The following is a 57,516-nucleotide window of genomic DNA, read 5'->3' as shown; positions in this document are numbered from 1 at the left end:
ATGCTCAATCGTTTCTAGCAATTCGGATAGTTTTTTGATTTTTTTACTGTCTCCTCCCCGAACTGTATCTCCTGTGAAAACATATAAAGTACTAAAGAAAAAAGAAGTATGTTTGCAATGTTCGTCCTCAACAAATGTACAAATCATCGGTATATTTTCAAAATCATATATCGCGAGTTCCCAATCTTGCTCAGGTATCATTTCATCACTGTATACCCATTTCTTTATTTCTTCTTGTGTGGGATTCCAAGTATCTTTAAACATCATTTTGTACTCCTTTCACTTTCTATCCTTTTCTCAACTAATAAAAAACCTGCCTGTGCAGAAATTTTAGCATAGTAGATTATAGTTTGGAAGTTAAGTGGGGATTTTGTAACTATAAGGATGGTTAAGGGGAAGCATAACAAAAGGGCTTACGAATATGAGGTGTACTTATAATCATAAGCCCTGCATTAAAAAGCATGATGGTTATTGTTTTGATTTTTGAAAATAGTAATCGTATCCAATGGTAATAAATCAGTAACAACGTTCATTCAAATATTATTAACTTCTATTTTAATATTAAAAGGTGAGAGTTGTTTCGAAACAACTTCAATGAATCGCCAACCATTTTTTGAAGGTTTTTCCGAAAAAGAAATTTGAATAATAAATTCCTTATATTCATCTTCTCCATACATTTTGATATATTGCTCCCATTCAATAAATCCAAGATATGCATTGATTTTATCTTGGAGTAAATTTAAATGTTCATATTCATTGTTTCAATCAAGATGGTCTGTAATTAAAAAGATTATTTTATTATCATCGCTTTTCGCTATCGCGTCTATAAGATGTGTTTCTAAGATTGACATAAAGTGATAATTCACCTACTTTTCAAATTAACGGAAATTATAACATATTTAGAGCTTGACCTACAGCAGGGTAAAAGCATTCCTACGAGCAATTGTGAAGGCATAACAAAAGAACTTGTGTATTTGAAAAGTAATCATATAAGCAAGTCCTGTCTTAATACTATGTGTGTAAATACTTTATTTTTTCAATTACCATTTATGTCCACTTCATATATCCTTCAAATCTATACGAAACTTAAATTTAACACTAATGCAGCTAATTGTTAACTTGAAGTAGATAAAAAAGTAATTTTAGGCAGGGGAAAGTACATTAATGTCGAATATTCTTTCTTAAGGTTTCGACATGACCGACCAAAGGAGGAATTGGGATGGCAATGTACTTTTCAATGTATTGGCATTTTATTATTATGGCTATGCTTGTGATGATTTTTAGTGGTGTCATAGGTTTTCGTTTTCCACGCTTTCCGTTTTATATGGTCCCGATTGCTAGTGGAGTGATCGGTTATGTTTACAGTGTTTTGACGAATTTAGAAGAACTATTTTTTGTTTTTATTATTGCTAATGTTTACATATCATTAGTTCCAATCGTTTTAATTGAATGGGCAATGTATATGAGGAAAAAGGCAGATGAAATCGAAATGAATATGAGTTTGGTTCAAAAATAATGATAAAATTTTTAAGAAGAGCACCTATAAACGTTGATAAAACAACGTTTGTAGGTGTTTTTTGTTAGGGATTAATAACGGAATTAACATACCTGATACCAATTTAATTCCAAAAAAAGTTGTAAAAGGAATTCTTTTTGTGTATATTGTATATAAAGTATATATACAATATTTTAAGAAGAGGTATTTGCATGCAAATTATAATTTCAAATCATTCAAAGGAACCGATTTATGAACAAATCTATACTCAAATAAAAAAGCATATTTTGACGAATGAATTACAGGCGGGGCAGGGGCTTCCTTCTATGCGGCAGTTAGCGAAGGAGCTAGATGTCAGTGTTATTACGACAAAACGGGCCTATGAAGAACTAGAGAAGAATGGCTTTATTTATTCAGTTGTTGGGAAAGGCTCTTTTGTATCAGAGCAAAACAATGAAATGATCAAAGAACGAAAATTCAAAGTTATTGAAGAGCAATTAATGACGGCTATCCAAAACAGTAAAGAAATCGGGCTTAGCCTTACAGAATTACAGGAATTGCTTACGATGCTATATAGGGAGGAAGAATGATGGAAAACGTCATTGAATTACACCATGTGAATAAACAATTTGAAGGGTTTCAGCTAAAGGACTTTTCATTACATGTAAAAAAAGGGTTTGTAACTGGGTTTATCGGCGGAAATGGGGTCGGGAAATCGACAACGATTAAACTGATTATGAATTTATTGCAGCCCGATAGCGGGGCGATTTCAATTTTTGGCTTAGATTATAAGAAGCATGAAAAAGAAATCAAACAACGAATCGGTTTTGTCTTTGATGAAAATGTCTTTTATGAACACTTAACATTAATGGAAATGAAGCGAATTATAAAATCTGCCTATTCAAACTGGGATGACAACCTATTCAATCATTATGTAAAAGCATTTGAGCTGCCATTAAATAAAAAGATTAAAACATTTTCAAAAGGGATGATGATGAAAGCTTCCTTAACGATGGCCTTATCGCATCATGCCGAATTAATCATTATGGATGAACCCACTTCAGGCTTAGATCCCATTTTTCGAAGAGAGCTGTTAAACATTCTTCACGAATTAATGGAAGACGAAAATAAAACCATTTTCTTTTCGACTCATATTACGACGGATTTAGACCGAATTGCAGATTATATCACGTTTATTCATAATGGGGCACATGTGTTTACAAAGGAATTTCATCAAATCGAAGAGGAATATGCCATTGTGAAAGGTGGTACCGAGTTGTTAGATGTTGAAACAGAAAAGGAATTCCTCTCTATTCGAAAATCAAATCACGGCTTTGAAGCGTTGTCAGCAAATAGGAATCGAATCGAACATATTTTTGGAGAAATGGTTATGATCGAGAAGCCAACACTAGAAGATATTATGTTCTATACGAAGAAGGGGAGTGAACAGTATGTTTAATTTAATTCGGAAAGATATTATAGTTCAAAAAACTTCACTTATGATATTAGTTCCAGCTTTAATAGGGTATTTATTGATAAATATGTCATCTATCTGGCTAGGGGTTTTATTTAGCATCTCCATCATTATGAGTGCTTTTAGATCAGATGAAAAGTCTTCTATTAATAATCTTCTTAATTCTCTCCCTTACACAAGAAAAGAGATTGTTAGTTCAAAATATATTGGGGCATTAATTTTTACTTTCATCATTGTTTTTACTCTTTTTATTGGAAATTTAATCATTCATCAGGAAATGATTGATTGGAAAGAATTATTACTTGTTGTTAGCGTTGTTTTAATAATGGTTTCTTTTTCTTTTCCATTCTCCTATAAGTATACAAGTAAATTTTTGTTTACTGGAGCTCTCATCCTAGTTGTTGCGCTGATGGTTATTATTAATTTTATTCTTCCGAAATTTGGCTCAATGACAGAAGATAAAATGAACCTGAATGAAAAAGTTGAATGGTTTACGCAAACATTATTCAGTTTACAGGACGGGCAGCTGTATGCATTCATTGCAGCTACCGTAGTTATTTTATATGTTTGTTCATGGCTTCTTTCAATTCGTATTTATAGTAAAAAGGCGTTTTAGAAAGGGTGTTGAATGTGTTAGTGAATAAACAAAAAAATTCAGTTCCACTTTTAAAAAGAACATGGGTATCGCTCGTTAGTACATTTTTATTATCCCAGGTAATCTTCATTACATTTGAAGCAACTGGTTGGATGCCGAATTTACAAGATATTAAGGGCACGATATTTGGAAAAATTGCTGAATCTCCGTCCTTCATTAAGTGGTTTTCTTTTTATGAAACAGCACACTTTAATTTATTTACTGTCTTTTTTGCTGCCATACTTCTTTTTCTAGGAATAATAGGTGCAGTAAAAGGTGTTTTTCTACAAGCTAACGACTAGTTAAATCATTATTTAATGTGGGTGTCCAGAAAGTAAAAACTTTCAGAACACCCTTTCATTCCCTAATTCTATTTAATAACAATAAAGCCGTACTTTGTTTCTGCTGAAAGCGTGTTAGCTCCATCACCAATAATATGTGTTTTTTTATCGTATTTCGGTAATGTGATTTTAGTATCTTCACCAGCCATCATTAATTGAAGCGATGTAGGTGTTTTTTTATAGTGAATGTCAATATCACCTGAAGTACTTTTTACATGTACATTTGGCTGTTCCGTAGCCTCTGTCATTTTGATTTGGCCGTCCGTCGTTTGAATTGTATGCGTTAATCCTGTACTTTCTTTTATTGCAACATCGCCTGCACTTGTTGTAATCGATAAATTGTTAATAGCGCTCTTAGTAATGGTGACAGTGCCATCTTTCGTACGAAGTTCAGCATGTAAGATAGCTGTATTTTTTAGATTAACATTACCAGTAGACGTGTCCAATTGCACTGTATCCAGTGGCAAGTTTTGAATAGTAGCATCTCCATTTTCTGTGTTAAGTGTGAGTGCGTTATTTTGAGATTTTGGCAGTTGTACGATAATGGTTGGCGCTGAACGAAAGCGAATGTTTTCGAGCCAATTTGTTTTGCGTTTTTTCTCTGTAATAAATAGTCGGTTATTTTCTTCAGTAATTGTTAGCAGATCTTTTTTTAGTTCCTGTCCTAGTAGGTGTACATGTATTTTATCATCAGGTGAGTTGTTAATAGCGATACTTAACAGATCAAGTGTCACATCGATCTGTGGTATTGCTGTATACTCACCCATTGTGATTTTTTCCACAGGTTGTTGCTTCGTAAAAATTGTAATGATTACAATGATTGTTCCAAGTAATAGTGCAAATAACACTTTTTTCGTCATTATGTCACATCCTTTACATCAATATTGCGGAATGATAAATACGCAATACTAACACCGAGAAGTGCCAATAGGAATGGAATAATGATTGTATCGGTGAAGTTAAATGTAGTATCGACATCAGAAACGGTTCCATTAATTAAAAAGCCAATAATGGTAGCTGATGTAATCGTTGTCGCTGTTGATTTTTTTCGCATGCCGAAAAATAATGGAATTAAAGCGATTGCGCTCATCATGAATGCGTTAGTGATCGTTCCTGGCAAAGTTGCCAATAAATCCTGTACTGTTACGGTTCCTTCAAATAACTGAAGTGAGGGTTGCAGGAAGTATGTGATCATTTGTAATATCCAAATATTAGCGAATAAACTAACTGTGATAAATGAATAAGCAAGTACTAACTTAGCAAATAATAGTTTTTTACGATTTATAGGGTAGGTAAACAGCACTTGCATTGTTTTTGTACGAAACTCTGAAATGATAAGGCGAGATAAAATAACACTGCCGAAAATAATAAAGGTAATATTCGATAAAATATTTACCAATGACATAAATTCTTGAAATGAACTCATTGCCCCATCTACATCATTTTTTGCGTCTAGTGCAAGTAATACTACACAGCTATAAATACTAATCACACAGAAGAAAAAGCTTATAAAATAACGTCTGATATAATGCTTCTGCCATTCTAATTTGATTAAATTAAACATATTGGTTCCCTCCACTAATCAGATTTACAAAGTATTCTTCTAATGATTGATGGATTGTTTCGACTTCATCTACATCAATCCCGTGGAGTATGAGATGCTTCGTTAGTATGGATGGTTTTTCAACTATTTTTTGAATATGCAGCGTTGTAGCATTAATGATTTGAACGTTAGCATTAAATTTTTCTTCTAATAACTGTTTAGCTTTTGTTGGATCATTTACTATCATTTCAACCGTAGATTGCTGTTTTTCGCGTAGGGAACACATCGCAATTTCCTCAATTAATTCACCATGATTTAGTACACCAATTGTATCTGCGATTGATTCAATTTCTGAGACGATATGGCTAGAAATTAAAATCGTCATACCATATTGTTGTTTTAGCATAACAAGCAACTCTCTCACTTCTTTAATACCAATTGGGTCTAGCCCATTAATGGGTTCATCTAATATTAGAATTTTCGGTTTAGCAACAATGGAGCGTGCAATGGCTAGACGTTGGCGCATACCAAGAGAAAATTCCTTTACCTTTTTCGTTCCGCTTTTTTGTAAACCTACAATATCTAACACCTTCTTTAAATGATGTTGGTCTTTGTAACCGATGTAATCACAATGGATTTGCAAGTTTCTATATGCGGTTAGTTCTTCATAAAAAATAGGATATTCAATCAGGCTACCAATGTTTTTTAAATATTCATATGAAGTCGTTGTAATGGATTGATGTTGAATTGTAATTTCACCTGATGTTGGCTTAATTAAATTTAATAGCATTTTCATAATCGTAGTTTTACCCGCCCCATTTGGTCCAAGAAAACCATAAATCTCTCCTTCTTTAATATTCATGCTTACTTTGTTAATGATAGATTGTCCTGTAAAACGTTTCGTTAATTGATGTGTTTGAATCATATAATTCATACTTAAACCTCTCCTTTAAATTGCTTAGTTATAGCGTAAAAGATGAAAGTAAAAATAAAGTAAAATGGCAGGAAAATGTACGTAATTTTTACTTAAAGTGTAGGTATTGGTGGAAAAACTTGTTAGGATAGATATAGAAGAGAGGGAATCATATGACAGATGATGCAAAAATTTTAATTGTAGATGATGAAGTGGGTATTTTAAAAATGCTCGAAATCACATTGCAAAAAGAGCATTTTACATATATTACAACCGCCACAACGAAAGCAGCGGCACTGCAAGCTTTAACAGAGAAAAATTTCGATATTATTCTATTGGATGTCATGTTACCGGATGGTGATGGCTTTGCATTATGTTCAGCTATTCGTCAGCAAACGGTAGCACCCATATTATTTATTAGTGCCCGTTCTAGTGATTTCGATAAATTAACAGGACTGAGTGTAGGAGGAGACGATTATATTACAAAACCATTTAATCCACTTGAAGTTGTAGCAAGAATACGTGCCATTTTACGTCGACAGCGGGAGTACGAAAAAAAAGGTGATACAATCTGACATGAAAAACTATGTATATAACACGTTTACATTTACACCAGATGAGGCTTTATTAACTGTAGATGGGGAAGTCGTTCAAGCTACAGCAAAAGAGTTAGAATTACTTCGTTTCTTTTGTGAAAATCCCAATCGAGTATTTACTACCACACAAATTTATGAACGTGTATGGGGAGAAGATGTGTTTGGTGAGGAAAAAACTGTAACCATTCATATTGCAAAGTTACGTAAAAAGCTGGGCGATAATACTAGAAATCCAAATGTGATCGTGAATTTACGAGGTATTGGTTATAAATTCATTCCATCGATAGGTGATGCTAAATGAAAATTCAACAACGCTTTGTTCTACATTTATTACTCGGATTTGTCATTTGGTTATTACTTTTAGCAGTTACAGTGCCATTCGTCATGGAAGGGATTTTACCGAAACTAGGGCTTGGTGATGAAAGCTATGAATGGTTCGTCATGATTGTTATGGGGTTTGATACAGTATTGTGTATCATCTGGTTTGGTTGGTATTTTGCCAGCCCCTTGTTACTTATTATGAAATGGATTGATCAATTAGCAAATGAAGATTTTTCTTCATTTAAAGAGAGGGAAAAAATTTATACGCGTAAACAAAAATTGAAAATGCGCTTTCGTTTATATCAAGAAGTCATCAGGCAACTTGATCATATGCAGGATCAATTGCAAAAAGCAAAGGTCGAGCGGACTCAACTAGAGAAAGTAAAGCGGGAATGGATTGCTGGCATTTCACATGATTTGAAAACACCCTTAACATATATTAAAGGTTATTCTAAATTGTTATTAAACACGGATTATCATTGGTCAAAAGAGGAGCAGCGCGGTTTCATTCAAGAAATCGATGATAAGGGGACACATATGGAGCAACTTGTACAAGACTTGAATTTATCAATGCATTTCGACGGCTCACAGTCAGTACCTATTCATAAAACAACACAAAATATGATATCGTTCGTCCAACAAGTTTTGGCCGATATTAGCAGTGACTTACGTGCACAAAAGCACCACTTTGAATTGCAAACAGAAATGAACGAGTTAGCTATAAAGTTTGACCCACAATTGTTAAAACGAGCACTGCAAAACATTTATATGAACGCAGTCATTCATAATGAAGCGCCTGTTATGATTACAACGATAGTAGAAAAAAAACAAGATAAGTTAACGATAAGCATTCAAGATAATGGAATAGGTATGACAGAGGAAACACAACAAAATTTGTTTAATCGGTATTATCGGGGGACGACAACAGAACAAAAATCTGAAGGGACAGGATTAGGGATGGCGATTGTCAAAAGTTTAGTTGAAGCGCATGAGGGGGTTATCACAGTAGAGAGTGAACTACAAAAGGGAACCAAATTTATACTGACACTACCTTTTGAAAAAGACTGTTGAGTAGGCATACCATTTTAAGTAGAGATAACAAAATGGAATTCCCCATTTTATAAACCGTGATTTTGTCATTTATCAAAATTCATATACGACTTAAAAATAAATAAGTGTCGTGGAGATTTGACGCTTATTTGCAAATAAGTTGTATATCAAAATCGTTCATTTGCATAAAATACGATTTAAAAAATCACCCTTCATTTTTTAAGCAGCTAATAAAGGGGGAGGGGTAGGCATTTCTCTAGTATATTTATTCGCGATAAGCTAAATGAAATGCAAAGCAACAGGTTTCATCTTTTCAATTACTAGCTGATTTACAACGATTTTTGGAATGAATTGTAGGGTTTAAGTGAAGAAAATGGTGAAATAAGCGTCATTTTAGTATTCTGTTAAATCACCATTGTCGCTTATTTATGTTCATTTTGATACAAAAAGGGTAAATTTCATGAGCAAAACCGACGATCTACATATAAATTTCAGCATAAAAATAGTGGATGATCCCTGCTTCAATACGTCGAAAATCAAATAAATTACACACATAACACGCATCGCTTTCGATCAGTTGACATGTAAAATGCTGCGTGTTATATTTCAATTAACAAATATCTCGAATTCGAGATATTTTCAAATCATATAAATAGGAGTGTGCTTAAGATGATGGAATTACTCAATCAAATGAATACATTCGTAATAAGAAATAAGGCAGCCAACTTAACGCCTACTAAATCATATAAGTGAAATTCATTACGCCAACAATACTTGGGCAAATTCATGGTCAAGTGTTAGCTAATAGTAGATGAATTTGGACAGGATGTAACACCAGAGAAAATTAAACAATATAAAAGCAATCCGTTTTATTTCTAAACTGAAGGAGGCAATTCGCATGAATATTAACGGACATCACCATATTTCCATGATTACGAAAGACGCAAAGCGGAATAACGCATTTTATACAAACGTATTAGGGTTACGTCGGGTGAATATGACGGTAAATCAAGACTCACCCAATATGTATCATCTATTTTTCGGGGACCGAACAGGGGCACCAGGAACAGAATTAACGTTTTTTGAAATTCCAAATGTGGGTCAAACACATAAAGGGACAAATAGCATTTCGCGTATTGGCTTATTTGTACCGTCAGTCGAGAGCTTGGCTTATTGGAAAGAGCGCTTCACCCAGTTCGGTGTTGCGTTTCATGCAGAAGTAACGGAATATGCGAATAAAGCGGCACTTCATTTCCGAGATCACGAAATGCTTGAGATGGTGTTACTTGTTGTACCGGAAAATACAGTGCTGCCAGCTCACTGGGAAGCTTGGGAGAAAAGTGACGTTCCGAAAGAGCATCGCATTTTAGGCATGGCCAGTGTGGAGTTAAAGGTGCGCAATCCGAAAGCAACGGTGGAAGTACTACAAGAACTTTTCGGCTATGAAGTAGTGGAGCAAAAAGACAGTCAAACGATTATTCAAACGGAAGCAGGCGGGGTATTTAGCGAGCTTGTGTTGATAGAAGAGGATGGTCCAGCTGAAAAGCCTGGAAGAGGAAGTGTGCACCACGTAGCGATTCGTGTGGAAAATGTGGCGCAACTAAAGCGTTTCGATGAGTTGCTAAAGGCGCGCGGCGTAACCACTTCAAACGTAGTTGATCGCCATTACTTCGAAAGTGTATACTTCCGTGATGCAAACAATATTTTATTTGAACTCGCGACAGATGAACCAGGCTTTACGATTGCCGGGGATATCGAGACGTTAGGTGAAAAGCTACATTTACCGCCAAAGTTTGAGCATCGTAGAGAAGAGATTGAAGCGATGTTAACACCATTAGATTAATCAGTAAACGGCATATGCTCGGGTTTTCCTTGAGTGTATGCCGTATTTTATTTGGAATACCACTTTCGCATTTGTTGTCTACCTATTTTGATATTAAATGCATTATAATGGTAAATGTTAGGGTTGCTGATAGGTGGATTTACAAACCTTTTTTCATGAAAGAATATCAGTTAATGGAAAGCTCTGCAAAAGATTATGTTGGGGGAATAAACAGAGTTTTAAATATACAAATTTTCAATGGTCAAAATGAAATGACACCATCATGTGTACAAGCAATTGAAATGAATGTCCAAAATTCAGCAAATCATTATAAATTAGCAATAAAATGTTTTATCGAATGTCAAAGGAGAGGATAAGGAATGACAAAAATAAACTATGCTTGGTTTGTAGGGGCACAACATGCGGGAGAAGATTTAGTCGATGAGTTTGTTGAGAATGGCTATTGGATGAATGGTTATGATGACAAATATTTTGAAGAAGTGAAATCCATTAAAGTAGGAGATCGTATTGTCATTAAATCGACGTACTCTCGAAGAAAGGGGTTGCCATTTAATAATAATGGCAGAACAGTGTCTGTATTAGGCATTAAAGTAAGTGGAACTGTTACAAAAAATTATATGGATGGCAAACGTGTAGATGTTGATTGGGAGCCGATGGGAGACATACGTGAATGGTATATTTTTTCTCTTTGGAATACGATTCAAAAAATCGAAGCTTCAAAAGAATGGATATATGATGAATTACTACAATTTACATTTAACAACAAGCCTCAAGATTTCGATCGTTTTTTAAAAGATCCAAAGTATAAATCAAAGTTCGAACTAACAGAACCAAGTAACATTAAAAATCCTAAATCTGAGGTATCTTCTACTACATACAATATTGATCGCTTTCTAGAAGAGGTTTTTATAAGCTCCTTAGAAGCAAGTAAATTAGTTCGTTTATTAGAACGTAAGAAGAATATTATTTTACAGGGAGCGCCAGGTGTTGGAAAGACATTTATGGCTAAACGTTTAGCGTATTTATTAATGGGGTTTGCAGATTCTTCATGTGTTGAAATGGTGCAATTTCATCAAAGTTATTCTTATGAAGATTTTATGCAAGGGTACCGTCCAAGTGAGGATGGTTTTGAACTGGTAGAGGGACCGTTTATGCGATTTTGTAAAAAGGCTGCACAAGATGAAGACAATAAATATGTGTTCATTATTGATGAAATTAATCGCGGTAATTTAAGTAAAATTTTCGGTGAATTAATGATGTTAATAGAAGCCGATAAACGCGGTGAAAAGTTACAGCTCATATATGGGGATGAAACTTTTTATGTGCCAAAGAATGTTTATATTATCGGCATGATGAATACAGCAGACCGTAGCTTAGCAATAATTGATTATGCATTACGACGTCGCTTCGTATTTTATGATGTTCAACCCGCTTTCCATTTAGAAGCATTTGCAAAACATTTAGCAAAACAAGAGGCTGATGATCAGCTGATTGAGCATATCGTGAGTAAACTTCAGCGCCTAAATGAGAAAATTAAAGCAGATCCACAATTAGGAAAGGGTTTTTGTATCGGACATAGCTATTTCAGTCATTATGACGGAAGTGAAGAATGGTTCCAAGAAATTGTTGAATACGAAATTGAGCCTTTACTAGAAGAGTACTGGTTTGACCATGAAGAAAATGTTCAAAGTGCTATTAAGGAGTTACTCACAAATGACTGATGCTATGATACGTAAAATTCCAATTAAAAATGTATATCATATGTTGGCATTTGTTTGGGATATTCCGCTATCATTACAGCAAAAGCAACTCTCTACTGAGTCATTTGAAGATATGGAAAATTTACTTGCTTCAATTTTTGAGCAACATGTCTCAACGCTATTGAAGCGTGGGCTTGCAAAACAATATATTGAAGTGAAAGAAGCGAAACAGCTATTAAAAGGAAAATTGCTAATATCCGATTCAGTGAAAGAGCAAGTCATGCGTAAAAAACAGATGATATGTCAATATGACGAATTAACAGATGATATCATCATCAACCAAATTGTTAAAACGACATTGTATGCATTGTTACGCTTTCCTACGATTTCGGATGAACTCCGTCAGCGTTTAATGATGTTACGTCCGTATTTCCAGCATATTCAGTTCATTGAATTTAGCGATAAACTATTTGCAAAACTGACGCTTTCGCGACAAGTACGACATTATGCACTGTTACTAAATATTGCACAACTCATATATGAACATCGAATTGCGAATGAGCAGCAAGGGATAGCGACATTTCAATCCATCATGGATGATATGAAATTTAATAAGCTATTCGAAAAATTTTTGCTGAAATATTACAAAAAACGTTTAGCACCGGATTATAAAGTATATAGTCCGAAAATTCATTGGCAATTAGGTGGTAAAGAAGTCAATAGCGATTTAGCTTACTTGCCTGAGATGCAAACAGATCTAGTTATCGAGCAATTAACAAAACAGCTTATTATTGATGCAAAGTTTTATGAAAATACATTGACGAAAAATCAATATGGACAAGAGCGTTTATATAGCGCTAATTTATATCAATTATTTGCGTATATGAATAACAGCACTTTTGTTGGGACAGTAGAGGGTATGCTTATTTATCCAACAATTAAACAACATTTGGATTTACAATATGAAATTATGAATAAGAGAATTCGCATTTGTACTATAGATTTAAACGAAGATTGGATAAATATTGAAGCAAGATTACAAGAGATAATCACACCATTTATAGCTTTAGCATAGTCTATAAAATTTTATGGTAAATAATAAACATTACTATACTATGAAAAGCTACATTTACCATCTACATTTGAACATCGTAGAGAAGAGATTGAAGCGATGTTAACACCATTAGATTAATCAATAAACGGCATATACTCGGGTTTTCCTTGAGTGTATGCCGTATTTTATTGAAGATAGTATTTTGCATTGATAAGTCGAAATCACCGACTATGTAATGTCTTCAATTGTTGAGGTTTAGTTTGATTGAAACAGGAACTATCACCTGTAAGAGGAAAGATAATATATAATTTTATCAATTTTCTGAACAGTTTACTTGTGAACTATATGGCGTTATAATGAAGTCGAATAAATGGAAAAGAGGCGATTTTATAATGCGATTACAAGATAAAGTTGTTATTATTACGGGTGGTGCTGGTGGTATCGCAACAGGTATGGCGATGGCAATGGCAAAAGAGGGCGCTATTCTTGCGTTAGTAGATATTAATGAAGAAGCAGGTCAAAAAGTGTTAGCAAAAGTACACGAATATTCACCACAATCCATTTACTTCAACGGTGACTTATTTGATGTAGCAAGCTTACCAAATATCGTAACTACTGTTGTAGAAAAGTTTGGTAAACTAGATGTGTTAGTGAACAATGCACATGCATCTACACAAAAACCGTTTGAAGAGTTGACACAAGAAGACTTCGATTTATCATTTGGTACTGGTTTCTACCCAACTTTCTACTTAATGAAAGCAGCATTACCGTACTTAAAAGAAACACAAGGCTCCATTATTAACTTTGCATCTGGCGCTGGTTTAGCTGGACAACCTACACAAGGAGCATACGCCGCTGCGAAAGAAGCCATTCGCGGTATTACACGTGTTGCGGCAAATGAATGGGGCAAGTATAATATCAATATCAACTTAATCAGCCCAATCGCGAAAAGTCCTGGGGTAGAAGCATGGGCTAAGCAGTTCCCTGAAATGTATCAGGATAGCTTATCTCGCATTCCACTTGGTCGATGGGGTGAGCCAGAAGAGGATATCGGTCGTGTAGCGGTTTTCCTTGCTTCAGAAGATGCTCGCTATATTACAGGACAAACAATTATGGTTGATGGTGGTTCAGTTCAACTACGTTAAGATCGAGGGATATCATAATGAAGAAGCCAAGTATTTACGAATTAGTTAATATGGTCGAGCAGGTAAACAATGCGAGTATTATTCAATATACTGATAGCTTATCAAAACCAATTGGAATATCGTCTATCATCGTGCTAAGCGAAATAAAGAAGCAAAAAAAATGCCAGCCAATCCAATTAGCTAATAAATTGGGGTACTCAAAAAGCAGCATTACCGCTATTTCGAATAAGCTACTACAAGCGGGCTATATTACAAGCATTGCCGATCCACACGACCGTCGAAGTATCTCCTTTGAGGTTACAAACGAAGGTATCGCTATATTAAAAGAAGCCGAAATGCTTGGGCAAAAATATTATGAAACGATTTATTCCGTTTTGACAGAAGAAGAGCTTTCTCAATATATAAGTATCCAAAGAAAGCTACTGTATCATCTGAAAAATTAAAACAAACATAAATAAGCTCCCTCACTTGCCATATCATCTGTTGTAAGTAGGGGAGCTTTGTTTTGATAATAAACCGTATAGATATGATTATGAATGCCTCAGGATATCAATATAATCAAACAACAAATTGGAAAAATTCTCTTTTAACGATTAAAATGAGTTGAGAATGGTTTGAAAGTGTGTAGAAGGAGGAACGATGAAGTGAATTATAAAGAAATTATAGATATCGATGAGTGGCAACAGATTTTAGCGACATCCAATGAACACCCGGTTGTTGTATTTAAGCATAGTACGACATGCCCAATTAGCGCGGCAGCCTACCGTGAGTTTACATCGGTCGAGTTAGCGGATGCCTATTTAGTAAAGGTGATTGAGCACCGGGATGTTTCCAATGAAATCGCTAAGGATTTACAAGTACAACATGCATCACCGCAAGCGATTGTTATTCAAAACGGTCAAGCAACTTGGCAAGCGACACATTATAAAATTACAGCGAATGCGTTAAAAGAAGCATTGGTGTAAATAGTGCAATCCATTTAGAGGTCTGTTAGATTCATTTCTAGCAGGCTTTTTTGTATGGTGTGTGTTCAGTTAAAATTTTTATCGTTATATATAAATCATCTTAAAACTGTCGACATTGAACGATTAAAAGAATGTGGTACGAGCAAAACCTTGCCGTATCCGAGCAAAAGCTCCGGGTAAACGGTCAAAAAGCTACGGTATCCGAGCAAAAAGCCGTTGCATCCGGTCAAAACAACCGGTACGAGCAAAACCTTGCCGTATCCGAGCAAAAGCTCCGGGTAAACGGTCAAAAAGCTCCGGTATCCGAGCAAAAAGCCGTTGCATCCGGTCAAAACAACCGGTGCGAGCAAAACATCGCTGTATCCAGTCAAAAGCTTCATAACATGTAGGCTGATTTTTAAAGTCAATCGTTATGCTGGAACATTAAAATGCACTTATATAGGATGATTTCTAAGAGTTATGTGAAATGATTCTATGTTCCTCGTTATTCATTTTTCTTACTATAACACTATACAAGAGAAAGGTGGTGCGCTTATGGTAGGTGAGCAGCTGTTATTTAGTACGGTTTTTATTGCGGGCATTCTCTCTTTTCTGTCGCCTTGTATTTTACCATTGTTGCCGGTTTATATATCTGTGCTGTCAACAAATGAAATCGGTACGTCTGATCGACATGTTGTGACGATTGGGAAATGGCGAGTGAATATATATTTGATTTTTAAGACGATGGTGTTTGTATTTGGTCTTTCGACGAGCTTTGTAATCCTAGGGTTTGGCGCGGGGCTTCTAGGTTCAGTCATTCAGACAGACTGGTTTCTCGTCGTTTGCGGTGCAGTTGTGGTGCTGCTTGGCTTACATCAAATAGGGGTATTCAAATTTGCCGTGCTTCATAAAGAGAATAAAGTCCAGCTAAAAAGAAGTAATAAACGCGATTTACTCGGCACCTATTTATTAGGGTTTACGTTTAGTATGGGCTGGACACCTTGCATTGGCCCAGTTCTAGGGGCAGTGTTAGGCTTATCCGCAAGTGAAGGGCATGCAGCATTTGGTGCATTAATGATGTTTATTTATGCACTTGGATTATTAATTCCTTTTTTACTTGTTGCTATTTTTTCAGACGTTCTATTACGACATCTAAAAAAACTCAATCAGCATGCAAATAAAATGAAAATTGCAGGCGGCGTCATCATTATTTTGATGGGCATTGTGCTGATGACGAATAACTTAAATTTATTATTAACGATTATTCCACAATAAGAGAGGAGCATGAGTTTGAACAATTTAAAAAAGATGATCGTGTTGTTAGCTGCTGTCTTGATGTTAGGGGCTTGCTCGGGCGAAACTAAAAATTCAAATAATACGGATAAGGTAGCTCAAAATGAAGGGAGTGAGGCACCGACTTTTGAATTAGTCGATGTCAACGGAAAAACGCATAATCTCGCAGATTACAAAGGGCAAAAAGTATATGTGAAATTTTGGGCTTCCTGGTGTTCCATTTGCTTAGCTGGCTTAGAAGAATTAAATACATTAGCTGGAGAAGAACAAGATTTTGTCGTATTAACGATCGTATCACCTGGCTTTAACAATGAAAAAAAGACTGATGCTTTTATTAAATGGTTCAGCGGTGTAGAAGAAGCATCGAATATAACAGTGCTATTAGATGAAGAGGGTACGGTTGCCAAACAGTTTGGCGTACGAGCATATCCTACATCGTCTTATATTGGCTCAGATGGTACACTCATTCAAACGTTACCGGGACATGTAAGCAATGAACATATTATTGAAACATTTAAAGGAATTGAATAGGGAGGGAAAGGACATATGAATATAAAATTAGTTGGGACTTTCATTGGGATTGTACTGTTGTTAGCAGCATGTTCCAATGTGACGTCAACATTAACAGGTAGTTTAAATCCTGTTCAAGCAGATTCTAAATATCCACCGAATCCAAACGTGAATTTAAGCTTTGATACAGATCAATTAGCCGAAATTTATTTAGCAGGTGGTTGCTTCTGGGGTGTAGAAGCATATATGGAGCGCGTTTATGGTGTATATGATGTAACGTCTGGTTATGCTAATGGCGATACAGAAAATCCAACATATGAAGATGTGATTCGAAAAAATACAGGTCACGCCGAAACGGTTCATGTACGCTATGATCCAGAGCGTGTTTCTTTAGAAAAGCTATTAACGCATTTCTTTGGTATTATTGACCCGACATTATTAAATCAACAAGGAAATGACCGTGGTACACAATACCGTACAGGTGTTTATTATACAAACGAAGCAGATAAAGTAGTGATTGATCAAATCATAGCGAAAGAGCAAGAGCGCTACGATGAACCAATCGTCACAGAGGTGGAGCCACTTCGTAACTTTACACTAGCAGAAGAGTACCACCAAGATTATCTTGAAAAAAATCCAAATGGCTATTGTCACGTAGAGTTTGATGCGTTGGAAAATCAAGAAATTCCATCACTGATTGATCCAGCACTTTATCCGAAGCCAAGTGATGAAGAGATTAAAAAGAAGTTAACGAAGGAACAATATGAAGTGACGCAAGGAAGTGATACAGAACGGGCTTTTTCTAATGAATACTGGGACTTGTTTGAGCCCGGTATTTATGTAGATGTTGTCACAGGGGAGCCGCTGTTTTCATCAGCCGATAAATACGATTCTATGTGTGGCTGGCCAAGCTTTACAAAGCCAATCGATCCAGCAGTCGTGCTTGAATTTGAAGATACGAGTTATAATATGGTGCGAACAGAAGTAAGAAGTCGTACAGGTGATAGCCATTTAGGGCATGTATTTAATGATGGGCCTAAAGATCGTGGTGGATTGCGCTATTGTATTAATAGTGCTTCGATTAAATTCATTCCGCAAGAGGAAATGGAAGCAGCTGGCTATGGCTATTTAATTCATCTAACAAAATAACGTCACATGCTGTAAAATGAATATAAGATTTCGAGGGGGTGTCCAGAAAGTAAAAGCTTTCAGAACACCCCCTTCATCATCATCCATTAAAAAGGTTCCGTCTCAATCTATCTTTTCAGACGGCCTCTTTGTTTTATTTTTCCAGAAAAAGGTGAATATCATGTATAAACTATTAGTCGTGGATGATGAACCGATCATCCTGAAAGGCATACGCTCATTTGTTGATTTTGAGGCGCTCTCGATTTCAGAAGTGTTCGAGGCGGCAAACGGAGAGGCGGCACTTGAACTTTTTAAACAGCATTTGCCTGATCTTGTTTTAGCCGATATTAATATGCCAAAAATGAATGGGCTTGATTTTTCGGTTGCCGCAAAAGCTATAAAACCAGATGTGAAAATCGCCATTATTACGGGTTATGATTATTTTGATTATGCGATAACGGCTTTAAAGGCTGGAATTGATGACTATGTATTAAAGCCGGTCTCGAAAAAAGATATTCAGGAAACCTTAAAAAGGCTAATTGAAAAGCGACAAGCATTACAAAATCAAACCGAAGTATCGCGCCTTGTTGGGGAGCTATTAAAAGATGCCCCAACACATGATGATACGGGCTATAAAGCCAAAATTCAAAAAGAATTGGAAGAAAATATTGCGAATATCGATTTTTCTTTAAGCTATTTAGCTAAACAGATGGCGTTAAGTAACTCATATTTGAGCGGTTTGTTTAAAACATTATTCGGTACGAATTTTCAGGATTATATGTTGAAAATTCGCCTAGACCGAGCGAAAATTTTATTGCTAAGTACGGATTTAAAAGTATATGAAATTGCTGCGGCGGTAGGCTTTGAAGATCCTAATTATTTTAGTGCTACATTCAAGAGGAAATGTCATGTTTCACCGAATCAGTTTAGAGAAAAAATGAGTGAATCAAGATGAAGAAGTTCACGATGATGAAAACATTACGGATGCAAATTGCCTTGCATTATTTAAAGGCAAGTGCGCTCATTTTATTATTAATCGGCTGTATTTTATATGTTAGTATGTCCTCTATTGTATTACGTGAAGCGACAGCCAACACGAAAGCAGCGGTTGAGCAAAGTGGTATGTACATTGAACTGTACATCGATCGTCTTAAAGCCGTCGCGGATTTGCTGGCGGAAAACCCACAACTTGTATCTTATTTTTCAAGTCCAGAGCGAGATGCCGCTGTAAAGGAAGATGTACTATCTACGATTCGGACAACGATGGCGACCGATCCATTTATTCAATCGGTTGTTATTGTAAGTAAAGACGGGGAAGTACTGTCCAATGAAACAGGGCTAATTATGAGTATGTCGAGCAATATGATGCAGGAACAGTGGTATGTAGCTGCAATGAATAGTGGTAGCAAACCGGTCTTGACATCTGCGCGGATGCAACAATTTTCAATGGATAAAGACAATTGGGTGATTTCCATTAGTCGTGAAATTACGAACAGTGCAGGCAAAAATATCGGTGTGCTCCTAATTGATATTCAATATACCGTAATTGAAGATTATTTAGCTGACTTGGATTTAGGAAAGAACGGATTTTCTTTCATTATGAATGACAGCGGGGAAGTCGTGTACCATAAAGATACGGTGTATTTTGAGGATGATACAAAACAGCAAGAGCTACAGCGTATTGTGAATGATCAAGCAGGGTATGACGCAGCACAAAATACATTGACGCACACATACAAGCTAAAAAATGCAGATTGGACATTTGTTGGTGTCTCTTCGCAAGACGCACTGTTAATGATGAAAAGGCAGTTACTCGAAATCTTTTTACTCGTAGGTGCAGTTCTATTTATTATTGCTACAGTAAGTGTGGCATTATTTGCTGGGCGCATTACAACGCCTTTCCAACGCTTAGAAAAGGCGATGCAAAATATTGAGCAAGGATTAAAAACAGTGCCAATTGATGAAAACGGTTGCTACGAAGCCCAAAGTTTAGCGAAGCATTTTAATTCGATGATTGTACAAATTGAAAAATTAATGCAGGAAATTACGGAAAAGGAACAGCATTTAAGAGCTTCTGAGATTAGTGCGCTGCATAGTCAAATAAACCCGCATTTCTTATACAATACGTTAGATACAATTATTTGGATGGCGGAGTTTAATGACAGTGAAAAGGTAATTGACATGACCAAAGCACTGGCGCAATTTTTCCGTTTATCGCTCAGCGGTGGGAACGATATGACAACGGTAGAAAATGAGTTAGATCATATCCGGCAGTATTTATTTATTCAAAAAGAACGTTACGGTGAGCAGTTGAATTATTCGATTGACTGTGAGGAAGCTTTACGGAATGTGCAAGTACCTAAACTGATTTTACAGCCCATTGTTGAAAATGCGCTTTACCATGGTATTCGAAGCATTGACCGTACAGGGTATATTTGGATTAGTGCTTCACAGAACGAGAACGATATAGAGCTGACAGTGCGAGATAATGGAGAAGGCTTTGATGTCAAACAATTGGATAAGGAACGCGGAGAAAAACAGATAAAGCTTGGCGGTGTAGGCATTAAAAATGTAGATGAGCGTATTAAACTGTATTACGGCTCTCCCTACGGCATCTTTATTGATTCACAAAAAGACAAAGGCACCACGGTCCGCATTAAAATGCCAATGTTGAGAAAGTAATGAATAGTTTATTTGACCCTCACAAGAAACTTTTTTGAAATGAGATTAGTATAAAAAGAAGGATTGAGTTAAAATAGCAATTATATAATAGAAAATTCGGGGAGAAAAAGACAATGAAATTAAATGAGTGGTTAAACACAGAAGTGCCGAATATCGCGCACGCGCTGAATGAAATCAATCAACAATATGTTGATATTGAAAATTCGATTGGTTTTTCAGGAAAAGATAAAATTTATAAAGTGCTTCATAAGTTCCAGGCCGTATTGTTTCCAGGGTTTTATAATTGTCAGCCGATTGATGAGACAAGATTGAATGTTGAAATTAGTAATAATTTAAGAGAAGCTGCGTTAGATTTACGCGATATCCTTGAAAAAGTAATGATTTATAACCAGAATATGACGGAATCTGTATACAGCGAAAAAGAGTGTAGAGAACAAGCGGATCATATTGTGATGACGCTGATTAATAAGCTGCCGACAATTCGTCAACTTATTCAAACTGATATTCAAGCTGCCTATAACGGGGATCCAGCTGCTGTTTCTACAGAAGAAATCTTATTAAGCTATCCGTCGATTATTGCGATGTGCATTCATCGTATTGCGCATGAGCTTTATAAATTAGATGTGAAAATTGTTCCACGCATTATGTCCGAATATACACATCAATTAACAGGGATTGATATTCATCCAGGTGCATCAATTGGGGAATCGTTCTTTATCGACCACGGAACAGGTGTCGTCATCGGTGAAACATGTACGATTGGGAAAAACGTCAAAATCTATCAAGGGGTTACATTGGGGGCGTTAAGTTTCCCGCTTGATGAAAATGGTAATCCGATTAAAGGGATTAAACGTCATCCGGACATTGAAGACAATGTCATTATTTACGCGGGCGCTACAATTTTAGGAGGAGAAACAAAGATTGGTCATGATTCCATTCTAGGTAGTAATATTTGGGTAACACATTCAATCCCACCATATTCAAGAGTGTATAATTCGCAGCCATCTCCTAAAATTAGCAATGGTCAAATGAAAACTAGCGATTCTAAAATGTAGTTTTTATTAATTAAAGGGGATTTTAAAATGTGTACACGCTTGCTATGAGTGTTTTAATGCATGTTTAAATGAACCCGATAAAGCATGGAAAAATTGTGTAAGCATACTTGTTGAATGCGCAATGTTGTGCGAGATGTCAGTATCAATGAATGGACAGTTTTCTAAAGAACATTGTGAGCTATGTGCAAAAGAGTGTGCGATGTTTAAAGATGATCAGTGTCCCAAATGTGCTGATATTTGCCGTATATGTGCGGAAGAATGCAGAAAAATGGCTACTATGTCATTTATTAAAAAGAAGAATGGCGAGGAAAAGTATTTAGTCTTTTTCCTCGTTATTTTTTTATGTATGTGAAGAATCGTACTGAAATAAGTACTAAAAAACAATGTCATACTGTCCATCTTACCGAAAAAGTGGCAAACATCCTTATTTCACAAACAATGGCACCAATATAGAATTTTTTTCATACTATATTTTGGGGTGAAAAAATGCCAAGAGTTAAATACCGAGAGGCAGACGTTGATTTAGTAGCAAGGATGATGCGAGCCGAAGCCGAGGGTGAAGGAAACCAAGGGATGTTATATGTTGGAAATGTAATTGTCAATCGTGCTGTAGCAGATTGTTTAGATTTTAAAGATGTCAGAACGATTGAAGATGTTATTTATCAGGTACAGGGAGGAAATTATTCTTTTGAAGCTGTTCAAAAGGGGAATTTATTTTACCAACGAGCGAGATCTTCCGAAAAAAAATTAGCAAAACAAGTTTTAGATTATTGGAGACAACATCCAGCAAAATTTGCCCTTTGGTATTTTAATCCATATGCTCCGTGTCCTCCAACATGGTACGGTCAACCGCTTACCGGTCAATTTAAAAATCATTGTTTTTACGAACCATTAGCTGGCACATGTGAAAGTGTTTATATGGATTAGGCTATTATAATTTTGTCTTTTAGTGCTACGCATATATTGAGGTAGCATTGTTATATAACAATCAAGGGGGAACTTCCTAGTTAGCAGGGGTTCCCGTTTATTTCATTTTGTGCAAAATCCTCATCCGATACGTCTTAAAGACGAAATATACAATAAAGTAAATGAATATAGAGGAAATCAGTATGTTGATTATTGCTCCAGTTAGAAATAAATACCCATTGGAATGTATACTATCTATGCCATCAACGGTATGATGAAGCGCATCTATATAATTGATCTCTTCTACTGCATCTACTACAGTTTTTCTATCTAGCAGAAGGCTCCCAACTTTATAATTTAGTAGAAACAGAAGTGGCCAAGCAGGCGTTCCTAACACGCCACCTACAATGGCTGAAACTGTATTCGCCCTTACTAGCTTCGCCAAGCCAACAGATAAAACGGGACCTAATCCGAAAGTAGGGAACCAGTGCGGAATGAGCCCCATTGTAAAACCTGCTGCTACTTGATGTGGACTTGCGTTTAGTCGAAATAAGCGGAGAAGGTGATATTTTACTTTGCGTCTTATCTTCATTGTTGTCTCCATTCCCTTCTTACCACAATCACTTGAAAAGATTATATATGTATTGTATCACATGTATCGATCTACATATATCTACAAATTTCTACATAAAATCTCCTCGTTACTAATAATATTGTTCGTTTAACGGAGCGTACTTAAACTGGCTGTACAGGTTAGTAATATGATAACATGGAATAAATAACCAAAAAATGATTTGAAAGAGTGATTAGATGAACTACTACCACATTGTAAAAGAAGTCATTGATGATTGGGATCCGAAGCAATTTTTACATCAAACCCCTGAAGATGAATATGATCCCGAAATAAAAGATATTGTAGCATTACTAGCAACCGCAACATCGATTGAACAATTAGCTGTAGTCATACACGAGGTGTTCGTGAAAATGTTTTCAGTGGATGAAGTATATTCGATTCAAAATTGCTATCCAATTGCATCAAAAATTTGGGACAAAATGAATAACAGTTAATTTAAAGTAAATGTAAAACACGTGCAAATAACATATTACCTAAAAAGAGAGCGCAAATGTTGCGCTCTCTTCATGCTAACGACGATGCTCCACCAGGTCAATTGCACCTAGCACGATATGGGCTAAGCCGAAACCTAAAATGGTGTTCGCTATCGCTTGATTGGAACTACTCCCTTTTTGTCTCATCGCATAGCCTGTTGCTGTTACTGCAGAACCTAGGATCGCTGGGATTAAACCTTCACGAATATTCATAAAAGTCCCTCCATCGTTGTTAGTTGGTGAGAAAACACCACATTTATTTTGTGTATAGCAATAAAAAATATACGAGCTATTTCAAGGCATTTTTTTAGCGAAGCAGCAAATACTAAAGTCACCTTTGTAGTAAAGATTAAAGTAAACGGTGGTGACAATGCTTGAAACGAAAGTATATCACAATGTTCTCCATTTTTATTGTCTTTATTTCGGTGTTTTATTTTGGCTATAAATCGTATGCGGACAAAGGAAGACACTATTATGAAGAAGCAGGGCAGGTTGTGTGGGATATTCAGACGAGTGAAAAAGTCGTAGCGATTACATTTGATGATGGCCCAGATCAAAAATACACAACGAACATATTAGATTTACTTGCTCAATATGAGGCAAAAGCCACTTTTTTTATTGTGGGTCAATATGCGGAAAAATATCCTGAAGTTGTGCTGCGACAGTATGGTGAGGGGCATGAAATCGCGAATCACACATATACCCATACACGCAGTCAATCAGTACAACGAATTGAAGAAGAGCTAAAAAAGACAAATGAAACGATTTATAGTATTACCGGATTTAGACCAACCTTATTCCGTCCAGTTGGTGGACAATATACAGATGCGATGATTAATACAGTGGTGAAAAATGGTTATACCGTTGTCATGTGGTCGTGGCATCAGGATACAGAGGATTGGAAAAATCCAGGGGTAAGCAAAATTGTAGATAAAGTATTAAAAGGCACAAAACCGGGGGATGTCATCCTCTTTCATGATGCGGGCGGTGATCGCAGTCAAACCGTGAAAGCGCTAGAAGAAATTTTACCAGCACTTAAAAATCAAGGGTACGAATTTATAACGATTTCTGAGCTCATCGAACGGAAGAAGGGGAGTATAAGTAAGGTAAGCTAACCAGAAGGAATAGTTATAACAACCGTCGTTTCTAGTGATTTAGAAGCGACGGTTTTGTTGTGGGAAATTTTTCTGAATGACTGTGAAACAATACATTCGAAAAAATTATGGTTCGGAACGATTATGAAGGATATGGGGGGCCTTGCAACTATCGCTAATGCAACCATTCAGAAAATAGAAGTAGGTTTTGTCAAAATTGCAGTAGGTGATAGCGATAACTCTTATTACTATGCATTTCATATTGTGCAGTAACTTATTAATTAACTCAAGATCAGATGTATAGCAAACGCAGCGTCAACTAAGGTTAAGAAAAATTTACCATATTTTACCCATTTCTATGTTATGCTATTCCTTGGGGAAATAAGTTTTGAAGATCTATCGCTGACGGATCGCCGTGTGCGATGAAAGTCGCCTGCACGGTGAATGCTCGTTATAAAACCGAGAGATAGACAAGGTATAAGACGAGAATAGCGCACCACTTGGAAGTGAAGGAAATCCATATCTCATCGATTCTGTGGCATCATTGCAAGCTATGAAGGACTTAGATAAAGCGCCTGGTGTCCAACACTTCAAACAGACAGCTGATATTAATATGTCAGGTCAAAGTTGGACTCCGTTTGACTTTGATGGACAGTTTGATGGAAATGGGAAGAAAATCAGTCATGTAGCAATTGATCTGTCAGGTACTGATAGTGTTGGTTTCTTTAGTCAGCTTTTATCTGGTGGAGTATTAAAAAATGTTCACTTGGAAGGTATGGACGTAAAAGGAAAGGAGTATGTCGGTGGATTGGTCGGATATTCTAGTGATAATAGTAGCATAACGAATAGCTACGCCACTGGCAGTGTGACTGGAACTGGTTATTATGTCGGTGGATTGGTCGGATCTTCTAATGGTAGCATAACGAATAGCTACGCCACTGGCAGTGTGAATGGAACCTGGTATGTCGGTGGATTGGTCGGAAGATCTGATGGTAGCATAACGAATAGCTACGCCACTGGCAGTGTGAATGGAAACTGGTGTGTCGGTGGATTGGTCGGAAAATCTGATGGTAGCATAACGAATAGCTACGCCACTGGCAGTGTGACTGGAACTAATAGTCATGTCGGTGGATTGGTCGGATCTTCTGATGGTAGCATAACGAATAGCTACGCCACTGGCAATGTGACTGGAAACTGGTATGTCGGTGGATTGGTCGGAGACTCTTATGGTAGCATAACGAATAGCTACGCCACTGGCAGTGTGACTGGAAACGGGTATGTCGGTGGATTGGTCGGAGAATCCCGTGGTAGCATAACTAGCAGCTATTATGACAAAGAGACAACAGGACGCTCAGATAATGATGGAAGAGGAGACCCACGTACAACTGCCGAAATGAAAGAAGGAACACCAACACTATCAACAGCACCAACACCAATCTTTGTTGGTTGGAATCCTGCTATCTGGGAGTTTGGTGATGCTACGGATTATCCAACATTGAAGAAGTGATGTAACGACGATTACGCTTATCCATGTGAGTAGAGACTAAGGTACAGGAAGAAATGAGTGCAAGAATGGCTCATTTCTTTTTTTGTGCGCCCCGCATAGGCGTACGCTATAGGGGGAGCGCCCCGAACCCTATAGACAGAAGTCGTGGCTCGTCAAAGTGTAAGGGGGCGAAGTAACGTGGAAGCGGATGTTGCAGTCAAGCAGACGTCTAGTTTTTATTTTGCCCTAAGAAAAGCGCTGTGCCAAGCAATGCTCTTTTTTATGTAAGGAAGTTATTCTTAGAATTGGCCAACAAAAAAGAGGGACGCAATTAGCCCCAATCAAACAGTGGTTTCATATTGTGGAGTAACTTATTAATTAACTCAAGATCAGATGTATAGCAAATGCACCGTCAACTAAGGTTAAGAAAAATTTAACATATTTTACCCATCTCTATGTTATGCTATTCCTTGGGGAAATAAGTTTAGAAGATCTATCGCTGACGGATCGCCGTGTGCGATGAAAGTCGCCTGCACGGTGAAGGCTCGTTATAAAACCGAGATAGAAACGGAATAAGACGAGAATAGCGCAATAATTGGAAGTGGAAGTGCTGCAGATCCATATCTAATCGATTCTTTCGCATCATTGCAAAATATGGCGAGCTTAAATGAAGCGGATGGTGTCCAACACTTCAAACAGATAGCTGATATTGATATGTCAGGTCAAAGTTGGACTCCGTTTGACTTTGATGGACAGTTTGATGGAAATGGGAAGAAAATCAGTCATGTAAAGATTGATCAGGAGCTTAATAATGATGTTGGTTTCTTTAGAAGGCTTTTATCTGGTGGAGTATTAAAAAATGTTCACTTGGAAGGTATGGTCGTAAAAGGAAACAGCCGTGTCGGTGGATTGGTTGGATATTCTAGTGGTAGCATAACGAATAGCTACGCGACTGGCAGTGTGACTGGAAACGGGGAAGTCGGTGGATTGGTCGGAAATTCTAGTGGTAGCATAACGAATAGCTACGCGACTGGCAGTGTGACTGGAACTGGTGAGTATGTCGGTGGATTAGTCGGATATTCTAGTGATAATAGTAGCATAACGAATAGCTACACGACTGGCAGTGTGACTGGACCTGCTGGAAGCCAGTATGTCGGTGGATTGGTCGGAGAATCCCCTGGTAGCATAACTAGCAGCTATTATGACACTAATACAACAGGACGCTCAGATAATGATGGAAGAGGAGTACCACGTACAACTGACGAAATGAAAACAGGAATAACAACACCACCAACAACAATCTATGATGGTTGGGATCCTACTATATGGGAGTTTGGTACGGCTACGGATCCTCATTATCCAACATTGAAGAAGTGATGTAACGACGATCACGCTTATCCATGTGAGTAGATACTAAGGTACAGGAAGAAATGAGTGCAAGAATGGCTCATTTCTTTTTTTGTGCGCCCCGCATAGGTGTACGCTATAGGGTGAGCGCCCCGAACCCTATAGACAGAAGTCGTGGCTCGTCAAAGTGTAAGGGGGTGCGAAGTAACGTGGAAGCGGATGTTGCAGTCAGCAGACGTCTAGTTTTTATTTTGCCCTAAGAAAAGCGCTGTGCCAAGCAATGCTCTTTTTTATGTAAGGAAGTTATTCTTAGAATTGGCCAACAAAAAAGAGGGACGCAATTAGCCCCAATCAAACAGTGGTTTCATATTGTGCAGTAACTTATTAATTAACCCAAGATCAGATGTATAGCAAACGCAGTGTCAACTAAGGTTAAGAAAAATTTACCATATTTCACTGATTTCTATGTTATGCTATTCCTTGGGGAAATAAGTTTTGAAGATCTATCGCTGACGGATCGCCGTGTGCGATGAAAGTCGCCTGCACGGTGAAGGCTCGTTATAAAACCGAGAGATAGAAACGGAATAAGACGAGAATAGCGTAATACAAGTAACAGCAATTAGTGCAATCACAGGAACACCACAAGTAGGACAAACGTTAACAGCAGGTGCAGTCATACCAGCAGGAGCAACAGTAACTTACCAATGGCAATGCGCAGATACTACAAATGGAACATACACTGATATTACTGGAGCCACAACCAGCACATATATTCCAGTAGCAGACGATGTAGGTAAATTCCTCAAAGTTGAAGTAACTGGAACAGGTAGTTACACAGGAACGGTTACAAGTAATGAAACAGCAGTAATATCTCCTAAATAAAACGAAACGAAACGTTACTTTATAAGCTAGTAGTTTACTAGTGAAATAAGTGGGAAACAGACTGGAGAGCTAACTTTAGATCGTTTGGTTCTACGGGACGTTTTCTAACTATTGTGCTTGTATTCATCAGTGAAATGCTGATGCGTGAGGAACAGTTCCATTAACTCACGAGCCTAATCCTCCTGCATCCAGAGAAGCGTCTATTCTACGCGAAGGGGTGAAGTCAGGTGAAGTCGTACTCGGGTTGTGCCGAGGCGGGGCTCTTTAAAAAATGACTAGGGCTAGGAAGACGAATCCATGTAGGCTGTATGTATCAAACAACGGTGCGAAATAGCTAGGAGTTCACCGTTGTTTCTATGATGTGCAATCATCATATGAGCATTCGAACAATTAGGAACTGTTAAACGAATGATGTGCATATTGTATAGTGGAAGCCTAAGGTCATTAAACAGAGGGAACGAGCATGATGGAACGTTTGAAGTCTAGTAGGTGGAGGTTGGATAGAACCGATGATCCCTAGTAGATGGCAGCGGGTTCGTAGTAGTGTCGATGGCTAGCCGTTTGGACTTGATTGGTAACAGTCGAGGAGGAGAAAACTAGCAGGAGCGAAGGAACCCAGTCAGTGGCAATAATCGCTGACGGATCGCCGTGTGCGATGAAAGTCGCCTGCACGGTGAAGGCTCGTTATAAAACCGAGAGATAGAGAAGGTATAAGACGAGAATAGCGAAAGTGGGAGTGGAAGTGCCGCAGATCCATATCTCATCTATTCTGTCGCATCATTGCAAAATATGGCGAGCTTAAATGAAGCGCCTGGTGTCCAACACTTCAAACAGATAGCTGATATTGATATGTTAGATCAAAGTTGGACTCCGTTTGATTTTGATGGACAGTTTGATGGAAATGGGAAGAAAATCAGTCATGTAACAATTAATCTGCCAAGTACTGATAAGGTTGGTTTCTTTAGTCAGCTTTTATCTGGTGGAGTATTAAAAAATGTTCACTTGGAAGGTATGGACGTAAAAGGAAAGGAGTATGTCGGTGGATTGGTCGGAGGTTCTGGTGGTAGCATAACGAATAGCTACGCGACTGGCAGTGTGACTGGAAGCAGTTCTGTCGGTGGATTGGTCGGAAGTTCTGGTGGTAGTGGTAGCATAACGAATAGCTACGCGACTGGCAGTGTGACTGGAAGCAGTTCTGTCGGTGGATTGGTCGGAGGTTCTGGTGGTAGCATAACGAATAGCTACGCGACTGGCAGTGTGACTGGAACTTATGAAAGCGAGTCTGTCGGTGGATTGGTCGGAAAGTCTTTGGGTGTTAGCATAACGAATAGCTACGCGACTGGCAGTGTGACTGGAACTGGTAATTCTGTCGGTGGATTGGTCGGGAATTTTAGGCTTGGTGGTACAATAACGAATAGCTACGCGACTGGCAGTGTGACTGGAAGTGAGAGAGTCGGCGGATTGGTCGGAGAATCTTATAGTGGTGGTACAATAACGAATAGCTACGCGACTGGCAGTGTGACTGGAACTGGTAATTATGTCGGTGGATTGGTCGGATCTAAGGATTTTATTAGTCGCATAACTAGCAGCTATTATGACAAAGAGACAACAGGACGCTCAGATACTGGAAGAGGATTACCACGTACAACTGACGAAATGAAAACAGGAATAACAACACCACCAACAACAATCTATGATGGTTGGGATCCTACTATATGGGAGTTTGGTACGGCTACGGATCCTCATTATCCAACATTGAAGAAGTGATGTAACGACGATCACGCTTATCCATGTGAGTAGATACTAAGGTACAGGAAGAAATGAGTGCAAGAATGGCTCATTTCTTTTTTTTGTGCGCCCCGCATAGGTGTACGCTATAGGGTGAGCGCCCCGAACCTTATAGACAGAAGTCGTGGCTCGTCAAAGTATAAGGGGGGCGAAGTAACTATTCTTATCTATATGAGCAAAAACTTATTAAAGGCAAACTCATCCTTTTGGTCGAAATTAGAAGATGAAATGGAGATGTAATTAACGAAGGAGGTAACCTGCAAATATTCGGCTCAATAAACGGGAAATTAATAGAAAAATCGGGTAAAACTTTTGTAAATCAAGATGCTTATATAAGAGGATAAAGTTAAGTACTCTCACTCGAGGGTGCTTTTTATATTGCATCAAGACACCAGCAACGCACTGTACCGAGCAGTGCTATTTTTATTTTCAAGAGGTGAGAGTATGATTTTAGGGGCAACGATTATAGGTCATCGTATTTGGACAGATGTGAAGAAGCAGCAAGAGCATTTAGCCAATTTGGCTAAAGAACACCGAGACGATTCTAAAAAGCGAGAAGAACGCCTAAGTGAGCAAATCGACAAGTCTATAGCTGCTAATGCAGGTGCTACAAAAATTAAAAATGCCAAGTTGGCTAGTATTGTACATGTACAAAAAGTGTAATAAATAAGTACAAGCTCGTTATCTTAGAAGTATCGTTTTTTGGGGAATATAAAAGCAAAAAGGTACCCCAATTAGAGGTACCTTTTTGCTTTTAACCCTTATAGCTGTCCGTTTTATCTCCCCAAAATCGTCCCAAAATAGAGAGTTTTTGTATGGAGGGGATTACTTTAACAGTTTTATCGTGAATGTTGATATATCAACGTTTGTAAGGCTTTTTATTCGTTTGTATGGACTACTTTAAACCTTGACTTTCTTTCCACTCAAGGAATTCATCATACGTACATTGCTTATCTAAAATTGAGCCTTCTTCGCGGATTTCAATAACACGGTTCGCAATTGTTTGGATGAATTGGTGGTCATGTGATGTGAATAGCATTGCACCTTTGAAGCGGATTAAGCCTTCGTTTAGCGCTTGAATCGATTCAAGGTCTAAGTGGTTCGTTGGCTCATCTAGAATAAGCACGTTCGAGTTTGAAAGCATCATTTTAGATAGCATACAACGAACTTTTTCGCCCCCTGATAAAACAGCAGGGGATTTTTTCACCTCTTCACCAGAGAATAACATACGACCTAAGAAGCCGCGTAAGAAGCTTTCTGTTTCGTCTTCTGGTGAGTATTGGCGTAACCATTCGACTAATGTTTTTTCACTGCCTGTGAAATATTTGTCGTGGTCGTTTTCAAAGTAGCTTTGAGACGTAGTGACACCCCATTTGAATGTACCAGCGTCCGCCTGTGCTTGCTCCATTAAAATATCAAATAGTGCAGTTTTCGCATTTGGACTACCAAGTAATACGACTTTATCTTCCTTATTCATCGAGAAACGAATGTCTTTAAATAATGTTTCGCCCTCTAGTGAAGCTGTTAAACCGTCAACCGTTAATACATCATTCCCGATTTCACGACCAATTTGGAAGTTAATGAATGGGTATTTACGGCTTGATGGACGAATGTCGTCAAGCTCGATTTTATCCAGCATTTTTTTACGAGATGTTGCTTGCTTTGATTTAGAAGCGTTCGCAGAGAAGCGTGCAATGAATGCTTGTAATTCTTTAATCTTCTCTTCTTTTTTGGCATTTTGGTCAGATTGCATTTTTTGTGCTAATTGACTTGATTCATACCAGAAATCGTAGTTACCAACATATAATTGAATTTTCCCAAAGTCAAGGTCCGCAATGTGCGTACATACTTTGTTTAAGAAGTGACGGTCATGGGATACAACGATTACAGTATTTTCGAAGTTGATTAAAAACTCTTCTAACCATTGGATTGCCTTTAAGTCAAGGTGGTTGGTAGGCTCGTCGAGTAATAGTACATCTGGCTCACCAAATAGTGCTTGTGCAAGTAAAACTTTTACTTTTTCAGCGCCTTCTAGATCGGCCATTTTTGTATAATGTAATTCATCACCAATGCCTAAACCATTTAGAAGTGTTGCTGCGTCAGATTCTGCTACCCAGCCGTTCATTTCCGCGAATTCGCCTTCTAGCTCTGCTGCACGCATACCATCTTCATCAGAAAACTCTTCTTTTGCATAAATAGCGTCTTTTTCTTTCATGACTTCATATAGACGTTTGTTCCCCATAATAACGGTCTCTAAAACAGTGAACTCATCGTATTCGAAGTGATTTTGTTTAAGTACCGATAAACGCTCGTCCTTACCCATTGATACATGGCCTTCTTGCGCCTCAATATCACCAGCTAAAATTTTTAAAAATGTTGATTTACCAGCACCATTCGCCCCGATTAGTCCGTAACAGTTGCCTGGTGTGAATTTAATATTTACGTCGTCAAATAATTTACGGTCGCCATAGCGAAGACCTACACCACTTACTTGAATCATGTAAGTTCCTCCTCATTTATCTACTAATTGCTTTAAACTTTTCTGTTTCATACACAATGTTTCTATTATAGCATGATTAGTTGTGGTTTTAAAATGGTAAAACTGCAGTATCGACACCATTCTATACATAGATTTCTTTTTCTATGCGATTATGTTGTCAGACAACTTGAAATATGCTTTACTAACAGAGTGAACTAGAGAGAATAGAGGTTTTTATATGCAACAAGTAAAAGGGTGGCATGTAGGGGTTGCACTGGCAGCCATTTTCTTCGTGTCACTAAACTTACGACCTTCTGTAACAAGTATCGGACCACTGCTCAACACGATTACAGATGAGTTAACTATATCAAATACACAAGTCAGTTTACTAACGTCTATTCCAGTATTTTGTATGGGGTTATTTGCACCGCTTGCAGTTCCATTTCAAAAGAAATTAGGCTATAAATGGGCCGTTAATCTGCTTGTGATGGCAATTGGTGTCGGAACGTTGGCACGCCTCCTGTTTGGCAATTATATCGCACTTATATTGACAAGCTTTATCGTAGGTTTTGCCATTGCGATTATTAGCCCAATTATTAATGCCTTTATTAAGGAGCGTTTTGCACATAAAATAGCACCGGTAGTTGGATTGTATTCGCTGGCGATGGGGGCCGGGGCAACGATTAGTGCTGGGTTGACGGGGGTATTGTTTGCCCAATTGCAATCATGGCAAATCGCCCTTGGTGTATGGGGCGTTTTAGCTATTCCCGCACTTATTTTATGGACGATAGCAGCTGGTCCAAAAGAGCAACGTATTAGCAAAACTCAAGTAGAAGAGCCTTTACGCAATCCGTGGAAAACGAAGACAGCCTGGCTCATTTTATTATATTTCGGTTTGCAAACGTCGGTATTCTTCTCGCTAACGACATGGCTATCACCGATTGCACAGGAGCAAGGCTTGACACTAATTACAGCGGGCTCGGTATTAACGACAATGTCGATTGTGCAACTTATAGGTAATTTATTTATTCCATTGCTGATTAATAAATTTCCGAATCGCGTAATGTGGCTCTATATTTTATTGACAATCGGGATCATCGGAGCAGGGGTTTTACTTATTCCAGCAAATTGGGCATTATGGGTAGCGGCTGTTATTTTAGGGGTTGCCTTATCGGGGTTATTCCCAATTGGCTTGATGTTACCGCTTGATGAAGCGAAAAATAACGCAGAGGCAAGTTCATGGAGCTCGATGGTGTTATCAGGGGGCTTTATGATGAGTGCGATTGTACCACTGCTAATTGGCGTCGTATACGATTTAACAGGGACACATATTATCTCGAAATGGATCGTAGTCGGGTTATTTTCGTTAATGTTTGTAGTGGTGTATTTATACCAACAGCATAAAAAGCATGTATAATAGGAAGCAGTCCGTCTGACGGGCTGCTTTTTCGTATAATTGAAGATTAAGCAAGTATTTGCAGTGGAGGAAAGATGAAAAAGATAATTATATTATGTCTACTAGTTCTTGCCGGATGCTCTCAAGGCGGCTTTGAATCAGTTAGTCAAGTGTTGCCAGAGAGCAAGCCTGTTCAGAAAGAAGTGATGGACGCGAACGTCAAGGTGTACAGTGTAGCGGGTAGTACAGACGGCAGTGTCTTTTTAGCGGATGGGCGAGATAAATGGATTGTGACAGAGGCTATTGTGATGCGCGATCATCCGAAAGCACTCATTGAAACGAGTAACGGTCAGCAGCTTGAAGCAAAATTACAAGCTTTTTCTATAGAGGATAATATCGCGATTCTTCATCTTCGAAATAGTGCAGATGTAGAGGCAATGGAGCAAGGCAATCAATCACAACTTATAGACATGTTAGAAACAGAAACGTTAACTGCAATGGAACGTTACACGTTACATAACGCTTTTCAAGATATAGAAGTACCGCAAAAATACGATATGACTGTACTTGAACAGTACGAAAAGCCAACATTTGAGTATAATCCAGATGCACTAGAGGCATTTATCCATACATTTAATGCCGCATTTAATCAATATGTGGCATTAAACGATTTTGCACAAGTTGAACCGTACATTTTATCGGATTTACTAAAGGAAGCAATGGTAAATGAAGAAAAGAAGCTTTTAATCGAGAACTTCGAGGTGACAGAAATCGGTCAGTCCGGTTTTGAATGGTACATCAAAGGACAAACAAAGGAATTTCCGATTGTTTATAAAATCAATTTAGTAGATAGTAACTATTATATTACGTATTTGCAAATTGAAAAATAGAATCTCTTTTTTGTATGGAGAAAAATTATAATAATATTATGTAAACAAAAATGAAAGGGAGGCAGTAAATTGCTACAAAAAGCGAATAACATATTACAACAGTACTTTGGTTATACATCATTCCGAGACGGTCAGCAACAAGCAATTGCGTCTGTTTTAGCTGGGAGAGATACGCTTGTCGTCATGCCAACAGGGGGAGGGAAATCACTTTGTTACCAAGTGCCTGCTCTTACGTTACCAGGGACGACGATTGTCATTTCACCGCTTATTTCTTTAATGAAAGACCAAGTGGATATGCTCCGAACAAGTGGCATTCAGGCTGCTTTTATTAATAGCTCCATTAGTTATGAAGAAGCAGAAGATGTATTGTACCAAGCGAGAATGGGAGATTTAAAGCTACTCTATATTGCGCCTGAACGATTAGAAAATGAAGCATTTTGTATGACTTTAGCGAATTTACATGTGCCACTAATTGCGATCGATGAAGCCCATTGTATTTCCCAATGGGGACATGATTTTAGGCCAAGCTATCGTCTTTTACATCGGATAAAGGATTTGTGGATGGAAAAGCCTACAATTGTGGCCCTAACAGCAACTGCCACACCTCATGTACGGCAGGATATATGTGAATTGTTAAGCATCTCACCAAATGCTACATTCATCACAGGGTTTAGCCGTCCAAACTTAGCATTTTCTGTTTTACGAGGAGAAAACCGAGAGCGGTACATTGTGGAATATGCCACGAATAATCGACAAGATGCAGGGATCATTTATTGTGCCACAAGAAAAGCTGTGGAGCAGGTATATACGTTGCTCGAAAAAAAAGGTATGCATGTCGGGAAGTATCATGGCGGTCTTGGGGATGATGAAAGGTCTACCATGCAGCAACGATTTTTAAATGATGAATTAACGGTCATGGTTGCAACGAATGCGTTTGGGATGGGGATCAATAAAACGAATGTACGCTATGTGATGCATTATCAAATGCCGCGCAATATGGAAAGCTATTACCAAGAAGCGGGACGAGCAGGGCGTGATGGGTTGCCGAGTGAATGTATTCTTCTATACGCATCGAGTGACGAGCAGACACAGCGCTTTTTAATCGACCAAGCACAGGATCGTACGCGCATTCCGTTTGAATTAACAAAATTACAAGAGATGATCGATTATTGTCATACAGAAGATTGTTTACAAAACTACATAACACGTTACTTTGGCGAACAAACAGACATCGCTTGTGGCAAATGTAATCATTGTACAGATGAGCGACCGCAAGTAGATATGACCGTAGAGGCGCAAAAAGTATTATCGTGTGTTGTACGGATGGGACAAAAGTTTGGGAAAGTATTAGTAAGCCAAGTACTAGCAGGTTCGAGTAATAAAAAAGTGCAAGAGCTTGGTTTTAACCGCCTCCCAACATACGGAATTTTAAAGGAAATGAACGCAAAAGAAATTGCGCAATTTATTGAGTTCTGTATTGCTGAAAAATTACTAGCTGTGAGCAATGGGCAATTTCCAACGATTTTTATGACGGAGCTCGGAAAAGAAGTGTTAACGGGCCAACGAAAAGTGCTGCGTAGAAGTGCACCAGTAGTCAAAGCCATTTCCGACCAAGATCCTCTATTTGAACATTTACGTGAAATTCGTAAAGACATTGCGGCGAAAGAAGCCGTTCCACCATATGTTGTGTTCTCAGATAAAACGTTAAAGGAGCTTTGTGAAAAACGACCAAAAACAGCCAATGCCTTTTTAGCCATTAGTGGAGTAGGGGAAAATAAACTCACAAAATATGGCGAACTATTTATGGAAGCCATTATTAACTGGGAACAAAATGAGGCAACAATAGTTGTAGATTAACGTTATAATTTTATTATGTAAACTAATGTATGAAGAAACAAAACTGCCCGTAGTGAGCGGGCAGTTTGCTTATCCCCAATATTCTTTCAAAAACGTATCGCGGCCAGATTTTTCGCGGTCTTCTTTATAGTGCTCAGGCTCTTTTTGATAGTAATCTTGATGATAATCTTCCGCTTTATAAAACGTATTGGCATCACGAATGTCTGTGACGATTGGTTTTTTAAAACGGCCGCTTGCTGCTAATTGAACTTTAGATTGTTCAGCTAGCTGACGTTGCGTTTCGTTATGTACAAAGATGGCTGTTTTATAAGACTCACCGCGGTCGTGAAATTGTCCGCCATCATCTGTCGGGTCGATTTGCATCCAGTAAATGTCTAATAACTGTTCATAGCTAAATACGGAAGGGTCAAATTCGATTTGTACGACTTCTAAATGACCAGAAGTGCCTTTCTTTACATCCTCATATGTTGGATTTTCTACGTGACCACCCATATAGCCACTCGTTACTTTATGTATACCGTCCCATTGATCAAATGGCTTCACCATACACCAAAAACAGCCACCTGCAAATGTTGCTTTTTCCAACTAAAAACACCTCCTGAAAAATATAATTATTGTAGCACGCTACTTGTTTCTGCACAAAATATTCGCTTAAGTGCAGGAATCTGCAAATTTCTGTCATGCATAGTATAATAAAGCGACAGAAGATGGAAACATATTCATGAGTACAACGTCATATAGTCGATGAATTGAGAAGGAGTTTTTGTATGGAAGAACAAAAGGAACGCCGTTACCAAAAAAAGAGATTGCGTAAGGGGCGCGTTGTATTTATCGTCTTAATTTTTGCTTTATTAGGCATTGGTACATATGGCGTCATGCAGTATCGAGCTGGTTTACAGCTTGCAGGTGAAGGGAATAATGCTACACCAGAGCCGTTTGTCCCCGACGAAAAAGAAGATGAAACGGTCAATTATTTACTGCTTGGTATTGATACGAGGGGAGAGGAAAAATCTCGTACAGATACGATGATGCTTGTGTCATGGCAAAAGAAAACCGATGAGATCAAGCTTGTCTCCTTTATGCGTGATATTTATGCGGAGATTCCGGGTTATCAAATGTATAAGCTAAATACCGCTTATTATTTAGGTGGTGTTCAGCTAACGAAAGATACGATTACATCGATGTTTGATGTGCCGATTCACCATTATGCTATTGTCGACTTTAAAAACTTTGAGTCGTTGATTGATATTTTAGCACCAGATGGAGTGGAAATCGATGTAGAGAAAAATATGTCCGCGAATATTGGTGTATCACTCACACAAGGTGTGCAGCAACTAAACGGGCAACAATTACTTGGATATGCTCGTTTCCGTATGGATCGTGAAGGTGATTTCGGTCGTGTGGAACGTCAGCAAAAAGTGATAGAGGCATTAAAAAATGAAGTATTATCGATAGGCAATGTGAAAAACTTGCCGAAATTAGTTGGCGCGACACAAGGCTATATCACAACAGATATATCGTCATCAGACCAATTAAAAACCGTGCTCGGTGTAGCGATGAGTGGTGGAGTAGAAATTTCAAAACTAACGATTCCAGCAGAGGGAACGTTTGTTGATCGAAATTATTCACGTGTCGGAGACGTACTCGAAATAGATAAAGAAGCCAATCAACAAATTTTACATGATTTTTTAACAAGCAATTAGTGAAATATTGCACTTAATGGAAACAGGCATGATACAATGAAAATATCTTAAAATTGACGATTTGTTGGGGTGGTATTTTGGAACAAGACAGACAGAATGAACAGTTACCACAAGAGAAGTCCCACTTCTTTTCGACACGGTTCATCCGCTTTTTAGGCGGGAAAAATTTATTATTTTTATTAATTATTACGCTACTAGCAGGCTGCATTATTTTTATATTCGACAAAATCTCGTTTATATTTCAGCCATTCCTTGTGTTACTAGAAGTCGTCATTTTACCGGGCGTACTTGGCGTCATTTTGTATTATTTATTACGACCATTTTTAAGAATTTTAATCCGATGGAAAGTGCCTCGCGTATGGGGGATCTTACTCATATTTTTAGGGCTAATTGGAGTCATTACACTACTGATTTTATTAGTAGTTCCATTCTTAAAAAATCAGTTTACCAACTTGCTACATGAGTTTCCAATATACTTTATGTCTCTCATTGATAGCGTGATATCCTTTATTAATAATTCTCGAATCAATGAATATTTAGCAACTGCCAATATTGACTATAATTTAGTATTAGAGAACATGACAGATGACTTAACAAAGACTGTTAAGGATACGGCGACAAACTTAGCGAGTGGTGTCGCAAATGGCGTAACAGGGGTTGTAACGACACTTACAGGTATCGTACTATCGCTTGTTATCGTACCATTCATTTTATTTTATTTATTATGGGAAGGCGAAAAAATGCCGAAGTTCATATTGCGCTTATTCCCGCCACGCATGCGCGCATTTGTTGACGATGTGATGGAAGATATGGATAATCAAATCAGCTCGTATATTCAAGGACAAATTTTAGTATCAATTTGTATCGGCATTATGGTGACGATTGGCTTTTTAATTATTAAACTACCTTATGCATTATTACTTGGTACACTGGCAATGGTCACAAGTGTTGTCCCTTATTTAGGACCGGTTATTGCAATTACCCCAGCGCTCATTATCGCCATTGTGACAAGTCCTTTTATGGTTGTAAAAGTAGGGGTTGTTTGGACGGTTGTACAGCTGATTGAAGGGAAGTTTATTTCACCTCAAATCATGGGGAAATCACTTAGTATTCACCCGATTACAATTATTTTTGTCTTATTAACATTTGGCTCTCTATTTGGTGTACCAGGAGTGATTTTAGGTATTCCAGTCTATGCATTAATAAAAGTATTTGTCCAACATTTCTATATGCTGTTTAAAGAGCGTTATAATAAGTTCCAAACAAATACAGCAGATCAATATGAAGATATTCAATAATCGGTAGCAGCTAGCTGCCGATTTTCTTTCAGGGGGATGATCGCATGGTAAATAAATGGTTTACGACGATGGAATGTGATGGCATAAAAGTGGATACGATGCTTGATAAAACAACGCTTGTAGAAGGCGATACCGTTTCTGGACATGTCTATGTTATAGAAGAAACAGATGAAGAAAAAATTGACTATATATCGTTACGTGTATTAAAAAAGTCAGCGAATGGCATACAAACGATTGGCAAGTATGGTGTAGAGTTAGTAGGAAATATTCATACGAAGGAAATGGAAATTGTGTCGTTTGAAATCATACCTGATGAACGCTGGGCATGTGTAGAAAATGAGGAAATCATTTTTCAAACAGTCGTCGTTTTGTTAGATGGGACGGAAATGAAAGACGAAGGGATGATTACATATACGTTTTTAGAAGAATAAAGCAGAGGATGTCCAAAAAGCTCTTCACTTTCTGGACACCCTCTAGCATCGAAGTTACAGAATTAAACTGTAGCTTCTTTTTTTATGTTGATTTTTGATAGTTTTTCAACGGCACGTGTAAGCTTTTCTACATCTTGTACAAGCGCTAGACGCATATAACCTTCACCGGCTGTCCCAAACGCTGTTCCTGGTACCATTACGACACCTGTTTGGGCAATGGCTTCAAATGCAAATGATTTACTATCCATGTTGTAAGGGAACTTCGCCCATACGAACATACCACCATCGCTTGGAGCCACTTCCCAACCAATCGATGTTAAGCCGTCCATTAATGTTTTATGACGTGCCGCAAATGTTTGACGTAGGTTGGCTGTAATAGTTTCTGCGTGATCTAATGCTTTAGCTGCGACTAATTGAATCGGCTCAAAGATACCAAAATCTAAGTTTGATTTTAATTGTTTTAAAATGCTAACCATTTCCGCATTTCCTACGATATAGGCAATACGCGTTCCTGCAAGGCTAAAGCTTTTCGATAGGGAGTTAATTTCTAACCCTACTTCTTTTGCACCTGGAGTCGCTAAGAAGCTAATCGGTGCATCCCCTTTAAAGTAAAACTCCGAATAAGCTGCATCGTGTAATACAATAATATTGTATTTTTTGGCGAACGCCACCACTTCTTCAAAGTAAGCAATAGAGGGCATCGCTGGAACAGGATTACCTGGTAAGTTCAAGATTAATAGTTTAGCCTTTTGTGCAACCTCTTCTGGCACTGCTGCTAAATCAGGTAAATACCCATTTTCTTTTGTTAATGGCATATAGTAAGGCGTTGCACCGGCTAAATGAATGCCTGCATCGTACGCAACATAGGCAGGGTTTGTTGTTAAGACGATATCACCTGGGTCACAAAATGCGACTGGCAAGTGAACGAGTCCTTCCTGTGAGCCGATTGTTTGTACGACCTCTGTTGACGGGTCTAACGTGACACTGTTGACACGCTTGTAGTAACGACATACTGCTTCATTAAATGTTTGAATGCCTGTTAATGTATAGCCATAAGATGTTTCAAGCTTTGTCAGTTCAGACATCGTTTCGCGTAAGAAATCGGCGGGTGGAATATCTGGGCTACCTAAGCTTAAATCGATTAGCTCCATGCCTTTTGCTTGTTGATCCAGCGCAAATTGCTTTAAATCGCCGAAAATAGCTGGTGCAAATAGCGACATTTTTTGTGATGGTTGAACTTTCAAAGTAATAACACTCCTAAATAATAAAATATAAAATTTATTGTACCATAACAGCGTTGAAAAACAGGGATATATTTCAGAAAAAAGTATCTTTTCCTACTAGAAAGCAAATACAGACAGTAGCGCAGAAATCTTCGCATAAAACAATTCGTCAATCACTTAGTAATCGTTTACACTAAAGGGAAGGGATGGTGATAGTAATGGAAGTCTATTCATTAAGTGGCCCAAGTGGAACAGGGAAAAGTACATCAGCATTAGAATTCGCCCATCAATATGGGATTGAAGGGATTATTGATGATGGCTTACTGATCGTAAACGGTGAAAAATTAGCTGGGATAAGTGCAAAGTTTGAAAAAAATACAATTACGGCTGTACGCCGTGCCATCTTCCATGATGAAGCACATCAGCAAGCAGTCATAAAGGCGTTACAAGAAGCGGATTTGAAGTCGTTACTCATTATAGGAACAAGCGATAAGATGACGAAGCAAATTGCGGATCGGTTAAACGTAGCGCCGGTTGATCATTTTCATTATGTAACAGATATTCGTACAACTAAAGAAATTCAGCTCGCTAAGTTTATTCGCGAAACACAAGGCAAACATGTAATGCCGATTCCACATGCCCAAGTGGAACAAAATTTCTTTAAGCGATTTGTTCAAAAGGGTAGAGAAATCTTCTTCAAAAATAAAAAAATAGGGGAAACAACAATTGTCCGACCGGATTTTCATCAAGAAACCATTGAGATTTCAAAATCTGTTTACTTGCAAGTGTTAACGCATGAATTAAGTAAAAACAATGGCATTGCTCGTTTTGACATTGCGCAATTAACAGTGGATTTAATGCCGTCGATGACGATTGTGATTTTTTTAAAGGCACCTATTACATATGATGTGAGAGAAGTAGTGCGCGGCTTGCAACAGCAAATTTCTGACTCATTTTACTTGCATTTTGGTATTGAACCAGAATATATCAATGTTGTTGTAAAAGGAATGAAATAAAACTAAAAAACAGGTGGAGAAAAGTATCGTTTTCTCTACCTGTTTTCATTTTGTTATTTCGTTTGACGTGTAAATTCAGGTTGGCGTTTTTCAACGAAAGCACGTACACCTTCAGCAAAATCGGTTTGTGAAACAAATGGTGTAGACCCTTCCCACAGTTTTGGCGTAGAGTCTAAACATTCACGAACAGAGCGTTTTACAGCAAGTAAAGAATCTGGCGACATCCCAGCTACTAATTTCCCCATACGAATGGCAAAGCGATTTAAATCTTTTTCCGCTACTAAATAGTTTAACATGCCTGCTTTGAATGCTTCTTCTGCTTTATACATACGACCTGTAAAGACAAAATCTTTTGTTGCACTTGGTCCGACTAAATCAACAAGACGTTTGGCAAATTTATTGTTTAGTGTAATGCCTAATTTCCCAACCGGAATACCCATTTTCGTTTTATCGGAACCAATGCGGATGTCACAAGCTAGTGCAAGTTCTAAGCCAGCCCCCATGGCAGGTCCGTTAATAACACCGATGACAGGAATAGGTAAGTTTTCAATCGTTGAAATCGTATTTTCCATGTTAATGAAAGCAGCTTCTGCTTTTTCAAGTGAAATCGAGTTGAATTCTTTAATATCGGAACCAGCTGTAAAGTTTTCGCCAGAACCGCGTAAAATTAACACTTTGTTTTTGGGATTTTCTAATGTTTGTAGGGCGATTTTGGCCAATTGATCCCACATATTCGCTGTCAAAGCATTTTTTAATTGTGGACGGTGAATCGTAATAATGGCTAAACCAGCCGTTTCTTGATAAATGATTTTTGCTTCTTCCGCCTCTAATCGAGTAGTACGTACTTGCATTTTATTTCCCCCTGTTAATGAATTAGCCATATTATATACTACAATAACATTTTGATATACAATTAAGTGAATTTTCAAGCAAAAAGGTGCATAGGTGTAGTGATTTTCAGTATCTGTTACAGTACAGTTTTGCATACCTAGTGCCAATCATAGCACAAAATTGAAAATTTGGTTATAATACAGCTTAAAAGAACGAATGTTCCGGATGAAAAACTTTACTTTAATGCATATTATGCGACACTATAGATTATAATAATATAAAACTACACGCATCAAAATATCTTAAAACTCACATAAAAACACGCAACTTAATAAGGAGGTTAGGTCAGTGGGGAATCATTATGCAGAGGCGTTTCGTGCATTTTTACAAGGCTTAAACAAATCACCACATACAGTGAAACAATATGTAAATGATGCAAAACAGTTTGAAAAGTTTCTAGACGAGGAATCATTTCGTGATCAGTTTCAGGATGGATTAAAGGCTTATATTAACCATCTATACACGCACTATAATACTGCAAACTCCGTCAATCGTAAATTAGCGGCGATGCGAGTTTATTTAGAGTTTTTATATGGTCGGAAATATATTGACTCGTATAATGAAACATTGCTAGAGCCAGTAGCCAAAAAAGAAACGAAATTATTTGCATTAACTGAAGCTGAACTACAACAAGTACTGGACTGCTGGCATAGTCTATATAGAATTGCTCAAACGGAGGAGCATGCGTGGCTTGCGATGCGAAACCTTACGATTACGTATGCGATTGCTATGCTTGGCATTAAACCAGCGGAGCTTGTAAAAATGAAATGGTCCCATCTAAACGAAGATGAAATGACGATTCATATTATGGAAAGAAGTACGTATCGTACGTTGGACTTACCGGAAAAATTACTGGAAATCTTGTTGCAATATAAGCAAGAAACAGAATTATTTTTCTCACAACTTGAGCAGATTGATGATGTTTGGCTAGGTGTCGGGAATAAGCTCGGCGAACCGATTACGGTGAAAACGGTGGAACGCGTATTTTTACAAATGTCTAAGCTACTCGGTTTTAAAGTAACATGCACAAATCTCCGTTACACGGTGATTGAGATGTATATGCAGCAAGAAGAGACCGATGATTTATTTGAAAAGTTTGGCTATGCACGAAAAGGAGTGCTCATTGAACGTCATAAGCGTCTACTGAAGGAGGAATAAATTGAGCATCAATTTAATGGAAGCGTCTATTACGGAAATGCTGAAAGAAAAAGGGGTTAGCGTTGAAACGGCTGAAAAACTACTAGAGGAACAGCAAGACAAGGGAGTAGAGAAAGGCTTACTGCATGTATCGTTAGCAGCAGAAATTGAATCCAAAACCCGCACCATGATGTTAACGAACTGGATGATTGATAAAAGTGCCATTGTGGTTGAGGGATAGCCGATGGAACTGTTACTATCAATTATTATCTTCATCATTGTCGTTAGCATCTTGTGGAGTATTGCAAAGTGGCTCATTAAATTCGCGGTCATACTATTTATTTTTTATATTATTTACCAAATCTTTATGGCAATGCCTGGTCTTTGAATAGGACCGGGTTTTTTGTTTGCTAAAGTGGGATTGCAATTGTATATTTTAAGTGATATATTTATCACTAAAGGTGACAAATAGTTAACTTTAAGGGGGATTGACAATGAAGATATTTAGATTATTAATCGTGTTATTATGGGGATTCCTAGCTGTTTTGCAATTTACGAAGGCTGCCTACTTAATGGCTGTATTTTATTTACTTATTGCGGTATTTTTCTTATGGGGAGTGAAACGTCTTGAACAAAAAAAGTCCTAAATTATTATCGATTAAAGACTTGTCGGCTTATTATGAACCATTAAAAAGTGTATTAAATAACGTACATTTAACAATAAAACCTAACCAAATTACAGCTTTAATCGGCTTAAATGGAGCAGGGAAAACGACATTACTCCATGCTTTAGCAGGTGTTCATCAGCATGTAAAGGCCGAAAGTATACAATGGTTAGGAGAAGAAATTGAATTGATAAATGACCATTTTAAATTAAAACGTTATATGGTCTTTGCTGAGGATACTTCTTTTTCATATTTTACTTTTCAGGAATACATTCAATATGTTTTTCGTTCATATAAAAAGCCGCTCAATCAGCCAGTAATAGATGAATTAATAAACGGATTTCATTTTGAAAAATATAAGGCGATTTTAATTAAGGATTTGTCAATGGGGAACCGAAAAAAGGTGTATTTAATAACTGCCTTTGCTTTAAAACCTGACCTATTAATTTTAGATGAGCCCGTGAATGGTTTAGATTTTCAAAGTACAGAGTTTTTATATCAGCTTATTAAATCATATAAAAATAAAGGGAGTATTCTATTTTCATCTCATGTACTTGAAAGCATTACGGAAACAGCAGATTATGTGTACGTGCTAAAAAACGGAGAAATAGCTATGGAATTCAAAGGAGAAGCCATTAACCCTGAAAGCATTCGAAGGGAGTTGAAAGAAATACATGTATAATCCTTTTCTCAAGATGTTTGTTGGGGCAACGTACGAAAAGATTTGGCTTCATAGTATAATGACAATTATTCTTTATGTAGTATGTAAACTTTATATTGAGATTGAAATTACATTTACTATTTTTTTATTGATGATAACAGTAACAACATTAGTAAGTACTTTACGTAATTTATCTTCCTTTGACTCATCACATTTAAATGCTTGTCTAATGCTTCCTTATAAAAAAAGTAGTTTTCACCGTCACTATTTTATTGCACATAGCATATATATCTTTTTTACGCGAATACTTCACTTAGTCGTACTATTTGTCGCAACACAGTCTGTAATGTTTTTACAAATAGTTGGAAGTTTACTATTGTTTCTTTCGTATACATTAAGTGCGTTTCTTTTATTTTTGTATAGCCAAAAAGAACAATATATAATGCTCAGCGTTGTTACAATGCTAACAGTATCTCTATTTCTATTTTCATTTTTTAATCAGAATGCTTTAGTACTACTAAGCATTCTCCTTTGTAGTATACAGTATTTTTTCCTCATTCGTTTTCATCCACTAGTGTATTATAGTAAAGTAGAGAAAGTTATATTAAAACAGGAACGTTTTAAACAACTACCTTCAACATTTCTCTATATTTATCGCTATGTTATTAGTAATAAGAAGATTTTACTTAATACGATGATACTTTTGTTATTTAGCGGTTTTTTCACGAAAATGGCGGTTGAAATGGCATTTTTGGATATTTTACCATTAGGGCTAGCAATATTAACGTTTAATACACCTCTACAGACAATCCTTTCAAGCGATCGGTCTCTTTATCAAAAGGTAAGAATGCTTCCAAACCAACGAACAACTTTTTTTATGATGTATATACTTATACTTTTTTTTGTACAGTTAAGCATCTATCTTTTTTATAGTGGGTTATGGTTGACAGTGGGTTACACCCCTTCGCATTTTCACGGGATATTGCTATTGTATTTAGCTGCGCAGAGTGCATTTATAATGGGGATATTAGAATGGAAGCGACCAATTCAAAAATGGCAAGTTCAAAACGATTTATGGCGTCATCCAAGAAAATATATAGTACCTAGTTTATTTATGTTGATTATCGTGCTATTTATGGAAATGCCTACTATTGTATATTATTTAATTGTTATTTTAGTATTACAAATAATAATAATTCGTTATAATTGGGGTGATATATATGAACTATGGAAAAGAAAAAAAGCGATTTAAGTACACATGGATTTTCGGTTTTCTAGGATTTATGGGCCTTCAATATTTTCAAACAAACGATCCAGCCGACTTATTTTACTTTAGTTTCTTTAGCTTTTTTAGCTTTTATTTTTTAAAAAAGTTGGCGCAAGAAATGCCTGATGAGCGCTTTGAGGAGAATAGACAAAAGGCTCAAGCAAAGACGATGCTAGTACCAGCCCTATTTTTATTTATAATTGGGATAAGTATAACACTATTGGAGATTAGCCAAGGAATCATTATCATACTAGCTGCTATAGGATGGGCTACAACGTTTATCACATATGCAGTACTATTTTATTATTATGAAAAGTTTTGAGAGGTGGCGATTTAGTGCCGCAATTTACATGTTATTTAAAAAAATATCGTCAATTAGCAGGATTAACACAAGATGAATTGGCAACAAAAGTAGGTGTTCGAAGGGAAACTATTATTCGCTTAGAAGCAGCTAAATATAATCCATCGTTAAAGTTAGCCATTGATATTTCGCGAGCAGTCCACGCTTCAATTGAAGAAATTTTTATTTTCGATTAATGATGCCAACGAACCGAACAATTGACTGCATAAATGATGAAATTTCCATTGTGGTTGAGGGATAGCCGATGGAACTGTTACTATCAATTATTATCTTCATCATTGTCGTTAGCATCTTGTGGAGTATTGCAAAGTGGCTGATTAAATTCGCGGTCATACTATTTGTTTTTTATATTATTTACCAAATCTTTGTGGCAATGCCTGGTCTTTGAAGAGGACCGGGTTTTTTACTGTTTACCTATTGTTAGGTTTAGTCATGATTTGCATAGTTAGCAATACGCTAACGATCGTAACGACGATTAGAAAAATCAGTTCGTTTTTAGGCAAATTAAAACCATCGCCCATCAAAAAGTAAACTATGCAACCTAATGAGTTTAGGCCGAATAATATTCCCCAAATCACCTCTTTGAATCGTTTATACAATCCTTCTCCATCAAAATAATGGATATAAAAGAAACAGACTAAGCCCATGCCTAATACAAGCAGTATCAGTTGAATAAATGATGAAGATGTTACCGTAGCAGGCTCTTCCCAAGGCATATCAACAAATAGAATATTGCCGAAGTTAATCATGTTAACACTTAAGACACAGAGCAGAACAAAAAAGAAAACAAGCCATTCAGAGACACAGCCCATCAGAAATACAATTTTTTTCATTATGTTTGTACCTACCATTTCGTTCGTATTACTCACTGAAAGTTTTGACGAGTATATGTGGTTAAAGTTTCATTTTTTCTTATAATTAGTAAAAATAATAGAATGGATTGTTTTATGTGTAAACATGAAGCAATTGAGTTGGCTAAGAAAGAAGGGGAATTTAAAAGCCGGTTAAAAAAAGATTATAAAATCCCCTAGATATGAATTATGCAGTAAAGTTATATAAAGAAGGAAATATGACTATAAATCAAATATGTGAAATTACAAATGTGTCCAGGGCTCCGTTTATACAGAAAGCTATCGGAAAGTAACAAATAATCATTCCTTATTCTGTAAAAGTGCTATTTAACAGAGGGAGAATCTTCCGGTAGTATTTTATTTAATCTGAACTTTGATAAAATAAAATAGGATAGACTTAATCTGAATTTTAGAAAGAAGGCGCAGAATGCAATTAAACAATAAAAAAGGGGGTGTTGAGTATGCAATACTTTCTTATGTTATGTGGGGTGTTACTCCAATTTACTGGAAGCTTATTTAACACGTATCTTCGGGAGAGATCCTAGCACAACAAGTTTTTTGGTCTTGTATTTTTATGCTTATGCTTGTATTTTTTACAAAGAAATGGAATACATATGTTGAATTCGTAAAAGAAATTGTTAAAAAACCAAAATTGTTTTGGTCTCTTTTTATTGCATCTATATTAATTAGGGGTCGTGCCGACAAAACGCGGATATTATACGCTAAGTAAATTTCAACATAAAAAGTCGAATTCTAGCCCCCCCCCATAAATATAAAAAATGTAATTTATGTAAATATGATTATTCATTACCAAAAGTCGGGAGTTGTCATTAAAAATAGTAACCTACACTGTGGTCGAGAGCAAATTTTCTTCATCACTCATTCATTTTAAGGATTACTTTTTTTGAAAAATCACTCCAAGTTATAGTGTTAAACAAAATAAATAGCCTTTATTTTTTAGGTTAATTTGAAATCTTTGTGTAAATATATTGTTCAATAAACACTATCTGTATCTTGAGATATACCGACATAATACCAATAGGTACCGACACAATACCGACAGATAACGACAATTTTACTGTCGGTTGTAATGTCGGTTGTACAAATGATAGACTCAGAGTACCTCGAGGGTAAGGAATTGCTATAGTAATAAACAGATTTGATAGTTTGTCTGGACAACAATTACGATATGTAAGTTTTCGCTACTATACTAAAATGCATAACTTTCAAATTCTTTATATGGTCAACCCCAAGTTACGGTGTTGAACCAATATAATTGATATTGAGTCGATATTAATTATGGTATTACAATAAAAGGATGAGATGATAAGAAATGAAGAAACTTTATGCACTATTATTTACTCTTACTTTGTTTGTGTTAATGCCCTTAACTATTGATGCAAACAGCCTTTATGAAGAAGCCATTGATCTTCCACGAAACGATAGTACTAACTCTTTAATTCCTGAAAAAAATGATTTAACAACAATTATGGATGACACAGAGAGTAGAATATATAAAATTTCATTAGGAATGAACGAAAGTGAAAAATTAACATTAGTCTCACAAAAAACATTTGATGTAGAAATAAGGGATAATATGGGTAATTTAATCGTTCAACGAAATGGCGTAGGAGACGAAGGAAATAGACAGATTGAATTTCGAACAAATTATATAGGCGACTATTATATTTACATTAAACCATCGAATGATGGTAGAAGTAATTATCCTTATAGTTTGAGAGTAATTGCTGGGGAGCCAGTCTATCTCGCATCGAACCCAGGTCACAGAGTGGATTTAAATACTTCTTCTATAACTTCAAGCAAAACGACTAGTTCTATTCAATATTTTGATTTAACTAATGTTAGCAGTATTCCAGACGACGCAATTTTGACAAGTATTTTAATAGGTGGTACGGAGACAAACCGTGATTTACTTGATTTATATTCTATGAAGAGAAGTATTCGTCCAAATTCTACTTATACTTGGATTGATGCTAAATTCCCGCTGTACCAACCACAACAATTAGATCATGTTCCTAAATACGCTCAAGTTAAAGTAAAACAACCTTATGCATTTAGACATTCAGCAACTTTCAGTTTATCAGGAACATATACCTTAAAACCTTATGTTATTTTGTACTATAAAAGAGAAATGAAATAGAAAAGAGAGCTTATATATTAAGCAAGAATAATATGGCATAACAAAAGCCAAAAATGCTATGCAAAATCAGCATTTTTGGCTTTTAGTGTGTCTCGAAATTTTAACTGCTATTTACTTTTTAAAAATTTCTACCTGTTCGTATTTGTGAACATAATCCTCTGGCAAAGGAAGTCTCCCGTTTTCATCCATTCGATATTCTTTTCCTTGGATTCGGAATACAGTGTTTTCATCATGACCATATTTGCGCCAATCTGTTTCACGCATCGTCTTACTTTCCAAATCTACTTCATGTAGAATACCTGCCGGATCCATTCTATAGCGTTTTGAGCCATTTATCGTAAATACATCTTCTGTAGTAATCCCAAAACTTGCAAATGCCTCTATAACTTCCCCTGAGGTTCTTGCGGTCCGAAGATGTGTTTCTTGCCCTGTTCGAATAAATGTCTGTAAATCCTGCAGAAATTGTCTTTTCCTCTCTAGATGAACACGCTTTGAATCAGACATATGGTTATCAAAATGAATCAGTTCAACATAGTCAGATGTGTTTGCTGTAGCGCTATGAAATTTATAATTGATCATGCCATAGTTCGTTGGAATACTGTACACTGTATCGTTATCAATTTGTAGATTATAGGAACGGTCAACATACAACGTCTTTCCAGTTGTTTCAGTACTAAAATTCATTTCGTTTACTGGAGATTGCGATTTTGATGCTTGGACCTGTGCTTTTGCCGTCATTTTTTGCTGAACAGCACCTAATTTATCGAATTGCGTTGATACAGTTTTTATAATCAATTACAACACTCCCTTTATTAAATATTAGTATTAATTAGTATATCGGTAATATTTTATGTTATTAAATGGAAATTTAAATTATCGAAGAGATGTTTAAGGAATTTAATTAGAGTGCATTTCTGTTTCCGAAACGTTTTTAGGAATATTTATATGGATAAGTGTTGTAAATATGTATTTTTTTACATTAATTCCTTTTTAAAAAACATTTTATTCATTAGTTCATAAATGAAAGCCCCATAAAGGACCATTTTTGATTACGGAAAAGAAATTTTCTGAAAGCAATTAAAAACTAGTAAAATATATACCCAAAAATATAACCAAAATCTAACTACCAATATACTTCTATCAAAGCCCTTTTTGGTATAGTAAATTTATAACGAAAGGGGGATGTATATTGAAATTTGGATATGCAAGGGTGAGTACGCAAGATTAGTCATTATCGTTACAACTCGATGCGTTGAACCATTATGAAGTAGATCAGATTTTTGAAGAAAAAGAATCAGGAAAGAGAAAAAGTCGTCCTCAATTGGACGAGCTTCTGAAAGTTCTACGTCAAGGTGATACAGTGGTTGTCTATAAATTAGATCGTATCAGTCGCAGTACCAAACATTTAATAAAGCTCATGGAACAATTTAAAGCAAAAGAAATTCACTTTGTGTCCATTCAAGATAAAATCGACACAACAACAGCTATGGGGCGATTCTTTTTCAGAATGTTGGCCAGTATAGCTGAATTAGAACAAAATATTATTAGTGAACGAACAAAAGATGGGTTAATTGCAGCTAGAGCTAGAGGAAGAAATGGAGGTAGACCAAAGGTTGAATCCGAAAAGATCACACTAGCCCTGAAAATGTATGAAAGTATCTCAAATTAAAGAAGCTACAGGGATAGGCGTCACGATGTTATATCGTTACTTAGGAAATAAAAAAATAGCTGGCAAGGAGGTGTAACATGAGAGGAAAAGAACTGTTAACCCCTGACCAACGCAATCTATTTATAGCGATTCCCGATGATATGAATGAACAGGACATAGAAAGACACTATACTTTTACCTCAGAAGATCTTAGATTTATCAATAAGCATCGAAGAAGTCATAACCGCTTAGGGATTGCTTTACAGCTTGCTGTTCTACGCTATCCTGGATGGACTTTATTTCAAATTAAAGACATTCCTCACCAAATTCTTGGTTACATTGCAAAACGAATCGCAACTCGAAATGAACACCTAGAGGAACTTTGGCAGCAATATGGATACAAAAATTTGTCCTTGTACCTATCGAATCATTGCACACGCTACTCTTCAATGCGCTCTTGAGAACGGGAATACAGATTACTTGATTCGTTCAACAATTGAAGAATTGCGAAGACAAAAGGTTATATTACCAGCTATGACAACAATCAAGAGAATCGTATGGGAAAATCAGGGGAACCGTTAATCCGTGCTATTGACACCATTAAAGAGATGAATATGTACAATAAACGAAAGGTTCCAGAAGGTGCGCCTTTGGACTTTGTTTCGAATCGCTGGCAAAAGCATGTTTATGATGACGACGGGAATATTAATCGCCACTATTATGAGATGGCTGTTCTAACCGAGTTAAGAAATCTTGTACGCTCAGGTAACGTTTCTATTAAGGGAAGCCGTCAGCATCAAGATTTCGATAATTATCTAGTGACAAAAGAAACGTGGGAGCAAAACAAGCACCTTAAATGGCAGCGTGCAAATGCCTTAAATCTGATTATTATATCTCTCCATTGGGATGGGAACATATTAATTTTTTAGGTGAATATTCATTTAAAGCGGAAACATCGAATTCAATACATGCTCTACGTCCCCTAAGGATGTAAAAAGACCCTGAGTTTTCGGCTTAGCGTAGAAAACTTAGGTCTGTATCTCTTGAAAAATCCCTTAGCGTATAATATCCGCGTTTTGTCGGCACGAATCCTCTATATAGTTTTATAATCGATGTTAAAAATGTTGTACACTTTTGATTCTAAATACATACTGGCTTCATTAAAGAAGTTGTAACCGTTCACCGAGGATTATGATGTAAACTATAGGAATCTTTTTTATATTGATGAATAAACATTATATATAGATCTTCTATACGAGGAGAGAACCGATGAAAAAATTTTTATTATTGTTTCCTATATGTCTTATACTCATTTCTTGCAAAGATAAAGAGGAAGTCACTGAGTCGCCTGTTATCCCAGTGAGTACTACTGCTTACACACTGATGGAAGAAGACGTGATTAATAAGTATGGCGACATTACGAATTTAGAGCGCTTCGAAGCTTTTGTTGGGCATGTGGAAGATAGTACAAGTGATAAAGTACGAATTGTCAGCTACACAACGGAAGGGGATGCCATTTACAAAGACCTTATATATAATGATAATATTATTATGTATACTATTGATTCTACGCAAGATCGCTATGGTGAACAAACAGTTGCTGCTACAACATGTCAATCGGTTGAAAAGCTCGAAACAAGTGAACTTAGCGTTTATAAATTAATAGCCTGCGAAGAAGAACTCGATGATTTGCTGTTAATAATAGAAAAGTAAGTGCTACAGCTATAAATGAATCGAAACAGATGTACCAATAGGAATCATTCTTGCCAACTCCTCTACATCACGATTATACATACGTATACATCCTCTTGAAACCGCTTGACCAATTGAACTCGGATTATTCGTACCATGGATACCGTAGTGTTCTTTTGATAGACTCATCCACATCGTACCGAATGGGCCACCTGGATTAGGCGCTTTATTAATAATAATAAAGTTACCTACAGGTGTTCTATTTAACATTTTTCCAACAGCGATTGGATACTGTTTTTGCAATACATTATTTTTAAATAACCGAAGTGTACGCTTGTTAATCGAAATATCGATATGATAAGGAATTGTACTTGGGTCAGGGAATCCAGGTATTGTAATCGGTTGACCAATATAAAGAACATCTGGATTGATGTTTGGATTAGCACTAATAATCGAAGAAAGCGGTGTGCGATAATCTCTGGCAATTTGGCTAAGTGTTTCACCGGGTTTTACAATATGAATCATCATTAATCACCTCTATAAAATATGTATTCGAGCTTAGGTCTGTCGCAGTCCTAAGCTCTGCCAGTTGTTTGAGTAAGTTTGTTTGAGTGGATAATAGTATGGAGAGGTTTTAGCCGAAGAAACATGTAAAAGTAAGAAGGTTATCACGATTGATTGTTCGATAAGTCCAGCCAGATCTTGTGCTCCAGCGGAATCCAATAATTAGATTTCTCGTTACAGCAACAGGGTAGAACCAAAAACTTCTTCCGTTTCGTAACCAGACATATGTGTTACGGTACAGGCAAATGCGAATGTCCCAACCACCACCGTGCATTGCTTGAGCACCGTAAGTGGAAGGCATTGGAGGTGTGAAATTTGGTGGTGGTGCCATTGGTGTTGGACCTCCAGGTTGTGATGGTCTACCACCGCCACCTCCTCCAGATGGTCCTCCAAATGGTGGTGGTCCCCCAGGCGGAGGAGCTGGCCATCCTCCTGGTCCTTGTGGGAAAAATCGTTGGTTTGGTGAGTCGAAATCATCAAAAGGGTTGTTATACAAGAGTGCATACCTTCTTTCATTATAATTTCATATTAATCTATGTGAAAATATAAAAGATGTGAATATAGGCGCAGGCACACACATTGTTTCTAGGCTTAAAATACTGGATGTAATATCTTATTGTTAATACTGGAATAATCCCATCAAGGCTCAGTGTTCGGCTTTTTGCTGTAGACCGAAAAGTAATTTACTTGCTTCGAGTCCTTCTTTCACCCTCTCAGCAATAAGGTTTCTTTCTAATTCAACAATTTCCCACATCATTATTACAATCAAATGATAAAATATGTGTCCTTAACCGCTTAAAATCCCTTGTAAGAATTTTGCTTAATGTACCTGTAATACCCTCTTCCGCTTCTGATTAACTATTATATTCCAATATATAACATGGTAAAATAAGGTATGAGTTTTTACAGTGTATAAATACTATTTAGGGAGAAGATATAATTTGCGTAAATCCACTTCTATAACTCTTATTTTATTTTTCGTCGTTTTTCTTACTGCTTGTAATAAGGAAACTAGTTCAGCTTATGTGGGGGAAACTTAAGATTAGTTAGTGCAATTTGATGTCGTTACAAAGAAGAGTTTATATGTAAATGATAATAAAATTATAGGAAATTATGTTACAACATATAAAGGGGACAGTTCAGAAGGACTCGAGAATAAAGAGGTTCTATATGAGGTAGGGTTTGAAGAATTCACAAGTGGAGGTAATGCTAATTTAAATAATGAAGGAGTATTAAAAGGTACTGCATTTCAAACGAGCTGCCACTTAGATTGTGAAAGAGGGCCAGAACTTATTTTTAAAGTGCAAATAGCTAACAAAGAGGAAACTATAAAACTTAATAAACAATAGAGATTAAAAAGCTTACCTTAGGGGTTCTGATCCCACAATCCAAAATGTTTTGAATCATCATGAATTCTTTAAATATCTCATAATACCCTAGTCTACTTGGCTAGGGATTTTTTTATGGCACTTTAGCAATCACTCCTACGCTTAATAGCCCCTTTTTCTCCTGTTTTCAAAAGCGCACTGAGACGAATCGAGATGGGATAAGGTATATCAAATAGAATTTCGATGCGTCTGAGAGCGAATCTCACAAACAGGAACATACATTCTAAAATAGAGGCGATTTTCGCTATTTTTCTATAAAACTCAACAAAAAGTTCCCAAATATAAATTTGGGAACCTTTTTTATGCTAAAATAGCGTATAGAGGTGAGCATATGACACAAGTGAAACTACCAAAAATCATCAAAGACTTTTTAATCTATTTAACAACGATTACCGGAAAATCACAGCGTACTCGAAAAGAGTATGAATACGATCTCATTTTAACGTTCCGATTTTTAAAAGCGGTGCAAGAAGATATCCCAAATAACGAAATACATACTATTGATATTTCAGACATTACGATCGATTTTATTAAGGAAATATCATTAGAGGACCTATATTTATTTATGGAGTATTGTGAGGTACAACGAAACAATTCACCCGCTGCTCGTGCACGAAAAGTAGCAACACTCAAATCATTTTTCAAATATTTAAAGGGGAAGCGTCGTTTAATCGATGATAATATTGCGGAAGAGCTAGAGTCTCCGAAAATCGGAAAGCGAAAGCCCGTGTATTTAAATATGGAAGAGGCGAAGACATTTATTATATCGATTGAAGATAGACAATATAGTAAGCGCGACTACTGTATGATGATGTTTTTTCTTAATCTCGGTATTCGTGTATCGGAGCTTTGTTCCATTAATATCAATTCCATTCAAGGACGTCAGTTAACCGTCATTGGGAAAGGGAATAAAGAGCGGACGGTTTACTTAAACGATACCTGTATGACTGCGCTTGAACATTATTTACCCGAGCGAAAAGTGTTTAAAGGGGAAGGGGAGGAACCATTATTTGTTTCACAAAAAGGGACACGTTTTACAAGACAAACTGTTGCTAAAATCGTGAAGCAAATTAATAAACAGACGTTACAAAAAGAGAAATTGACACCACATAAACTGCGCCATACATCAGCGACGATGATGTATAAAGCAGGTGCTGATATTCGAAGTTTGCAGCACATTCTAGGGCACTCAAGCGTTGCCACAACACAAATCTATACACATATTGAGGATGAACAAATCCAAGATGTCATGCAGAAAAATCCTTTTAATAATATTATTATGTCCACTAATGAGTCTATCTAATTGATAGGCTTATTTTTTATCAGGTATGTTGATTATCAAAATATTTCCTTTATAGAAGCATATTTTTTCAGAAAAACGTAATCAAAAAGGACTTGCCAGTTGATTGTAGCGGAATCGGCGAGACTCCTACGGGAATAGCATGAGCTGAAGACCCCGCAGGAGCGAGGTACGAGGCCACTGAAAAAGTCCAGTATCTTTGTGTGTCAGGAGAAAGTTCAAAAAAAATTGAACTTTCTCCTAACGCTTTCTTTTATAATAAGAGTATCAAATGTACGTAGGTGATCCCAAAATGATTTCAAACCA

Annotated in this window: 63 protein-coding genes and 6 pseudogenes (1 of these 69 only partly in view); 53 read left to right on the top strand and 16 right to left on the bottom strand. The window is 37.0% G+C overall.

Annotated features, from left to right (window positions below; genetic code table 11):
• Window positions 1-264 carry the 5' portion of a hypothetical protein gene (locus AC3II9_RS16440; RefSeq protein ID WP_489157164.1) on the bottom strand. 117 nt of this gene lie to the left of the window's left edge, so 264 of the gene's 381 nt are visible here — the first part of the coding sequence; its start codon is at window positions 262-264; its stop codon lies beyond the left edge, outside the window.
• A gap of 269 nt (window positions 265-533) precedes the next feature.
• A pseudogene (locus AC3II9_RS16435) lies at window positions 534-746 on the bottom strand (DUF6572 domain-containing protein); the annotation flags it as partial.
• A gap of 473 nt (window positions 747-1,219) precedes the next feature.
• Between AC3II9_RS16435 and AC3II9_RS16430 the strand changes: the two are divergent.
• The 5 genes from AC3II9_RS16430 (at window position 1,220) to AC3II9_RS16410 (ending at window position 3,905) form a co-directional block, all read left to right on the top strand.
• Window positions 1,220-1,516 (top strand): hypothetical protein, encoded by a 297-nt coding sequence (locus AC3II9_RS16430; RefSeq protein ID WP_489157162.1) that lies wholly within the window; start codon window positions 1,220-1,222, stop codon window positions 1,514-1,516.
• A gap of 191 nt (window positions 1,517-1,707) precedes the next feature.
• Window positions 1,708-2,085, top strand: a complete 378-nt coding sequence (locus AC3II9_RS16425) for a GntR family transcriptional regulator (RefSeq protein ID WP_489157160.1) — start codon at window positions 1,708-1,710, stop codon at window positions 2,083-2,085.
• Window positions 2,085-2,954: an ABC transporter ATP-binding protein gene (locus AC3II9_RS16420; RefSeq protein ID WP_489157158.1), complete on the top strand. Its 870-nt coding sequence runs from the start codon at window positions 2,085-2,087 to the stop codon at window positions 2,952-2,954. Before AC3II9_RS16425 ends, AC3II9_RS16420 begins: the two co-directional genes overlap by 1 nt.
• Complete coding sequence (locus AC3II9_RS16415) at window positions 2,947-3,585, top strand: ABC-2 transporter permease (protein ID WP_489157156.1); 639 nt, start codon at window positions 2,947-2,949, stop codon at window positions 3,583-3,585. The genes AC3II9_RS16420 and AC3II9_RS16415 overlap by 8 nt, the downstream gene beginning before the upstream one ends.
• Window positions 3,586-3,599: 14 nt before the next feature.
• Window positions 3,600-3,905, top strand: coding sequence for a YfzA family protein (locus tag AC3II9_RS16410; protein WP_489157154.1), 306 nt, complete (start codon window positions 3,600-3,602; stop codon window positions 3,903-3,905).
• 68 nt (window positions 3,906-3,973) lie between these two features.
• On the opposite strand, the gene AC3II9_RS16405 is transcribed toward AC3II9_RS16410, so the two are convergent.
• Genes AC3II9_RS16405 through AC3II9_RS16395 form a run of 3 tightly spaced genes read right to left on the bottom strand, consistent with a single transcriptional unit; the run spans window position 3,974 to window position 6,421 of the window.
• Window positions 3,974-4,804: a DUF4097 family beta strand repeat-containing protein gene (locus AC3II9_RS16405; protein WP_489157152.1), complete on the bottom strand. Its 831-nt coding sequence runs from the start codon at window positions 4,802-4,804 to the stop codon at window positions 3,974-3,976.
• Window positions 4,804-5,508: an ABC transporter permease gene (locus AC3II9_RS16400; RefSeq protein WP_489157150.1), complete on the bottom strand. Its 705-nt coding sequence runs from the start codon at window positions 5,506-5,508 to the stop codon at window positions 4,804-4,806. The genes AC3II9_RS16405 and AC3II9_RS16400 overlap by 1 nt, the downstream gene beginning before the upstream one ends.
• Window positions 5,501-6,421 (bottom strand): ATP-binding cassette domain-containing protein, encoded by a 921-nt coding sequence (locus AC3II9_RS16395; RefSeq protein WP_489157148.1) that lies wholly within the window; start codon window positions 6,419-6,421, stop codon window positions 5,501-5,503. Before AC3II9_RS16395 ends, AC3II9_RS16400 begins: the two co-directional genes overlap by 8 nt.
• 152 nt (window positions 6,422-6,573) lie before the next feature.
• Between AC3II9_RS16395 and AC3II9_RS16390 the strand changes: the two are divergent.
• The 17 genes and pseudogenes from AC3II9_RS16390 (at window position 6,574) to AC3II9_RS16310 (ending at window position 22,648) form a co-directional block, all read left to right on the top strand.
• Window positions 6,574-7,297, top strand: a pseudogene (locus AC3II9_RS16390) (response regulator transcription factor).
• Window positions 7,294-8,388, top strand: a complete 1,095-nt coding sequence (locus AC3II9_RS16385; RefSeq protein ID WP_489157146.1) for a sensor histidine kinase — start codon at window positions 7,294-7,296, stop codon at window positions 8,386-8,388. The pseudogene AC3II9_RS16390 and the gene AC3II9_RS16385 overlap by 4 nt, the downstream one beginning before the upstream one ends.
• A gap of 877 nt (window positions 8,389-9,265) precedes the next feature.
• On the top strand, window positions 9,266-10,210 hold the full coding sequence (locus AC3II9_RS16380; protein ID WP_489157145.1) for a ring-cleaving dioxygenase: 945 nt from the start codon (window positions 9,266-9,268) through the stop codon (window positions 10,208-10,210).
• Between the two features lie 359 nt (window positions 10,211-10,569).
• A complete protein-coding gene (locus AC3II9_RS16375) occupies window positions 10,570-11,931 on the top strand; it encodes an AAA family ATPase (RefSeq protein ID WP_489157144.1) in 1,362 nt (453 codons plus the stop codon).
• A complete protein-coding gene (locus AC3II9_RS16370; RefSeq protein ID WP_489157143.1) occupies window positions 11,924-12,985 on the top strand; it encodes a 5-methylcytosine restriction system specificity protein McrC in 1,062 nt (353 codons plus the stop codon). The genes AC3II9_RS16375 and AC3II9_RS16370 overlap by 8 nt, the downstream gene beginning before the upstream one ends.
• A gap of 371 nt (window positions 12,986-13,356) precedes the next feature.
• A complete protein-coding gene (locus AC3II9_RS16365; RefSeq protein ID WP_489157141.1) occupies window positions 13,357-14,109 on the top strand; it encodes an SDR family NAD(P)-dependent oxidoreductase in 753 nt (250 codons plus the stop codon).
• Window positions 14,110-14,126: 17 nt separating this feature from the next.
• Window positions 14,127-14,552, top strand: a complete 426-nt coding sequence (locus tag AC3II9_RS16360; RefSeq protein ID WP_489157139.1) for a MarR family winged helix-turn-helix transcriptional regulator — start codon at window positions 14,127-14,129, stop codon at window positions 14,550-14,552.
• A gap of 201 nt (window positions 14,553-14,753) precedes the next feature.
• Window positions 14,754-15,074, top strand: a complete 321-nt coding sequence (gene ytxJ / locus AC3II9_RS16355; protein ID WP_489157138.1) for a bacillithiol system redox-active protein YtxJ — start codon at window positions 14,754-14,756, stop codon at window positions 15,072-15,074.
• 131 nt (window positions 15,075-15,205) lie between these two features.
• A complete protein-coding gene (locus tag AC3II9_RS16350; protein WP_489157136.1) occupies window positions 15,206-15,463 on the top strand; it encodes a hypothetical protein in 258 nt (85 codons plus the stop codon).
• 145 nt (window positions 15,464-15,608) lie between these two features.
• Window positions 15,609-16,328 carry a cytochrome c biogenesis protein CcdA gene (locus tag AC3II9_RS16345; protein WP_489157134.1) on the top strand — a complete coding sequence of 240 codons (720 nt, stop codon included), beginning with the start codon at window positions 15,609-15,611 and terminating at the stop codon, window positions 16,326-16,328.
• Between the two features lie 15 nt (window positions 16,329-16,343).
• The gene (locus AC3II9_RS16340; RefSeq protein ID WP_489157132.1) at window positions 16,344-16,877 is read left to right on the top strand and encodes a redoxin family protein; all 534 of its coding nucleotides are present in this window, start codon (window positions 16,344-16,346) and stop codon (window positions 16,875-16,877) included.
• 15 nt (window positions 16,878-16,892) lie between these two features.
• A complete protein-coding gene (gene msrAB, locus AC3II9_RS16335) occupies window positions 16,893-18,005 on the top strand; it encodes a bifunctional peptide-methionine (S)-S-oxide reductase MsrA/peptide-methionine (R)-S-oxide reductase MsrB (protein WP_489157130.1) in 1,113 nt (370 codons plus the stop codon).
• A gap of 160 nt (window positions 18,006-18,165) precedes the next feature.
• Complete coding sequence (locus AC3II9_RS16330; RefSeq protein ID WP_489157128.1) at window positions 18,166-18,939, top strand: response regulator transcription factor; 774 nt, start codon at window positions 18,166-18,168, stop codon at window positions 18,937-18,939.
• Entirely contained in the window at window positions 18,936-20,666 is a 1,731-nt protein-coding gene (locus AC3II9_RS16325) for a cache domain-containing sensor histidine kinase (protein ID WP_489157126.1), read from the top strand. The genes AC3II9_RS16330 and AC3II9_RS16325 overlap by 4 nt, the downstream gene beginning before the upstream one ends.
• A 113-nt stretch (window positions 20,667-20,779) precedes the next feature.
• On the top strand, window positions 20,780-21,721 hold the full coding sequence (epsC, locus tag AC3II9_RS16320; RefSeq protein WP_489157124.1) for a serine O-acetyltransferase EpsC: 942 nt from the start codon (window positions 20,780-20,782) through the stop codon (window positions 21,719-21,721).
• Window positions 21,722-21,740: 19 nt separating this feature from the next.
• Window positions 21,741-22,073, top strand: a complete 333-nt coding sequence (locus AC3II9_RS16315) for a four-helix bundle copper-binding protein (protein WP_489157185.1) — start codon at window positions 21,741-21,743, stop codon at window positions 22,071-22,073.
• A 134-nt stretch (window positions 22,074-22,207) separates the two neighbouring features.
• Window positions 22,208-22,648 carry a cell wall hydrolase gene (locus AC3II9_RS16310; RefSeq protein WP_489157122.1) on the top strand — a complete coding sequence of 147 codons (441 nt, stop codon included), beginning with the start codon at window positions 22,208-22,210 and terminating at the stop codon, window positions 22,646-22,648.
• Window positions 22,649-22,745: 97 nt separating this feature from the next.
• Here the strand turns inward: AC3II9_RS16310 and AC3II9_RS16305 are convergent, their stop codons facing one another.
• On the bottom strand, window positions 22,746-23,219 hold the full coding sequence (locus AC3II9_RS16305; RefSeq protein WP_489157120.1) for a DUF2062 domain-containing protein: 474 nt from the start codon (window positions 23,217-23,219) through the stop codon (window positions 22,746-22,748).
• Between the two features lie 218 nt (window positions 23,220-23,437).
• Here AC3II9_RS16305 and AC3II9_RS16300 point away from each other — a divergent pair, with 218 nt between their 5' ends.
• Entirely contained in the window at window positions 23,438-23,695 is a 258-nt protein-coding gene (locus AC3II9_RS16300) for a DUF1871 family protein (protein ID WP_489157118.1), read from the top strand.
• A 75-nt stretch (window positions 23,696-23,770) separates the two neighbouring features.
• Here AC3II9_RS16300 and AC3II9_RS16295 read toward each other — a convergent pair whose 3' ends face one another.
• Complete coding sequence (locus AC3II9_RS16295) at window positions 23,771-23,947, bottom strand: asparagine synthase (RefSeq protein ID WP_391369380.1); 177 nt, start codon at window positions 23,945-23,947, stop codon at window positions 23,771-23,773.
• A gap of 161 nt (window positions 23,948-24,108) precedes the next feature.
• On the opposite strand from AC3II9_RS16295, the gene AC3II9_RS16290 reads away from it, so the two are divergent.
• The 6 genes from AC3II9_RS16290 to AC3II9_RS16265 all read left to right on the top strand — a co-directional run bounded on the left by AC3II9_RS16290 (window position 24,109) and on the right by AC3II9_RS16265 (window position 30,994).
• Window positions 24,109-24,849 carry a polysaccharide deacetylase family protein gene (locus tag AC3II9_RS16290; RefSeq protein WP_489157117.1) on the top strand — a complete coding sequence of 247 codons (741 nt, stop codon included), beginning with the start codon at window positions 24,109-24,111 and terminating at the stop codon, window positions 24,847-24,849.
• 54 nt (window positions 24,850-24,903) lie between these two features.
• Window positions 24,904-25,101, top strand: coding sequence for a hypothetical protein (locus AC3II9_RS16285; RefSeq protein ID WP_489157115.1), 198 nt, complete (start codon window positions 24,904-24,906; stop codon window positions 25,099-25,101).
• Window positions 25,102-25,381: 280 nt separating this feature from the next.
• Window positions 25,382-26,335, top strand: a complete 954-nt coding sequence (locus AC3II9_RS16280; RefSeq protein WP_489157184.1) for a GLUG motif-containing protein — start codon at window positions 25,382-25,384, stop codon at window positions 26,333-26,335.
• Window positions 26,336-26,968: 633 nt separating this feature from the next.
• Window positions 26,969-27,691 carry a GLUG motif-containing protein gene (locus AC3II9_RS16275; protein ID WP_489157113.1) on the top strand — a complete coding sequence of 241 codons (723 nt, stop codon included), beginning with the start codon at window positions 26,969-26,971 and terminating at the stop codon, window positions 27,689-27,691.
• Between the two features lie 1,641 nt (window positions 27,692-29,332).
• On the top strand, window positions 29,333-30,310 hold the full coding sequence (locus AC3II9_RS16270; protein WP_489157111.1) for a GLUG motif-containing protein: 978 nt from the start codon (window positions 29,333-29,335) through the stop codon (window positions 30,308-30,310).
• Between the two features lie 465 nt (window positions 30,311-30,775).
• Window positions 30,776-30,994, top strand: a complete 219-nt coding sequence (locus tag AC3II9_RS16265) for a hypothetical protein (RefSeq protein WP_489157110.1) — start codon at window positions 30,776-30,778, stop codon at window positions 30,992-30,994.
• A 232-nt stretch (window positions 30,995-31,226) separates the two neighbouring features.
• On the opposite strand, the gene AC3II9_RS16260 is transcribed toward AC3II9_RS16265, so the two are convergent.
• Window positions 31,227-32,831 carry an ABC-F family ATP-binding cassette domain-containing protein gene (locus AC3II9_RS16260; protein WP_489157108.1) on the bottom strand — a complete coding sequence of 535 codons (1,605 nt, stop codon included), beginning with the start codon at window positions 32,829-32,831 and terminating at the stop codon, window positions 31,227-31,229.
• Window positions 32,832-33,048: 217 nt separating this feature from the next.
• Between AC3II9_RS16260 and AC3II9_RS16255 the strand changes: the two genes are divergently transcribed.
• The 3 genes from AC3II9_RS16255 (at window position 33,049) to recQ (ending at window position 36,953) form a co-directional block, all read left to right on the top strand.
• Window positions 33,049-34,227: an MFS transporter gene (locus AC3II9_RS16255; protein WP_489157106.1), complete on the top strand. Its 1,179-nt coding sequence runs from the start codon at window positions 33,049-33,051 to the stop codon at window positions 34,225-34,227.
• Between the two features lie 74 nt (window positions 34,228-34,301).
• Window positions 34,302-35,096, top strand: a complete 795-nt coding sequence (locus tag AC3II9_RS16250; protein ID WP_489157104.1) for a hypothetical protein — start codon at window positions 34,302-34,304, stop codon at window positions 35,094-35,096.
• 69 nt (window positions 35,097-35,165) lie between these two features.
• A complete protein-coding gene (gene recQ, locus AC3II9_RS16245; RefSeq protein WP_489157102.1) occupies window positions 35,166-36,953 on the top strand; it encodes a DNA helicase RecQ in 1,788 nt (595 codons plus the stop codon).
• Between the two features lie 69 nt (window positions 36,954-37,022).
• Here recQ and msrA read toward each other — a convergent pair whose 3' ends face one another.
• Window positions 37,023-37,538, bottom strand: coding sequence for a peptide-methionine (S)-S-oxide reductase MsrA (gene msrA, locus AC3II9_RS16240; protein WP_489157101.1), 516 nt, complete (start codon window positions 37,536-37,538; stop codon window positions 37,023-37,025).
• A gap of 182 nt (window positions 37,539-37,720) precedes the next feature.
• Between msrA and AC3II9_RS16235 the strand changes: the two genes are divergently transcribed.
• From AC3II9_RS16235 to AC3II9_RS16225, 3 genes are all read left to right on the top strand, one after another.
• Complete coding sequence (locus AC3II9_RS16235; protein ID WP_489157099.1) at window positions 37,721-38,656, top strand: LCP family protein; 936 nt, start codon at window positions 37,721-37,723, stop codon at window positions 38,654-38,656.
• Between the two features lie 77 nt (window positions 38,657-38,733).
• A complete protein-coding gene (locus AC3II9_RS16230; protein WP_489157097.1) occupies window positions 38,734-39,954 on the top strand; it encodes an AI-2E family transporter in 1,221 nt (406 codons plus the stop codon).
• 44 nt (window positions 39,955-39,998) lie between these two features.
• Window positions 39,999-40,385, top strand: a complete 387-nt coding sequence (locus tag AC3II9_RS16225; RefSeq protein ID WP_489157096.1) for a cysteine synthase — start codon at window positions 39,999-40,001, stop codon at window positions 40,383-40,385.
• A 62-nt stretch (window positions 40,386-40,447) separates the two neighbouring features.
• On the opposite strand, the gene AC3II9_RS16220 is transcribed toward AC3II9_RS16225, so the two are convergent.
• Entirely contained in the window at window positions 40,448-41,629 is a 1,182-nt protein-coding gene (locus AC3II9_RS16220) for an aminotransferase class I/II-fold pyridoxal phosphate-dependent enzyme (RefSeq protein ID WP_489157094.1), read from the bottom strand.
• A gap of 197 nt (window positions 41,630-41,826) precedes the next feature.
• Between AC3II9_RS16220 and AC3II9_RS16215 the strand changes: the two genes are divergently transcribed.
• The gene (locus AC3II9_RS16215; RefSeq protein ID WP_489157092.1) at window positions 41,827-42,624 is read left to right on the top strand and encodes a hypothetical protein; all 798 of its coding nucleotides are present in this window, start codon (window positions 41,827-41,829) and stop codon (window positions 42,622-42,624) included.
• 53 nt (window positions 42,625-42,677) lie between these two features.
• Here AC3II9_RS16215 and AC3II9_RS16210 read toward each other — a convergent pair whose 3' ends face one another.
• Window positions 42,678-43,475, bottom strand: a complete 798-nt coding sequence (locus AC3II9_RS16210; protein WP_391371106.1) for an enoyl-CoA hydratase/isomerase family protein — start codon at window positions 43,473-43,475, stop codon at window positions 42,678-42,680.
• A 328-nt stretch (window positions 43,476-43,803) separates the two neighbouring features.
• Here AC3II9_RS16210 and AC3II9_RS16205 point away from each other — a divergent pair, with 328 nt between their 5' ends.
• The 8 genes from AC3II9_RS16205 (at window position 43,804) to AC3II9_RS16170 (ending at window position 47,782) form a co-directional block, all read left to right on the top strand.
• Window positions 43,804-44,673: a tyrosine-type recombinase/integrase gene (locus AC3II9_RS16205; protein ID WP_489157090.1), complete on the top strand. Its 870-nt coding sequence runs from the start codon at window positions 43,804-43,806 to the stop codon at window positions 44,671-44,673.
• A gap of 1 nt (window position 44,674) precedes the next feature.
• Window positions 44,675-44,893, top strand: coding sequence for a hypothetical protein (locus AC3II9_RS16200; RefSeq protein WP_489157089.1), 219 nt, complete (start codon window positions 44,675-44,677; stop codon window positions 44,891-44,893).
• 3 nt (window positions 44,894-44,896) lie between these two features.
• Window positions 44,897-45,040, top strand: a complete 144-nt coding sequence (locus AC3II9_RS16195) for a hypothetical protein (protein ID WP_489157087.1) — start codon at window positions 44,897-44,899, stop codon at window positions 45,038-45,040.
• A gap of 106 nt (window positions 45,041-45,146) precedes the next feature.
• A complete protein-coding gene (locus AC3II9_RS16190; RefSeq protein ID WP_489157085.1) occupies window positions 45,147-45,299 on the top strand; it encodes a hypothetical protein in 153 nt (50 codons plus the stop codon).
• Entirely contained in the window at window positions 45,280-45,999 is a 720-nt protein-coding gene (locus AC3II9_RS16185; RefSeq protein WP_489157084.1) for an ATP-binding cassette domain-containing protein, read from the top strand. The genes AC3II9_RS16190 and AC3II9_RS16185 overlap by 20 nt, the downstream gene beginning before the upstream one ends.
• Complete coding sequence (locus AC3II9_RS16180; RefSeq protein ID WP_489157082.1) at window positions 45,992-47,230, top strand: hypothetical protein; 1,239 nt, start codon at window positions 45,992-45,994, stop codon at window positions 47,228-47,230. Before AC3II9_RS16185 ends, AC3II9_RS16180 begins: the two co-directional genes overlap by 8 nt.
• Window positions 47,199-47,567 (top strand): DUF2178 domain-containing protein, encoded by a 369-nt coding sequence (locus AC3II9_RS16175; RefSeq protein ID WP_489157080.1) that lies wholly within the window; start codon window positions 47,199-47,201, stop codon window positions 47,565-47,567. The genes AC3II9_RS16180 and AC3II9_RS16175 overlap by 32 nt, the downstream gene beginning before the upstream one ends.
• Window positions 47,568-47,581: 14 nt before the next feature.
• The gene (locus AC3II9_RS16170) at window positions 47,582-47,782 is read left to right on the top strand and encodes a helix-turn-helix transcriptional regulator (protein WP_489157078.1); all 201 of its coding nucleotides are present in this window, start codon (window positions 47,582-47,584) and stop codon (window positions 47,780-47,782) included.
• A 234-nt stretch (window positions 47,783-48,016) separates the two neighbouring features.
• On the opposite strand, the gene AC3II9_RS16165 is transcribed toward AC3II9_RS16170, so the two are convergent.
• Window positions 48,017-48,439: a hypothetical protein gene (locus tag AC3II9_RS16165; protein ID WP_489157076.1), complete on the bottom strand. Its 423-nt coding sequence runs from the start codon at window positions 48,437-48,439 to the stop codon at window positions 48,017-48,019.
• A gap of 114 nt (window positions 48,440-48,553) precedes the next feature.
• On the opposite strand from AC3II9_RS16165, the pseudogene AC3II9_RS16160 reads away from it, so the two are divergent.
• Both AC3II9_RS16160 and AC3II9_RS16155 read left to right on the top strand, forming a co-directional pair.
• A pseudogene (locus tag AC3II9_RS16160) lies at window positions 48,554-48,757 on the top strand (helix-turn-helix domain-containing protein); the annotation flags it as partial.
• 1,033 nt (window positions 48,758-49,790) lie between these two features.
• Window positions 49,791-50,618 (top strand): hypothetical protein, encoded by an 828-nt coding sequence (locus AC3II9_RS16155; RefSeq protein ID WP_489157074.1) that lies wholly within the window; start codon window positions 49,791-49,793, stop codon window positions 50,616-50,618.
• Window positions 50,619-50,729: 111 nt separating this feature from the next.
• Here AC3II9_RS16155 and AC3II9_RS16150 read toward each other — a convergent pair whose 3' ends face one another.
• On the bottom strand, window positions 50,730-51,413 hold the full coding sequence (locus AC3II9_RS16150; protein ID WP_489157072.1) for a hypothetical protein: 684 nt from the start codon (window positions 51,411-51,413) through the stop codon (window positions 50,730-50,732).
• 394 nt (window positions 51,414-51,807) lie between these two features.
• Here AC3II9_RS16150 and AC3II9_RS16145 point away from each other — a divergent pair.
• From AC3II9_RS16145 to AC3II9_RS16125, 5 genes and pseudogenes are all read left to right on the top strand, one after another.
• Window positions 51,808-52,363: pseudogene (locus tag AC3II9_RS16145) on the top strand (recombinase family protein).
• 1 nt (window position 52,364) lies between these two features.
• Entirely contained in the window at window positions 52,365-52,727 is a 363-nt protein-coding gene (locus AC3II9_RS16140; RefSeq protein WP_489157071.1) for a DUF4158 domain-containing protein, read from the top strand.
• Complete coding sequence (locus AC3II9_RS16135) at window positions 52,660-52,848, top strand: DUF4158 domain-containing protein (RefSeq protein ID WP_489157069.1); 189 nt, start codon at window positions 52,660-52,662, stop codon at window positions 52,846-52,848. Before AC3II9_RS16140 ends, AC3II9_RS16135 begins: the two co-directional genes overlap by 68 nt.
• Window positions 52,830-53,108, top strand: a pseudogene (locus tag AC3II9_RS16130) (hypothetical protein); the annotation flags it as partial. The gene AC3II9_RS16135 and the pseudogene AC3II9_RS16130, both read left to right, overlap by 19 nt.
• A gap of 427 nt (window positions 53,109-53,535) precedes the next feature.
• Window positions 53,536-53,979 (top strand): DUF4362 domain-containing protein, encoded by a 444-nt coding sequence (locus AC3II9_RS16125; RefSeq protein WP_489157068.1) that lies wholly within the window; start codon window positions 53,536-53,538, stop codon window positions 53,977-53,979.
• Between the two features lie 9 nt (window positions 53,980-53,988).
• Here the strand turns inward: AC3II9_RS16125 and AC3II9_RS16120 are convergent, their stop codons facing one another.
• From AC3II9_RS16120 to AC3II9_RS16110, 3 genes and pseudogenes are all read right to left on the bottom strand, one after another.
• Complete coding sequence (locus AC3II9_RS16120; protein ID WP_489157066.1) at window positions 53,989-54,483, bottom strand: L,D-transpeptidase family protein; 495 nt, start codon at window positions 54,481-54,483, stop codon at window positions 53,989-53,991.
• Window positions 54,484-54,592: 109 nt separating this feature from the next.
• Window positions 54,593-55,018, bottom strand: coding sequence for a hypothetical protein (locus tag AC3II9_RS16115; RefSeq protein WP_489157064.1), 426 nt, complete (start codon window positions 55,016-55,018; stop codon window positions 54,593-54,595).
• A gap of 186 nt (window positions 55,019-55,204) precedes the next feature.
• Window positions 55,205-55,279: pseudogene (locus AC3II9_RS16110) on the bottom strand (recombinase family protein); the annotation flags it as partial.
• A gap of 292 nt (window positions 55,280-55,571) precedes the next feature.
• On the opposite strand from AC3II9_RS16110, the gene AC3II9_RS16105 reads away from it, so the two are divergent.
• Both AC3II9_RS16105 and AC3II9_RS16100 read left to right on the top strand, forming a co-directional pair.
• Complete coding sequence (locus tag AC3II9_RS16105; protein WP_489157063.1) at window positions 55,572-55,871, top strand: hypothetical protein; 300 nt, start codon at window positions 55,572-55,574, stop codon at window positions 55,869-55,871.
• 370 nt (window positions 55,872-56,241) lie between these two features.
• Entirely contained in the window at window positions 56,242-57,213 is a 972-nt protein-coding gene (locus AC3II9_RS16100) for a tyrosine recombinase XerC (protein ID WP_489157062.1), read from the top strand.
• Window positions 57,214-57,516: the final 303 nt, after the last annotated feature.

Source organism: Lysinibacillus sp. RU7 (genome assembly GCF_057837305.1).
Note: the sequence above shows the minus strand (reverse complement) of the source record. Positions and strands in the feature narration are given on the sequence as shown.

Excerpts from the sequence above, each read along its gene's own strand:
- AC3II9_RS16430 (WP_489157162.1), top strand. The coding sequence starts at position 1,220 with ATGGCAATGTACTTTTCAATGTATTGGCATTTTATTATTATGGCTATG.
- AC3II9_RS16425 (WP_489157160.1), top strand. The coding sequence starts at position 1,708 with ATGCAAATTATAATTTCAAATCATTCAAAGGAACCGATTTATGAACAA.
- AC3II9_RS16420 (WP_489157158.1), top strand. The coding sequence starts at position 2,085 with ATGGAAAACGTCATTGAATTACACCATGTGAATAAACAATTTGAAGGG.
- AC3II9_RS16415 (WP_489157156.1), top strand. The coding sequence starts at position 2,947 with ATGTTTAATTTAATTCGGAAAGATATTATAGTTCAAAAAACTTCACTT.
- AC3II9_RS16405 (WP_489157152.1), bottom strand. The coding sequence starts at position 4,804 with ATGACGAAAAAAGTGTTATTTGCACTATTACTTGGAACAATCATTGTA.
- AC3II9_RS16400 (WP_489157150.1), bottom strand. The coding sequence starts at position 5,508 with ATGTTTAATTTAATCAAATTAGAATGGCAGAAGCATTATATCAGACGT.
- AC3II9_RS16395 (WP_489157148.1), bottom strand. The coding sequence starts at position 6,421 with ATGAATTATATGATTCAAACACATCAATTAACGAAACGTTTTACAGGA.
- AC3II9_RS16385 (WP_489157146.1), top strand. The coding sequence starts at position 7,294 with ATGAAAATTCAACAACGCTTTGTTCTACATTTATTACTCGGATTTGTC.
- AC3II9_RS16380 (WP_489157145.1), top strand. The coding sequence starts at position 9,266 with ATGAATATTAACGGACATCACCATATTTCCATGATTACGAAAGACGCA.
- AC3II9_RS16375 (WP_489157144.1), top strand. The coding sequence starts at position 10,570 with ATGACAAAAATAAACTATGCTTGGTTTGTAGGGGCACAACATGCGGGA.
- AC3II9_RS16370 (WP_489157143.1), top strand. The coding sequence starts at position 11,924 with ATGACTGATGCTATGATACGTAAAATTCCAATTAAAAATGTATATCAT.
- AC3II9_RS16365 (WP_489157141.1), top strand. The coding sequence starts at position 13,357 with ATGCGATTACAAGATAAAGTTGTTATTATTACGGGTGGTGCTGGTGGT.
- AC3II9_RS16360 (WP_489157139.1), top strand. The coding sequence starts at position 14,127 with ATGAAGAAGCCAAGTATTTACGAATTAGTTAATATGGTCGAGCAGGTA.
- AC3II9_RS16350 (WP_489157136.1), top strand. The coding sequence starts at position 15,206 with ATGTGGTACGAGCAAAACCTTGCCGTATCCGAGCAAAAGCTCCGGGTA.
- AC3II9_RS16345 (WP_489157134.1), top strand. The coding sequence starts at position 15,609 with ATGGTAGGTGAGCAGCTGTTATTTAGTACGGTTTTTATTGCGGGCATT.
- msrAB (WP_489157130.1), top strand. The coding sequence starts at position 16,893 with ATGAATATAAAATTAGTTGGGACTTTCATTGGGATTGTACTGTTGTTA.
- AC3II9_RS16330 (WP_489157128.1), top strand. The coding sequence starts at position 18,166 with ATGTATAAACTATTAGTCGTGGATGATGAACCGATCATCCTGAAAGGC.
- AC3II9_RS16325 (WP_489157126.1), top strand. The coding sequence starts at position 18,936 with ATGAAGAAGTTCACGATGATGAAAACATTACGGATGCAAATTGCCTTG.
- epsC (WP_489157124.1), top strand. The coding sequence starts at position 20,780 with ATGAAATTAAATGAGTGGTTAAACACAGAAGTGCCGAATATCGCGCAC.
- AC3II9_RS16310 (WP_489157122.1), top strand. The coding sequence starts at position 22,208 with ATGCCAAGAGTTAAATACCGAGAGGCAGACGTTGATTTAGTAGCAAGG.
- AC3II9_RS16305 (WP_489157120.1), bottom strand. The coding sequence starts at position 23,219 with ATGAAGATAAGACGCAAAGTAAAATATCACCTTCTCCGCTTATTTCGA.
- AC3II9_RS16300 (WP_489157118.1), top strand. The coding sequence starts at position 23,438 with ATGAACTACTACCACATTGTAAAAGAAGTCATTGATGATTGGGATCCG.
- AC3II9_RS16295 (WP_391369380.1), bottom strand. The coding sequence starts at position 23,947 with ATGAATATTCGTGAAGGTTTAATCCCAGCGATCCTAGGTTCTGCAGTA.
- AC3II9_RS16280 (WP_489157184.1), top strand. The coding sequence starts at position 25,382 with ATGAAGGACTTAGATAAAGCGCCTGGTGTCCAACACTTCAAACAGACA.
- AC3II9_RS16275 (WP_489157113.1), top strand. The coding sequence starts at position 26,969 with ATGGCGAGCTTAAATGAAGCGGATGGTGTCCAACACTTCAAACAGATA.
- AC3II9_RS16270 (WP_489157111.1), top strand. The coding sequence starts at position 29,333 with ATGGCGAGCTTAAATGAAGCGCCTGGTGTCCAACACTTCAAACAGATA.
- AC3II9_RS16265 (WP_489157110.1), top strand. The coding sequence starts at position 30,776 with ATGATTTTAGGGGCAACGATTATAGGTCATCGTATTTGGACAGATGTG.
- AC3II9_RS16260 (WP_489157108.1), bottom strand. The coding sequence starts at position 32,831 with ATGATTCAAGTAAGTGGTGTAGGTCTTCGCTATGGCGACCGTAAATTA.
- AC3II9_RS16255 (WP_489157106.1), top strand. The coding sequence starts at position 33,049 with ATGCAACAAGTAAAAGGGTGGCATGTAGGGGTTGCACTGGCAGCCATT.
- AC3II9_RS16250 (WP_489157104.1), top strand. The coding sequence starts at position 34,302 with ATGAAAAAGATAATTATATTATGTCTACTAGTTCTTGCCGGATGCTCT.
- AC3II9_RS16235 (WP_489157099.1), top strand. The coding sequence starts at position 37,721 with ATGGAAGAACAAAAGGAACGCCGTTACCAAAAAAAGAGATTGCGTAAG.
- AC3II9_RS16225 (WP_489157096.1), top strand. The coding sequence starts at position 39,999 with ATGGTAAATAAATGGTTTACGACGATGGAATGTGATGGCATAAAAGTG.
- AC3II9_RS16215 (WP_489157092.1), top strand. The coding sequence starts at position 41,827 with ATGGAAGTCTATTCATTAAGTGGCCCAAGTGGAACAGGGAAAAGTACA.
- AC3II9_RS16210 (WP_391371106.1), bottom strand. The coding sequence starts at position 43,475 with ATGCAAGTACGTACTACTCGATTAGAGGCGGAAGAAGCAAAAATCATT.
- AC3II9_RS16195 (WP_489157087.1), top strand. The coding sequence starts at position 44,897 with ATGGAACTGTTACTATCAATTATTATCTTCATCATTGTCGTTAGCATC.
- AC3II9_RS16190 (WP_489157085.1), top strand. The coding sequence starts at position 45,147 with ATGAAGATATTTAGATTATTAATCGTGTTATTATGGGGATTCCTAGCT.
- AC3II9_RS16180 (WP_489157082.1), top strand. The coding sequence starts at position 45,992 with ATGTATAATCCTTTTCTCAAGATGTTTGTTGGGGCAACGTACGAAAAG.
- AC3II9_RS16175 (WP_489157080.1), top strand. The coding sequence starts at position 47,199 with ATGAACTATGGAAAAGAAAAAAAGCGATTTAAGTACACATGGATTTTC.
- AC3II9_RS16165 (WP_489157076.1), bottom strand. The coding sequence starts at position 48,439 with ATGAAAAAAATTGTATTTCTGATGGGCTGTGTCTCTGAATGGCTTGTT.
- AC3II9_RS16155 (WP_489157074.1), top strand. The coding sequence starts at position 49,791 with ATGAAGAAACTTTATGCACTATTATTTACTCTTACTTTGTTTGTGTTA.
- AC3II9_RS16140 (WP_489157071.1), top strand. The coding sequence starts at position 52,365 with ATGAGAGGAAAAGAACTGTTAACCCCTGACCAACGCAATCTATTTATA.
- AC3II9_RS16135 (WP_489157069.1), top strand. The coding sequence starts at position 52,660 with ATGGATACAAAAATTTGTCCTTGTACCTATCGAATCATTGCACACGCT.
- AC3II9_RS16125 (WP_489157068.1), top strand. The coding sequence starts at position 53,536 with ATGAAAAAATTTTTATTATTGTTTCCTATATGTCTTATACTCATTTCT.
- AC3II9_RS16120 (WP_489157066.1), bottom strand. The coding sequence starts at position 54,483 with ATGATTCATATTGTAAAACCCGGTGAAACACTTAGCCAAATTGCCAGA.
- AC3II9_RS16100 (WP_489157062.1), top strand. The coding sequence starts at position 56,242 with ATGACACAAGTGAAACTACCAAAAATCATCAAAGACTTTTTAATCTAT.